This window comes from Iodidimonas sp. MBR-22, from assembly GCF_029946565.1.
GTDB lineage: Bacteria > Pseudomonadota > Alphaproteobacteria > Sphingomonadales > Rhodothalassiaceae > Iodidimonas > Iodidimonas nitroreducens.
This window is the reverse complement of sequence record NZ_JARKVQ010000015.1, coordinates 1-56,216: the sequence shown is the minus strand read 5'-3', so window position 1 is coordinate 56,216 and position 56,216 is coordinate 1. Positions and strand designations below refer to the sequence as shown.

Genomic DNA, 56,216 nt, shown 5'->3' with positions numbered 1-56,216 from the left:
CCGGAAAGAGCGGCGGGAGTTCTTCATTCCCAAGGCGCGAAGAGAAAGCGGCTTATACGGCACGGAATTCGAGATCCAGCTCCGCAACAAGCTTACTCAACGCGCCGTCGCTAGGGAGTGCGCTGACTGGATCCGCAAGAAAGCTAGATTCCGTTCGAACACGACCAAAGCGCCGATGCAGCAATTCATGCATGTCGCCGGGTCTGAGGGCGAAGTCGCCTACATGCCGATTAGCGGGTTCACGGCCGTTGATCTCGGGTACCAGAAGGGTGATGCCGTCTCAAACTTCGTGACCCGTTTCAATGATCCGGCACATGCCAAGATGTACCTTCAGCTGTTCGATCAAATCTGGTCGGACCCCGACAAAGTTAATGATGTCACGGCCGCGATCTGCGAGCACATCGAGTCGGTCTATCAAGAGAATTCGCCTGAGCGCATCTATTTCATGATGCTTTACAACATATTTCACGACTTCTTGGGTGAAGTCGACGAAGACGTCCTTCCAAACGATCTTACCGGCTATCAGGAAAGCGTGGTCTGGAACAAGCTCTTCAACTTTCAGAAGGATGCGGCGACCGGCATTATCAACAAGCTCGAAACATACAATGGCTGCATCCTCGCCGACAGCGTGGGCCTTGGAAAGACGTTCACGGCGTTGGCGGTGATTAAGTACTACGAGCTAAGGAACCGATCCGTTCTCGTGCTTTGCCCCAAGAAGCTCGCGGACAACTGGCGAAACTACAACACGAATCTGACCACAAATATCTTTGCCAAGGATCGATTTAACTACGACGTCCTCTGTCACACGGACCTGTCACGGACGTCTGGCGACTCCTTCGGCATCCCCCTGAACCGGGTGAACTGGGGCAATTACGACCTAGTTGTCATCGACGAGTCCCACAATTTCCGCAACAATGACGTCTATAAGGACCGTGAAACACGCTACCAGAAGCTCATGAACAAGGTCATCCGCGCTGGCGTGAAGACCAAGGTTCTGATGCTCTCAGCGACGCCGGTAAATAATCGTTTCAATGATCTGCGGAACCAGCTCGCCCTCGCCTATGAGGGGCAATCCGAAGCGCTCAGCAAGAACCTGAAGACGCAAGCCAGCATCGAGGAGATATTCCGTCGAGCCCAGAAGGCTTTCAACGAATGGTCTTTGCTGCCGCCGGAAGAGCGGACAGCGGCATCAATCCTGAAGACGCTGGATTTTGACTTCTTCGAGCTTCTTGACGCCGTGACCATCGCACGATCACGCAAGCACATCGAAACCTTCTACGACACCAAGGACATCGGCAAGTTCCCCCAACGGCGCAAGCCACTCTCGTTCCATCGCCCAATCACCGAGAAGTCCGACGTGATGGGGTTTAACGACATCTTCACGCAGCTTTCGGTCCTGAAACTCGCGGTCTATGCCCCGATCAGCTACATCCTGCCCAGCCGTCTCCGGAAGTACGAGGAAATCTACGATACGGAAGTTGAGGGCGGACGCGGCAAGCTGCGGCAGGCAGATCGGGAGCGCAGCCTTCAGGCGCTCATGACCACCAACCTGCTCAAGCGTCTGGAAAGCTCGGTCGCGGCGTTCCGACTCACGCTTCGGTCTCTCGGCGCCAACATCTCGCGCACCCTCGACGCGATCCGCGATTTCGAGAAAACCGGACGCAGCGGTAACGTCAGTGACTACCTTGCTGACGTGAGCGACTTCGACCCGGAGGACGATGACCTCTCCGGCCTCGACGAGTTCACGGTCGGAAAGAAGGTCCAGATCAGCCTCGCCGACATGGATCTGCCATCATGGAAGCACGACCTGGCTGCAGACCTCGTCCTTATCGAAGATCTGATTGCCTCGATGGAAAAGGTCAAACCGGCGGATGACGCCAAGCTCCAGCACCTGCTCGCCCTCATCAGGCAGAAGGTCGACGAGCCGTTAAACCCGGGAAACAGGAAGGTTCTGGTCTTCACGGCCTTCGCCGATACAGCCAACTATCTCTTCGACAACCTGGCGCCCTTCGCCGCACGGCTCGGGCTGCATGTTGGCAAGGTCACAGGGTCGGACGCCCCCAAGACCACGCTCAAGAAATCCTACGACTTCCAGAGCGTCCTCACGCTGTTTTCTCCGCGGTCGAAGGAAAAGGCCATCGTCTTTCCGAACGAGCCGGGCGAGCTGGACATACTCATCGGAACCGATTGCATCTCGGAAGGCCAGAACCTTCAGGACTGCGACTTCCTAGTCAACTACGACATCCACTGGAATCCGGTACGCATCATCCAGCGGTTCGGCCGGATCGACCGGATTGGCTCCACCAACAGTCAGATCCAGCTGGTCAACTACTGGCCCGATATCTCCCTCGACGAGTACATCAACCTCAAGGAACGCGTCGAGAACCGGATGGTGATCGCCGACGTCACGGCGACAGGCGACGACAACGTCCTCACCGCCAAGTCGAACGACATCGCCTACCGCAAGGAACAACTGAGGCGGATGCAGGAGGAGGTGATCGAGCTGGAGGACGCAAAGGCCGGCATCTCGATCACCGATCTCGGGCTGAACGATTTCCGGATGGACCTGCTCAATTACGTCAAGCAGCATGGTGAGCCCGACAACGTGCCCTTAGGAATGCACGCCGTCGTCCCTGCGCAGCCGGAGCTGGGGCTTCAGCCAGGCGTCATCTTCGCGCTGAAAAACATCCACGACAGCGTGAACGTCAACCAGCAAAACCGCCTGCATCCCTTCTACCTTGTCTACATCGACGACGACGGCCGGATCGTCGCCGACCACACCGAGGTCAAGCGCCTGCTCGACCTGATCCGATCCAGTTGCAAGGGGCGGATCGAGCCCATCCGCGACGTTTGCCAAGTCTTCAACGAGCGCACCGAGGACGGGCGCAAGATGGGCCGCTATTCCGACCTGCTCTCAAGCGCGATCCGTTCCATGATCGAGGTGAAGGAAGAAAAGGACATCGACAGCCTTTTCAGCGGCGGGCGGACCACGGCGCTGACCCACACCATCAAGGGGCTGGACGATTTCGAGCTGATCGCCTTCCTGGTCATCGAAGGGGGCGGCGAATGACCCTCTACGACTGGCCCCGCGCCGCAGCATTCGGGCGCGTGATCCCCAAGACCAAGATCTACGAGCACGCCGGGGCGAACACGGCACAGAAAGACCTCTTCGTGCGTGAGGTCGACCAGATCGTTTGGTCGCACAAGCTGGCGCCCGAGACGGTCAATCTCGCAGCGACGAAGCAGGTGGCAGAGATACAGGTCTTCCGCATCACCGCGCGTACCGCGACGCTGGACACGAGCGTGCTGCGCGCCATCGACAAGGCCATTCCCTTTCCGCTGATCTTCGAGGTGGCCCATGGCGGCCGCGTCAGACTGGCCGCGGCCTACAAGCGGCCGAGCGAGGCCGACAGCGCCCGCTGGGTGGTGGGCGACTATTTCCAGTGGGACTGGCTACCCGAGGACGCGCCGCGCACCCCGCTTCCGGTGGCGCTGAACATGGGCGCGCTGTATGAGCGGCTACTCGAGCCGCTGGTGGCCGGGCAGACGGCAAAGCTGGTTTCCGGCATGGGCGAGGCGCCGCGGACGCCCTTCACCCCTGCCGAGCCGGACCGCTCCGTGTCGCTGGAAGAGCGCATCGCGCAGGCCGAGGCGATCAAGGCGCAGACGCGTGAGGTCGAGCGGATCAAGGCGCGGCTGGGGCGCGAGAGGCAATTCAACAAGCGCGTGGCGATCAATGCCGAGCTGCGCGCGGCCAAACAGGAACTGGAGCGGCTGACCGGGGCGACCGCCCAGACCCCAGACATTTCCTAAGCGGCACTGTCATGGTTCAGCAGTATGAGAAGAATACGACACCAAACAAAGTGCATGACAATCAAGAACACAAAAACAGAAAGCGAGCCGATGAACACAGATTTCTTTAAAGACGCGACCGACGTAGTGCTCGAAGTCGAAGTGAACCCTGATGCTGCAGGTCGGTTTGAGTCACGATATCGAGCCATAACCAGTTCAAACCCTAAGCTCGGAGAGGGTTACCAACACCAACCGAACAAATGGGGCCTAGAAGTCCGGGTGTATTTCAATAGTGAGGTGGATATGTCCGATGAGTTCACCTCTATTGACGTCTATGTCGAGCAAGGTGACCGACCCTATCGCAAGCGCTGGGTCTATAGATTGAACGATCGCGAATTTTTCTGGTCGCTCGTTGAGGCTGGATATCGACTTGGCGAAAACTAATACTCTGACCACGTAAGGCAAACCGAGGGTGAAAACGTGACTATAAAAAAACTTGAAATGAAAACCCCTGAACTGTCACGGGATATCACAAATCAGCTTGCCAAGCTGCTGCCGGAAGCTGTGACGGAAGTGAGGAACGAGACTGGCGAAATTGAGCAAGTCATTGATTTTGAGCTGCTTAAGCAGATCCTTGATGGACAAGCCACAGAGGGTATGCGTGAGCGATACCATCTAAACTGGCCTGGGAAAGCTGCTGCACTCATTGAAGCCAATACATCCTTGGAAAAAACCGTTCGTCCATCCGAAGCCGATAGTCTGCATTTCCAGAGCACGAAGAACCTTTTCATCGAAGGAGACAACCTAGACGGGCTAAAGCTGATCCGCGAGAGCTACCTGGGGAAAGTTGATATGATTTATATTGACCCCCCCTACAACACAGGAAGTGACCTAATTTACAACGATCAATATAAGTTGGCCGCGGACGAATACCTCGAAAAGTCGGGGCAAGTTGATGGAATGGGAGGTAAGCTGGTAGCGAACTCTCAAACCAACGGTCGCTTTCATTCTGACTGGCTGTCGATGATGTATCCTCGGCTACGAATAGCCCGCCAACTTCTGTCCGATCAGGGGCTTATTTTTATTTCGATCGATGACAATGAGCGCGCTAACCTACAGAAGCTTTGCGAAGAGGTCTTTGGGGCCAGCAATTTCTTGGGCTGTTTCGTTTGGAAGCGCCGTAGTGGTGCCATGGATGCTGTGACCAATCTCAGTGAAGACCATGAGTACGTTTTGGTTTACTCGAAGTCGCAGGCCACCCTTAAAGGTGTTGAAAGAACATTTGAAAAATATATGAACCCGGACAACGACCCTCGGGGCCCTTGGATCTCAGATAACCTCAGCGCAGGGAAACCGGGGGGCGACACATACTATCCGATAACAGACCCAGACACTGGACACGAGTTTCTTCCTCCGAAGGGAAGATACTGGCCTTATAGCCGCCAAACTATGGCGCAAAAGATTGCTGAAGGCCGTGTCATATTTCCCAAAGGGCCGACTGGCACTCCGATGCTTAAGCGCTTTGCGTCTGAGGCAATGAAACCCACAATACCAGTATCATCTTGGATTGAACGCCCCGCTGGTGGCGGCGGACAAAGTACAATCGTCTCTCCAATGAATAGTTCTGCTACGACGGCGTTGAAGAACCTTTTCGGGGGCAAGCTGTTTTCATTTCCCAAGCCGGTTGAGCTAATAAAAGCACTCATTGAACAGGGCGCAGCGAAAGACGCGCTAGTTTTGGACTTTTTTGCAGGCTCGGGAACCACTGCTCAAGCAGCTTTCGAATGCAATGCGGCCGACGGTGGGAACCGTCGATGTATTTTGATTCAGCTGCCCGAGGCAATTGATGAAGGATCAGACGCATTTAAAGAAGGTTACGAGACCATTGCGGACTTTTCGAAAGAACGCATACGCAGAGCTGGTGCGATGGTTCTTGAAGGTGAATGTCGTCCCGGCTGGAACAAGGACGTCGGCTTCCGCGTCCTGAAGATTGATACGTCGAACATGCGGGACGTCTATTACCGTCCTGACGAAGTTAAACAGGCTGACCTGCTTACCGCCGTTGACAACATAAAACCGGACCGCACGGCCGAAGACCTGCTCTTCCAAGTTCTGGTGGACTGGGGTGTTGACCTGACGTTGCCCATCCGCCGTGAGAGCGTGCAGGGTAAGACCGTGTTCTTTGTCGACGACAACGCGCTGGTCGCGTGCTTTGACACTGGCATCACCGAGGAACTGGTCAAGGAGCTGGCCGGGCATGAGCCGCTGCGTGTCGTCTTCCGCGACAACGGCTTCGTCTCGGACGCGGTGAAGATCAACGTCGAACAGATCTTCCGCCAGCTCTCGCCCACCACCGACGTCAAATCGATCTGAGGGGAACAGCATGTCAGGCGCAATGAAGCTCAAGTTCAAGGTCCAGCCCTTTCAGACCAATGCCGTCGATTCCGTCGTGGACTGTTTCGCCGGTCAGCCGATGGTCAGCGGCATCAACTATCGGATCGACCCCGGAGCCAAAGCACAGACCAGCGCGTTCGAGGAAGGCTTCAAGAACGCCGACATAGCGCTGAGCGAGGCGCAGGTGCTGGCAAACATCCAGGATGTGCAGCGCCGCCAGAACTTTCCGTTCAGCCAAAGCCTCACCGACTTCACTGTTGTCAACGCGCGTGGCGAGCGGACACCGGCGCCAACGACCTACACTCGCGACGCGCTGGCGGCGAGCCGCTACCACCTCGACGTAGAGATGGAGACCGGGACCGGCAAGACCTATTGCTACATCAAGACCATCTTCGAGATGAACAAGCGGTATGGCTGGTCGAAGTTCATCATCATGGTGCCCAGCATCGCCATCCGCGAAGGCGTCTACAAATCGCTGCAGATCACCGCTGAGCATTTCACCGAAAGCTACGGCAAGAAGGCGCGGTTCTTCATCTACAATTCCAAGCGCCTGCACGAGCTGGAGAGCTTTTCGTCCGACGCCGGGATCAACGTGATGGTGATGAACATCCAGGCGTTCAACGCGCGCGGGGCCGACAACCGGCGCATCTACGAGGAGCTGGACGACTTCCAGTCGCGCAGGCCCATCGACGTGATCGCCTCGAACCGGCCGATCCTGATCCTCGACGAACCGCAGAAGATGGAAGGCGCGGCGACGATGGAGGCACTGCCGAAATTCAAGCCGCTGTTCATCATACGCTATTCGGCGACCCACCGGACCCAGCACAACCGCGTTCACCGGCTGGACGCGCTGGACGCCTACAACCAGAAGCTGGTCAAAAAGATCGCGGTGCGCGGCATCCAGACCCGCGGGCTGGCTGGCACCAACGCCTATCTCTACCTCGAAGGCATCGAAATCTCGAAGAAGGCCCCCGTGGCGCGGATCGAGATCGAGGTGAAGCTGGCATCGGGTGAGATCAAACGTCAGCTGAAACGTCTGGAGTTCCGCGACGACTTGTTCGTGAAGTCGGGCGACCTGGACCAGTATCGCGGCTTCACGATCAGCCAGATCGACGCCGTTAACGACACTGTCGAATTCACCAACGGTGAACTGCTGCGCGCCGGTGAGGCGAACGGCGACGTCTCCGAGCGCGACATCCGCCGCATCCAGATCCGCGAGACGATCAAGGCACACCTGGACAAGGAAAAGCAGCTGTTCGCACAGGGCATCAAGGTCCTGTCGCTGTTCTTCATCGACGAGGTTGTGAAGTACCGCGACTACGACGAAGCCGACACAAACGGTGAGTACGCGCGGGTTTTCGAGGAAGAGTACGAGCTTCTGAAGGCGGAGTACCTGTCGGAGCTTGCGATCGATAACGAGGCCTACCGGAAGTATCTCGCGGGCATCGACCCGGCCAAGACCCACAACGGCTATTTCTCGATCGACAAGAAGACGAACCGCCTGAAGGACCCCGCCGTTGGCGCACGCTCGGTCGATTCCGACGACGTGGACGCTTACGACCTGATCCTGAAAGACAAGGAGCGGCTGCTTTCCTTCGCTGAACCCACCCGGTTCATTTTCTCTCACTCGGCGCTGCGCGAGGGGTGGGACAACCCAAATGTCTTCGTCATGTGCATGCTGAAGCATAGCGACAACACAATTTCCCGCCGCCAGGAAGTGGGGCGCGGCCTGCGGCTGAGCGTCGACCAACACGGGGACCGGATGGACCATCCAGCGGTGGTGCACGACATCAACGTGCTGACTGTCGTAGCGAGCGAGAGCTACAAGGACTTCGTTGCCGGTCTGCAGAAAGAAATTGCCGAGACGCTTTCGTCGCGTCCACGACAGGCAACCGAGGAGTATTTCACTGGCAAGATATTCACGACCGAGCATGGCCCGGTCGAGGTGACTGCCGCCATAGCCAAGCAGATCTACCGCTATCTGGTAAAGAACGATTACACCGACGACGCGGACCAGATCGCAGATGCCTACCACGAAGCCAAGGCGGCTGGGAAACTGGCAGAGTTTCCCGAGGAACTGAAGCCTCACGCAGAGCAGGTGTTCCAGCTCATCGACAGCGTTTTCAGCGATGCGCAACTGCCCAAGGTCGATGACGGCCGCAAGCCCAAGACCAATCCCCTCAATGCGAACTTCGAGAAAAAGGAGTTCCAGGAGCTCTGGGCGCGGATTAACCGCAAGGCGGTCTATCGGGTGGAGTTCGATTCAGCGGAGCTGATCCGCAAGTGCGTCAGCGCGCTGGATAGCCAGTTGCGCGTCACACCTCTGCAATACACGGTTCAGGTCGGCGTGCAGAACGACGGATTGACTGACAGCCAGCTTCGCAGCGGCGACGGCTTCATGGTCACCAACACAACGACCGAGCACGGGGGCTCGATCCATTCTCTGGTGAAGTACGACCTCGTTGGGAAGGTGGCCGAAAACGCACAGCTGACGCGAGACACGGCGGCGAACATCCTCGGCCAGATCGCGCCTGCGGTTTTCGAACAGTTCACGAAAAATCCTGAGCACTTCATCTCAGAGGCCTCGCGCATAATCGCCGAGCAGAAGGCAGCCATGGTGATCGAGCGTCTCGCCTATGACGAAGTTGATGAACGGTACGACGTCGACATTTTCACAGCGAACCAGACCGGCCAGGATTTCTCCCGGGCCACGGCGAAGCTCAAGAACCACGTATACGACTACGCGATCACGGACTCCGATATCGAACGAGACTTCGTCAAGGAGCTGGATACGAGCAGCGAGGTCGTGGTCTACGCCAAACTGCCCCGCGGGTTCCTGATCCCAACCCCGGTCGGGGACTACAATCCCGATTGGGCGATATCCTTTAAGGCTGGCAGCGTAAGGCACATTTACTTTGTCGCCGAGACTAAGGGCACGATGTCGACCATGAAGTTGCGCGAGATCGAAAAGACGAAGATCGAGTGCGCACGCAAGTTCTTCGACGAGCTCAGCGAGCGCATCACTACGGATCGCGTAAAGTATGATGTGGTGACCGACTACAGCAAGCTGATGGACTTGGTCGGGCGCGCGGCATGACAAAGCCCCGCTCAATCAACATATTCCTTCTCGACGGCGACCCGAACGGCATCCGAGTGGCGCAGATTTCGATGTCCACAATCCAGGCCATCGCTTTTCGCCGAAACCAGCTTCGTCGAGTGCGAGAAGCATTTCCGGAGATCGAGAGACCGGGTGTCTACATCCTGATTGGATCTGATGATGAAGATACTGGCGGTCATGTAGGCTATATTGGCGAATCCGAAGGCGTGGGCGCTCGCCTTGCCCATCACAATTCAAATGAAACAGGCCGAGATGCGAAGGTTTTCTGGACGGATACTGTGGTCCTGATCAGCAAGGACGAGAACCTCACGAAGAGCCATGCGCGCTATGTGGAAGCCTGCCTTATTCGAAGCATCCGGAGCAATCCGCGCTGGTCGATCCCGAACACCAAGCGGCCTTCTGAAGATGCCGGCAAGCTTCCACTTCAAGATCGCGCAGCCATGGACGAGTTCGTCGATCAGACCAAAACGCTGGTTGGCGCGCTCGGCTGGGATCTCTTTCGCGAAATGAGGGGGCGACAGGTTGATGCTGCCCAGTTGTCCGGTGAAGAAGCCTCGGTCCCTGACGGGCATCGGTTCTTCTTCAGGGGCGAAGGATTTGCGGCCGAGATGAAACTCGGCCCCTCGGGTGACTTTTTGGTTCTCGCTGGCTCGAAGGCACGTGTCCGCACGACCACGACAATTCCTCGCGGAACGAGCACCCTGCGCAAGACCCTGCTGGAGACTGGTGTCCTGCACGATGACGGCCAGTTCCTGGTGTTCACCAGCGATTACAGCTTCACATCAGCGTCGGCCGCTGCAGCCACCGTGACCGGCGCGAGTGCCAATGGGCGTATCCTGTGGAAACTCGACGACGGTCGCACCTACGCTGATTGGGAAGCAAACCAAGATAACGGCAGCGGAACCTTCGCGACATCAGCTGGACCGCCGGAGGGTTAGTCATAGGATGTCCTTCCGTTTCTGGCGCCGCATCCGCATTGCCCCCGGGGTTACGCTAAATCTGTCGAAGTCGACAGCATCGCTGTCGTTCGGCCCGCGCGGCGCAAAATACACCGTCAGCCCGCGCGGCAACCGGGCCACGGCAGGTCTGCCGGGGACAGGCCTGTTCTACACCATGCACGAACCGCGCCGCGCCTCGGCCGCCAATGCGCCCCGTGTCGCCCAGCGCGACCAGCTCGACCTCGGCTTCTTCCGGCGGCTTTTCACACCGGCGGACGAGCGCGCCCTGGTTGATGGGCTGAAGGCGCTGAATGCAGGCGACGAGGGGTTGGCGCTCGCCGAATTCGAGAAGGTGCCCGACCTGCCTGATGCTGCCTGGATGGCGGGCATGCTGCGACTCAGGCGCGAGGAGTTTGCAACCGCGCGCCGTCATCTGGAGTCCGCGTTAGGCGATCTCGACCGGCTGGGTAGCCTGCTGGAGAAATATGGCGTCAATGCGCAGGTCACCTTTCCGGTGACACCCGAAGTCGATGCCCATGCCCGCCCTCGCGAGCGTGGCACGCGGCTGGCGCTGGTCGAGATCGCCCAGTTCGAGGGGGACCGCGCAGAGGCGCTGCGCCATGTCGAGCGGTTGCAGGCAATCGAACCGAGTGATCCGGTGGTCCTGCTGTCCTTCGCGGAACTAACCCTCGAGGGCGATACGGACCGCGCACAGCTGGAGCATATCGTCGCCCTGAGTGCCGGGATCACGAACGAGACGCCGGTGGAAACGGCTCTGCTGCTCTACCGCGGCCGCGCGCTCGCCCGGCTCGGACTGGCTGATGCTGCCATCGACGTGTTCACCCTCGCGCTCCGCCGGCGCAAGGACCGCGCTGACGGCCTCCTGCGCCAGCTGCGCTATGAACGTGCGGTGCTCTATGATCAGGTCGGTCGCAAGGCGCAGGCTCGCCGAGAACTGGAACGCGTCTACGCCGAGGATCCCGGATTCCTGGATGTGCGTGCGCGGTTGGGTCTGGAAGAATGACCGTCGGGCGTGATGATCCGCCCGCGCTCGCGACCGAGGTGCGGACCCTGCTGTCTGGCCGAAGCCGCCTGTTAATCCATTTGAATTCAACGGCTAACACGAGGGGATCGACAAGCCCGCGTCTGATCCCTCATGACGCTGTAGTCGGCGAGCATCTCGGCGATCGCCGAGCCTTGCGGCAGAGACCTTAGCTCCTCGGCCGCGCGCGCTTGGAACTCGCGGCTATACTCGACAACGGGTGGGCAGACGGTCGCCACGCGAGGGTCAGAACCGACCGTCGCGCAGGCGGTCAGCAAGCTCGTCGCGATCGCGAGGACGGCGAGCCGCCGCATCAAGCATCTGGCGTTGGACGTCATAGGACTTCTCCGAGGTTTCGAGGCGTTCCGCCAGCCGTCCCGCACGCTCGCCGGAGCGCCGGAGGGTGAGCAGGAACAAGAGCACCGCGAGCGTGATGGCGCCGTAGCGCAGGGCCGCCCGGCCCGATTGGCTGGCGGCGATCCCGGTGAACAGCGCGGCGATCATCGCTGCCCCCGTTTCCAGTCATCGAGGCGGGCATAGATCGCGACCCCGATGCCCACCAGCGCAACGGCGATGAACACCCAGCGCAGCGTGTCGAGGTAGGGCACGAGTGGCAGGATCGCTGACTGGGTCTCCGCCAGGACGGTTTGCGCCACTTCGACACCGGCGACGCCAAGCGTCGCCACCCCTGCGGCGCCACCACCTTTCATCGTACGGCTTTCAGCCAGAACTTCGCGAGCCGGTGCGGTTTCCTCGGCAAAGGCCGTGGGGCGCACCGGGAACCGCTCGCCCCAGATTCGCGCTGGCCCCATATCGACATGGATGAAGCCCGATCGCGGATAGAAGCCAAACCCCAGGAAGCCGACATCCCGGGCGGCCTTCTCGAAGGCGACCGGATCATGGTTTGCCATCGCGATATCGAAGGCGGTGCCGTCCAGATGCTTGGAGCGCGGTGCGCCACCGACCGTTCGATTGTGGGTCGGGCTGCGATAGGCCGAACGGATGATCAGCGGCTTGCCGAGCCGGTCGCGCAGCGCTTGGAGCTTGTCGAGCGCGTCCTCGTGTACGCGGATGGAGCCCGTGCCGCGGCAGGCGATTTCGGCAGGCGAGAAGTTCTTCCAGCGCCAGCGGTTTGTCGGCACATCGCGCCAGTGCTTGTAGGTGGTCGTGGTCATTGCATGTCTCCAGGCATAAAAAAACCCGCTCCTCTGCGAGGGCGGGCGGCGGGTATTCTGATGTGTGGGGAACTTACGGTGATGGGCCGAAGAGCTTCAGCTTGATGGCAATGCCGGCCATCAGGGCGAGCAGGATTCCGGTGGTGATGATGCGAACGGCAGTCTGGACAGCGGTCTGACGCGCCATCCGGAACCCGGCCAGCAGTGAGCGCAGATCGCGGATATCCTCAGCGGCATCCGTCCCGTCGATCCCGACCTCCTGCATTGCACGACGAGCGCCAGCTTCGGCTGCTCGTTCGAGCAGCCGCTCCAGCTCGCGGGCTGTCATGGCATCAAGCCTGTCATGTTCGGGCGTCATAGGGCGGGCCTTGCGATTTAGAGTGAAAGATTACTGGCGCTGGAGTGGCACTGCGCTGCGCAGGAGCGCAATCAGCCGACGGCGTAGCGCGCCGCCAGCCAGTCCTCGATGGCGAAGGTCGTCGTGTTGTTGAGTGTGCCTTGGTAGAGCAGGAACTCGTAAAGACGCCCGTGGAAATATCCTCCAGAGGACAAGCCGGTCGAACGCAGGAACTGCGTTGATGCGATGGCGGTGCTGACCAGATTGCTGCTCTGCGAGGTCGTCTCCCACAGTCCAGCACGGTTCTGCCGCACCCAGAAGCGGGTATTGGGAGACGAGGTGGTTCCAGCCGCGTTGCGACCGGCTGCCGCCATGATCAGCTGGGGATTGGCGATATTACCGATCCGGATCTGGGACTTGATCCAGTGGATTTGGCCGGCTTCGGGATCGCGGAAGTAAAATCCGACCTTGCCGCCGTTTGTCGCCGGTGAGCCGAGGATCGCGGGGAACTGATCGAGTGCGCCCACTGCGTCGGTGACAGTGAACACCGTAAACGGGCTGAGATTGGTGAGACCTGAGGGCTGGGAAAATGCCAGGTCTTCGAAATGCTGCTGCAGCGCGCGGTCGCAGGCAATGTAAGGCCGGCCATTGATGCCCCCGGTGCGATAGACAGGTTGGCGTGCGGACTCGCTCTGGGCCGCGTCCTCGGCCGAGCCGAGATTTAGCCAACGGGCGACAGGGTCGCCATCGCTGGCGGGGGAGCCCTCGTCATCGATTTGAACACCTTCGCTGGCGCTGAACCGGTAGAGCAGGTTTTCGGTCCAGACGAATTCTGGTTCGGGGGGCGCCGGAAGCGATCCGGACGCAAACAGCGATGTGAACAGGAGCGTCATGTGATGCGCCTCGCTGCGATGGTGAGGGAGATGCCTGCGATCGAAGGATCCGCGACGGCTGGCGCGAGGAAGCGGATGATGTCGCCGGGCGCGATCGTGACCGGTGCGCCCCCGGCGCTGGACAGGCCCACACTTGCGTCCGGGTTGAGGGTGATAGAGCCAATTGCAGTCCCGTTGCGGGTTATGACGATTGCGAACGCATCATCCGGCGGTGTCTCGGCATGGGCGACCGACCCTGCCAGCGATGCGGGGATCACAAGCGCACGCGGAATGACGACCGTGCCCATTACAGCGCCCGCCGCGGGGGTCTCATTGGCCACCATGCCGAAATCATAGACGGCTGCGCCGGACCCGGCCCGAAACAGGCCATTGGCGGAACCGTCGCAGATGAGGATCGCGCTTTCGCCCGGAACCAGCAGGACGCTTGCTGTCCCGCGCTGCACGGTGAGCGCATGCACCGCGTCCGTGTTCAGGACCGCGAACACCCGGCGCAGCTGAGGCAGCGTGATTGTCGAAGGACCTGAAAGCGCCGCAGCCGGGCGCAGCGCCATACTTGCGCGCAGCTGGGCGGCGGTGAGCGTCAGCGCACCGGTCGATAGATCGAGCGCCAGCGTGTCGGTCAGTGCCCTGTCGAGGGCATCGACGGCGTCGTTGATCGTGACCTCTTTCTGGTTCTGGGCGGCGGCGACATGGGTCACGGCCAGATTGGGGCTGGGCATCGGGTGTTCTCCCCCTATGGAATTTCTATTGTGACGGCGCGCGGGAATCCGCGACCCGCGACCTCGCTCAGTTGATAGACGGCGAAGGACAGAGCGACCGGCACCGCGCCGAAATCGGCGAGGATGTCGGCATTGGCGTAGACCACGCTGGGGCTCGAAGCCGTCAGCGTGCGCTTCACAGCTCCGCCGGGACCATCGAGAATGTCAATCTGATAGGCCTCGCTCGCCTCGCCGAGGGGCACCACGCCGGTCCCGTCCTTCAGCTCGCCGCCAATGCGCGTGCGCCGGACCCAGGTAAGCGTGATGTCGGCCGGGCTGCCGCTCTTCACCGCGCGAACGTTCCACGGCGCATAGGGCTTCAGATCTCGCCCCGTATGGCTCTGGACCAGTGTTTCGCCATCCTCGAACAGCGTCCCGAAGCCGACCGCGCGCCAGAATCGCGCAAGGCCCAGATCGCCGAGCGCTGTGACCAGCGTCTCGACGTCGTCAGGATCGAGCAGAGCAAAGAGCTCGCCTGCCGCATGGCCTTCGACGAACACGTCCGTGCCGCGCCGGCCGCGCAGCAGCCCGGTGAGCGTCCAGGAACCATTCGGGTTCAGCGAGACATCGCGGAACTGGATGATTTCGGGCTCGCCATTGGCCTTGAGCACGAGGGCCGCATTCGCCCCATTGACGAGGGCTTCCTGCGTGACGCTTTCAAGCCGCTCGCCGCCCGTGGTCATGAAGACCGTGAGGCTGTTCTCCTCATCAGTGCCGAAGGGCGAGCGCGGCGCTCCCAGCGCATTCGCCGCGGCGCCCCACGCTGCTTCACTCAAGGCGCGTCCGGCTTGCGCCCATGCGGAACCGTCGGCGCTGCTATAAAGCGCAGCGCCCGGCCAGCCAGGGCCGCCGAACCCCGCCATCAGGTAGTAAACGCGCGAGCCTGCGCCGCCAGTATCGTCCACATCACGCAGGAGCGGCAGGGCGGCCAAGATCAGCCGCGTGGCGGCGTTGGCGCCCACCGTCTGCACGGGCTTGCCCGAGCCGCCATCGGCGACGACCGAGGACACATAGGTCGCAGCCGTCTGCGAGACGCCCTTCACCGCGAGCGAAAAATCCCCGCCGACGTCGAGGCGGTTGATCCGTGTCCGGAAAGTCGAGCCCGTCTCGAACACAACATCCACGACATCGGTCGGATCAAGCCGCAGCCAGTCTGGCGGCAGCTCGGCCTCGTAGGCGCTGCGCTCGATCCAGGCGCTGTAAAGCGTCTTGGCAGCGATGCGCTTGGCCGTGGTGGCGTCGATGGCGAGCGCCAGTTCGAGGCTCGCCTGGTTGCGCGAATGCATTGTAGGAAGCGGCAGGGATGCGCGCTTCTCGCTCTGCGTGCCCTGGCTGTAGTCGGCGTCACGGTCCATATAGACGACGGCGACGCGCTCAGGCAGTTCGACTTCCTGCGTGCGACGCTCACGCCAGCTTTCGCCCGTCTGGCTGTCGAGTGACACCAGATATTCCGCCGGGATCGTAGCGACCGGCGCCCGCCCGCGGTTTCGGAAGCGCAAAGTGTCGTCGCTCTCGGCTGCGTCGAAGAAAAAGGCCTGCGCCAACGGCTCGATCGCGCCGCGAACAGTGGTCTGGCGCCCAATCACATAGCCCGGCACGGACGCCCCGAGCTCTGCAACATCTATGTCGGCCAGGCCCAGTCCGGCGCGCCCACATAGATCCGCTACGATGGATGACAGCGACTCACCTTGGCCGCCCCCGCGATTGAGGAACAGCCGGGCCCAGCCGCTGCTGCCGCGCACCAGATGCGTGTCGGTTACGGCGTCATAGACCTGCGCACCACCTTCACTGACCGGGCCCGGCCAGATCTCGTTGAGAACGATGGCCCCCATCGCCGTATCGAGCTGGACGACGCGCGTCCCGCGCATCAAGGTCCATCGCTGTCCGCGCAAGCGGCTTTGACCGAAGAACGGACCCTCATAGTTGATCTGGATAGGCACGGGCGTCTTCCAGACGATCCCGGTGTCGGTGCGCCATTTGATCGTATAGATCGTCCCGGCCGAGCCACCGTTCGACATGCGCACCTGAAAGATGACGCTGTCGTCGGTGGCGTCATAGGTGAGAGCTCCGGCGCTGCCGAAAAAGCCGGTCGGACCGCTCTCGATGTCGGCGACCGAGAATGTTGCGACCTTTTCGAATGTCACGCCGAGCGATTGCCCGGCAAGACCGTCAAAGCCCGACTGTGCGGCCACCCTGAGGCGATAAAGGCCGAGGCTCGCGTGGTTCGTGCTCGTGCCGCTGCCGAGTATCCAACCTTCGCCGAACCCTTCACCCACGGCGCCGCCGACAACGCCCCGTACCCGGGGTTCCGTAACGCGCTGGCCCGCGCCCCATACATAGGCCATGGCGTCCGCCCGCAGCAGGCCAACATCGTCGAACAGCGAGCCAGTCAGCAGAAAGTCGACGCGGCCGGACGGGCCAAAGGCCGAAATCATCCCCATCCAGCTCGTGGCAACGAACCGGATCGTCGAATTCGTCAGGCCATTACTCGTCGATCCGAAGCGGCCGACCTCCTTGAACGCATTGGGCTCAATACGAAGGATCGGGCGCGAATTGCTGGAGCCGGTCACGACATAGAGATGGCCGTCCTCGCCGCAGAACAGCGTGCCGGGGAAATTGTTCGGCGTGACCGAGGTCACGTCCGTCATTCGCGCCTGGCGATCCTCCGCCATGGTGCGCAGATTGAAGCGGCGGATGCCGGCGGCTTCGGCGTTGCTGCTCGACGAAACGAAGTAACCGTAGCCGCGGCGCCAGTCGATCGCGAGGTCGCTGATCTGGTAGGATCCGAAATAGCCACCTTCGCCCGTCGTGATGAAATCGATGAGCTGGTAGGGCTGCTGTGCGGCGCGCTTAAAAGTGATCTCCGCCGTGATGTTCGGGATGCGGTTGCCAAAATCGGCGAGCGCCAGATCCTCGAAGACGATCACACACAGACCGCGATGCGCCGGCGCACGGCCTGCGCCGACATGGGCTTCGACCAGGGGATCCGGCAACTGGGTCTCGCTGCCGCGATGAAATCGGAAGCGCAAGTTTGGTTTGGCGACGTCGGGGCTCGATCCGGTCTTATCGTAGATGAGCTTGCCGTCGGCCCAGATACGCAGCACGTCCTCGGCCGGGCCCTCACCGAAGCTGAGCGCGAAGGAGGCGAAATAGGAATAGCTGATCGAGGTCTGGGTGCTGCGCCCGCCGCCGCCCTTGCCGCCGGATCGGGTGCGAGTGACGTTCTGCTGTTCGCGGATCCCGGACGACCAGATCATGTTGCCGGCCATGCGCAGCGTGCCGTAGCCGATCGGGATCGATGCGCCATAGGCGGATGACGAGACGGTCAGATCGCCGAGTCGCGGTCCCTCGGTTGTGACGTTCTGACCCTTGGCCGGGAACAGAAGGCTACCGGCGACGGAGCCCACCAGCCAGCCGGCTTGCCAGCCGAGACCGACGGCGGAACCGAGCGCGGCGCCGCCTACTGCAACGAGGATGGCCATGAGAAATCAGTGTCCGGAAGAGCGAAAGCGAAAGGCGAACTTGACCTTTACCGGCCATTCGCCGGCATAGGGTTCTTCGATCACCTGGCGGCGGGTCGCATGCGCGTGCAGCAGATGGGGATGGCCGAGCCATTCGGTCAGGAAGCCGCAGTGGCAGGGATAAGCCTGGTCGGCGAAGACGAGCACGTCGCCGGGACGTGCGTCCGGGATCGCGACGCCGTCCATGTTGGACCGGAAATGCTCGACGAAGGCCTGACCCTGCGCGCGTCGGCTGTATCCGGTGCTGTCATAGTCTGAGACTCCAAGAGCGAGCGCGACACGCACCACCAGCCCGACGCAATCGATGCCCGAACGGGTGCGCCCCTGATGTCGCCAGGGCACGCCGAGCCAGCCGCGCGCCTCTGTGACGATCATCTCGGATGTGATGATTTCAGCGGGCATCGGGATAGCTCATCATGGCGTCCTGCCCCGGCACGTAGGGCTCGCCGCGGAAGTTCAGGACGTTGGCGAAGCGGGTGATGCAGGTGTCGAGACGTTTGTCGCAGCCGGGGTGGATGCGGAAGAGATCCCCGACCCGGACCGCGTAACCCATGGGCAGGAACAGCTCGGCGCGGTCTGTTGCTTGCGTCCAGGCTTTCACCTCGATCGAGCGTCCGGCATTGGGACCGCTCTCCCAGGTGAGCACGCCGCCGGCAAACCATCCGTCGCTCGCGCGCGGCTCTTCGATTGATGCGATGAACACCGCCCGGTCGACGACATCAGTGACGATGCCTGCCCGGCTCCAGGCCTGCATGGCCTGGAACACAGCCGTTCCGTCGGTGGTCTGCTGCCCTGCCGCAGTGTCGTAGACCGGCTGGTCAGCTTCTGTCGTGCCCGCACTGACGCAGCGGTAGATACGATCCTCGAACACGGCGGCCGTACTGATGCCCGTCGTCGTGTCGGTGAAGAACCCCGAGACGGTGTCGAGCGCGGCGTTGCACACCGTGCCGCTGACCCTCGTGCCGTTGAAGATGACGCGCAGCTGCCGGGTCGCCGAAGGGACCAGCGCGTCGGCGACCTGACGAAGCGTCCAGATGCCGGTCATCGCCTCATTGCCGGTGTCGAGCGACGTCGCGAGCACGGCGCCCAGTTCATCGAGCAGCTGCACGCGCAGCCGCCCCTGATCGACGGTGTTGCCGCCGCCATTGGCCCGCCAGCCGCCAACGGTCAGGCGGTAGTCGCCGGCATCGACGATGTCGGCATCAAGGACATCGGCGAGATCGACGGTCTGGCGCAGCTCGAAGCTGGCGACACTGCCGCCTTCCAGGAAATGCGTGCCGGTCTTCGGCCCAAGTGTGCCGCTCGCGGTCTTGGCGGCTGCCGAGCCGGAGGCCACGGTCCAGCCGGAGAGATTACCGGCATCAAAGCCGGGGTTCACGAAGGGAATGCCGATCGTCGTGAGCGCCGCGGAGGTTCGTACTCGGACGGTATCGCCGACGGCGTAGGACGTCGAACGCTGGATCTCGGGCGGGTGGATCGGCACTTTGCAGCGCGGATCGCCCAGATCAGCCCGGCATTCCGGGCTGTAGAGTTCGCCGATGCGCTGTGAGAGCGCCTGCGTCATGCCGCGCAGCTCGGTGCGGAAGACGCCCTGTTCTGTCAGGACAACCTCGCCAAACCAGCCGCGCCGCATGCGAAGCGCGCCCATCGAGGGATCGGCCCAGTTGACGAGGAAGATGCGCACTTCCGCCTGATCAAACAGGCCGGCGCGCAGCTCCTCCTCGGTGATGGCTTCGTCGTCGAACACGCCCTCGACATCGAGATTGTCGACGCTGAGGCTCGCATCGTTGGCGATCGCCGTGCGCGAATAGCCGGAGCTCGCCTTATAGACATCGCCGTCGAAGACGAGATCGCGGTCATGGTCGGTGAAGAAGAACTCCCGGCCATCCACGCGCGTGATGCGCCAGCAGGTGGCAAGCGTGGTCATGGGACCCGCCAGGTGGGCGGCGAGCGCTGTCGATGTGGATTTCATGGGCGGATCTCCAGCACCTGGATCTGGCCCCAGCTGCCCAGTTGGTAGGTCTCGATGGTGATATCCATCTGGTCGCTGTCGAAGCGGACGGGGACGTCGAAGTCGAAATCTGCTGTCACTTGAACCCCGGACGCGGGCGCAGTGGTGAAGGTCACGAGCCCCGTTGCCGAGTTCACGGTCCAGCCCGTGACTGCCTGGACGCCATCGCGGTAGATTTTCACCGTGCCAGAGACGGGCTTGGCGATGATGCGTGTCTCGATCTCACCGCCGCTGGCGTAGCGCTTGATGAGCTGGAAAGTCCTGTTCGACCCATTGCCCACACCGAGGGGTTGGGCGAATGCCTGATAGTCGGTCCAGTCCCTGAACCGGAAGCCGTAGGCGCGGCCCTTGCGGGCGCGAAAGAAGGCGATCAATGCCGCGACCTGTTCACGCTTTTTGAGGCCATGCGCCACGTTCCACTTGCCCCTTGCGGCGGCCCAGTTGGCGTTGCGCCGTTCATGGCCGGAGACGGTCGTCACCACGGTCGTCGAATAACCCGGTCCGCCCGAAGCCCCGTAGGAGATGTCGGGCGGAAACTGCACCTCATGAAATCCGCTCATCGCTCATGTCCGTCAAAGATTGCGCCGCGCCCGTTCCATGGCGCGGGCGGCGTCGGCGGCGATCTGGCCTTGCGCGTAGCGGAAGCTGTTCGCGTCCGGCGTCGAGATGTTCATCACGACATTGACCGGCGATTGCCTGCCGACGCCTGAGCCGATAGCCGCGAGTTGAGAGCGCGACAGCACCATCTCGCCGCGCTGGAGGATGGCGGGCACCTCGTCGGCACGCAGTCCCGCCATGCCGCCGCCATGCAGACGCGGCGCGCCAGCAAAGGCCAGCGCTGGCACGAGCCGCTGCGGCGCGGGCGCGCCGACGATACCGCCCGAATGGAAGATGCCCGATAGGATGCCGCTGCCTCCGCCGAACAGATTGCCGAAGATCCCGCCGCCGCCGCCCATGCCACCGAGCGCATTGGCGAGCGGTCCGAGGATTGCCGAGCGCAGCGCGACGCGGGTGATGTCGGCCAGGATGCTGTCGGCGAGCGACTTGAAGTCGAACTTGCCGGTCGTCACGAACTTCGCGACAGCGTCCTCGGCCGACCGGAAAGCGCTGGTGAGCGCATTGCCGAGGCCCTTGCCCCAGTTCGCGGCTTCCTCCGCGTAGCGCGCAAGCTCCTCGCGCACCGCTGCCCAGCCGGTTGCCGCCTCCTCAGCGGCGGTCTTGATCTCCCGACCGGCCTCACGACTTGCCGCTGCCGCACGGCCAGCCGACCCTCGCGCGCCAGCCCCACCACCTCGCTCACCGCTGCCAGTGTTTGCGTCGCTGCCTCCGCCAATCGCAGCGAATGCATCATCGAGCCGTTCGGTCGCGGCAGCGGCCTCGTCGAGTTCACTGTTCGCCCCGGCCATCGCCTCGCGAAGGGCAGCGACCGACGCGAGGGGCGCACCTGCCAGCTCTCCCAGTGCATTTGCCGTTTCACGGGCACTTGTCGCAGCGCGGCGGGCATCCTCTGCGAAAGCGGAGAACCCGAGATCAGGCACCCGAAACGCATCGGTCTCGAAGGCAGCCGCAAAAGCCGCGCTCGCAGCGGTTCCGGCTCGCTCGGCCGCCCCGGTAAACTCGTTCTCGATGCGGCCGAGATCGACATTGGGGACAAGCGTGATCGTCCGTTCGATACCGATCGCAGCAAGGCCGGAATTGACGCCGTCGAGGAAGCTGTTGATCCCGCGCGCTGCGCCATTGAGCATGCGTTCCACGCCCGAGATCAGCGCATTCGCCGCACGGATCGTGAAGTCGCCTATGGCAGCAGGGAGCGCGCTCCAGATGGCCACCATGGCGTTGAAGGCGCCCTGGAAGATGTTGACGGTCCGGTTGCCGAAACCGACGACAGCCTCAAGGGCGCCCTGCAGCGCGTCTGCGATACTTGCCTGAATGCCGAGCCAGGCAGCCGCGATCCGGTTCTTCAGGACCAGGGCGAGCAGACCAATCCGATTCCAGACTTCTCGCGCCACATCGCCGAGAAGATTGAGCGCCGCGCCAAAGCCGCCGGTGGCCTGCACGAGCCGTCCGAACTGATAGATCAGTTCGCCCGCTGCCACTATGAGCGCGCCGATCCCGGTACGGATGAGCGCTCCCCGCAGGAAGACGAGCGCGGTGGCAAGTCCCCGCGCCGACACCGCGGCTGCCACCATGCTGGCGACGAAGCGTCCCGCCATCAAGGCGACGAATGCGGCGGCGATCGATGCCAGACGCCCGAGATTGTCGAACACCAGTTTGATGGCCTGTCCGAGCGGCCCGGTGGCGCGCGCCATCGCAGCGAGCGCGTCCGCTACGGCTTCCAATGCGGGAGCTGCAGCGACCGCCAGCTGGTTCGAGACCCCACGCCAGATCAGTCCGAGCCGGGAGATCGCGTCATTGGTGCGCTCGATCTGGGCAGCATCGGCTTGCGAGACGGCCACCCCGAAATCCTGCACGTCCTGTGTCGCCGTGCGCAGCGTCGCCGTGTCGATGCGCAGGAAGGTCAGTGCGGCACGGTCCCCGAAGAGCTGCGAGGCGACCGCCGCACGCTCGGCTTCTGGCACATAGCGAGCCAGTGCGTCCTGGATGGCGGCGATGCGCTGATCGAGAGGCAGGCGCTGCAGCTCTTCAGAGGTGAGCCTGAGCCGTTCGAGCGCGCCGACGGCAGCGCCCGTGCCAGTTGCCGCTTGGCTGAGGCGCCGGGTCAGCTGGATCGTCGCCTGCTCGATCTCGCCCATGGACACGCCCGCGAGATCACCGGCGCGCTCCAGTACCTGGATGCTCTCCACCGTCGTGCCGAGCGAGGCGGCAAGCTTGGCCTGATTGTCGATTACCTGCAGGCCGGAGCGGATCATCGCCGCTGCGCCGGCTGCAAACGCTGCTGCAGCCGCAGCGGCGGCAATCTGGACCCGGCGATAGAAGGCGGCGACCCGCGTGTTCGCCGCATCCATTTCGCGCGACAGGCGCCGCATGCCCTGTTCACCCGCATCGCCGATACCCTGCAGCTCGGCGCGCACCTCGCGGCCGCCGACGACGGCAAGGCGCACCGACACCCTTTTCTCAGCCATCTTGTTCAGCCTTCATTTGCGCATTGAGACCGCGCACCATCATTGCCTCGATATCCGGCAAGAGCTCCGCGCAGATGAGTGTGTTGAGCCCGAGCGCCTCGGCCATGGCGAGGGCCGCATTCATGTCGAGCCCCAGGACTGCGCCCGGGATGACCCGCAACTGGCCCGTGAGCCGCAGGGCCAGATCCCAGACCTGCCAGCCTTCGATCGTGACGGGCCGGTTCAGGACGGCGGGGCACTCGGCGCAGGGGCGCCCGCAACTGACATGACAGGATCGGCAATACTGGTCGCCCCCGCTGAAATGCCATTCGGCAAGGGCGCGTAGTCGTTTTTTTCCGCTTCCAGGAGCAGGCCCTTCGAGACGTAGCGCAGCTGGAAGGCCTCGAAGAGCGGCAGGATATCGAGCAGCGCATCGATCCCTTCCGGCGTGACCGGCACTGGATTGCCGTCCGCATCGCCGACGCCCTCCCAGTCCTCGACCACGAGCCGCGCCAGCGCCTTGGCCATGGCGACCGCGATGGTCTCGTTGGAGGCTCCTTCGGGCAGGCTGGTGACGGCCAGATCGCTGCGCGCCGCCGCCATGAGTGCGGTGGTGAGCGGCCCGAGGTGCAGGCGCACGCCGTGGCCGAGATCGAGCCAGCGCGGCTCGCGGGAAAGATCGAGACGGATCATGGATGCATCCTCATGCGTAGCTGGTGACGTCGTTCAGGAGATGCGCGCGCAGCATGGTGCCTTCGCTGTCGTCGAAGGCGGCGCGCCAGTCGAAGCTCGCCTCGACCCCGCCGGGGCCGGAGACTGCGTATTTGGGCTTGGGCAGGAAGACGCGCGGCAGCTCGAACCGCAGCGCGTAGCCCTCGGGGAATGTGAAGCCGTAATCGAGTGCGACGGGATCGCCATTGGCGGCCTCGGCGACCAGCGTCGCGCCGTCGAAGCGCACCGACATTGATCCTTCCGCCGAGGCAAAGGTCGGATCGGCCGCCTCGATCTTGCCGTCCTCGCGGATCACCCGGACCCGTTCGAGGTTGTTCGAGAAGGTGAGACTGCCGCCTGTAACACCCGCCAGCGCCGATCCGCCGCGCCGGATGAAGCCGCGCCCCTGGCTGAAGCGGCGCAGCGAAAAAGCATCCGGACTACCGTCGACGGTGGCGGCGAAACGTTCCTCGCCCTGCGCCACGAGCTGAAGACGGGCGTTGGCCGGCCCTTCCTGACCCATCTCGAAATTGATGCTCTCCATCACCGTGCCGAGGTGGCGAAAGAAGACCGGCGTCGTGAGCTTGGGGTGCCCGACCTCGATGGAGTAGCTCGGGATGTCGTCGGCGCCGCTTTCCCAGACATGGGCATAGCCGCCGCCGGTCAGCGTCGGTGCGGACACGGTCGCCGCCGATGCCGCGATGGTGAAGCTGTTGCCGGAAGGCCCGGCGACATCGAACGCGATCACCAGCGTCTGCGTACTGGTCGGCCGCGAATACGTGCTCTTGGCGATCTCGGCATCAACGGACGCATTGAGGTCGCTGACCAGCTGGTCGACGGTCTGCGTCACCGTTGCCTGGATCTCGGTCTCGTCTCCCGTGGGCGTCCCGGCGACGAAGGTCCAGGCCGTGCCGTTCAGCGTCAGGGTCGCGCCGGGTGAAGGATTGGCGGCGAAGGCGATCGATCCCGATGCCTTGACCGCCGTCGTCACCGGATCGCCGAACAGGCCTGTCAACCAGAAGCCGGTACCGCGCAGATCGAACGGGATGTCGAGCTGGCCCTCATCGGTGATGAGACCGCGATAGGGATCCTGCGCGTTGCGCCCGCGCCCCAGCAATGGATCATCGCCGAGCGGCTGGGCGGAGGAGAGATCGGTCGACTTGAAGTCGAGGCTCCGATAGCCGGAGAGCGGCGCCACCCCATAGCTCGCCTCGCGGCAAGCCTTCAGCGTGGCGTCCGCGCCGTAAGCGCGCACCTTGGGCATGGATAACTCCTGTTCTTGAAGATCAGTCGGTGAGCGGATCGCTCACCAGGTATTCGACCGTGACGACGAGCCGGGCGGTGAGGACCGGGGCCGCGCCTTCGATCGCCAGAGCCCCGGTCTCGGGCGCCGACGGCGTCAGGTTCTCGGCGAGCCCGCCGAGCGAAGGATCGATCCTGAGCGCCATTCCGATCGATCCAAGCAGCGCATCGAGCGCTGCCTCGCCTCCGCCCGTCGGATCGTGGGGCACATAGACCTCGATCTCGATGCGATGGGCGTAGAACTCCGTGCGCGGATTGAGCGTCACGTCAGGCTCGCCGGGATCGCCATCGCGCAGGATGACGAGACCGGTCGCCGGCACCTTTTCGGGCAGCACCTCGTTGCGACGCACGTTCGCGGCGAGCGCGATATCGAGGGTCGAAAAGAGCGATGTGAGAATGTCTTCACGCCTGGACATCAGCGGCTCCTCTCATCGCCGGAAAACCAGTTGCGTGTGACGAGGCCGGGCAAGCGATCGACCCAGCGTTCCGCAGCGGAGACGACATCGAGCCGTTTCCGGACCGTCACCTGCGGCACCAGAATGAATATCGGCACCGTCACAAGGCCCCTTCCGCTCCGCAACGCCGCAGCACTTGCTCGTGAATATCCGCCCCGCTTGCCCGTCCGCGCCCGCATGTTGTCGGCGACGAGCAGAGAGGCAGCGTTGCGGCGATAGACAAAACGCAGCCGCTGCCCGGTCCGCCGCTCCCATCCGCCGGGCGTAATCTTGCGGCCACCGTCCCCAAAGCGTCCGGCGGCTGCGGTCGGGATGGCCAGGAAGAAGCCGTTCTTCGAGCGGATGGTGGCGCCGTTCTCGTAGACGCGGATGATGCCCGGCGCTTTCGACCAGACGAGCCCCGCCGCGGTGATGCTGTCCTGCCCCTTGGGGTAGGTCTCCGATCGCCAGGTTCTGGCAAGCCGGGGACCGAGCCCGGCATTGGTAACTTGCGTCCTGAGTTCGGTCTTGAGCCCCTCGGTCGCCTCGCCAACGCCTTTCGAGACGGCCTGCTCGGCGGCCCTGACCTCCTCGGCCATGATGCGCCCAAGGTCGCCAATGATGTTCGCGGACAGTCTCATGCACTGCGTAGCTCCGCCGTCCAGATCAGCCGCTCGGCGTCGCGCAGAGGCTCGCCCTGCACGACATAGGATTCTGCATCGATCTCGAAGGCGTCGCCGCTGGCGAGCGCGGGCGCATCGGCGACGCGGATGTCGATGACGGTCGTCTCGGCGTGGAGGCGGGTTTCTCCGAAGTCTGACACCCTGTCGGGACGCCGCACGACGATCCGTACCGGCACAGCAACGCCGCCCGTTGGCGTGAAGACCGCGTCCCGGGCCATATTGGGATCGGCAAACAGCGTCTCGAAGGCGGCCGCTATGGCCGACATCAGAAGCTGCCATTGAGGCGGACACGTCCCACGACATCACCCGCACCATTGGCCACGGCCTCGGTCGCCACCCCGATGAGCGTGTTGCTCGTCGCGGTCTTGGTGGCCTCCTTGTTGGTGTTGTCCCAATAGACCTTGTCGCCGACGACCCAGGCCTGCGAGGCGACCTTCTTCAGATCGAACACGCCGACGAGGGCCGCTTCGACCGTCTCGGCATTCGCGGCATCCCCGGCGGCGACGCCGAAGACAGAGCCGACGAGCAGGCCATCGCCGGAGGCAACGGCATAAGGCGCGGTCAGGGTGATGGTGTTGCCGGGCTGCACATAGTTTTTCATCGTTCACGTCCTCATTGAAACGACGAAGGGCGGCCAATCAGCCGCCCATTTCGTCAGGGTTCAGGTTTTGGGGAGAGCGGCTTCTACGCGCCCGGATTTTTGAAGAGTCCACGCCAGTCGATCGCCTTGGCGCCGAAGTCGAGGCGGCACTTGATCTCGACGCCGTCGACATCGAAGCCGTTCCGCGTCTCGACGTAAGCGCCCTGCTGACCTTCGAGATAGGCGTACTCGATCGTGTCGATCTGGTTGGGGCTGGCCGCCAGATACCACGCCGTCTCGCTCGCGGCATCCAGCCTGGGTTCGCTGATCGGCGCGAGCGTGCGGATCGACTGCGGCACGACGCTGGACGTCGCCGCAGGCACGAGGTTCTGCGCGACCAGCTGCTCGGCCTTCAGTTCCAGCGATGCGGGCACGATCAGGAAGGCGGGGCGGGTGTTCAATACCGTCTTCTTATCGAGGCCCGTCTGCTTGGCCATCGCGGCGCGGGCCGCTCCGACCGCATCGACCGCGAGTGCCGCGCCGGTGCCCGCAAGGTTCTTGTGGTTGGCGTGGAACAGCGCGTTGCCGTCCGCCATCGCCGGGTTCGATGTGATGATGCCCCAGACCACGTCCGACTCCAGTTGCGCGATGGAGTTGCCGTACATCGCCGGGATCCGGGTGAAGGCGTCGAGATCGTCGTTGATCAACGTCTGGCGGGTGATCGCGACCACCCGGCCATAGGTCTTGACCTTGTAGCTCTCCTTGGACTCGCCGAGCGTGCCGCGCTTGAACTCGCCGCTTTCGCCGACTTCCAGAAGCTGCGGGGCCTCGCCAAGCTGGACCCGGTGCATCGCCTTGAAGTCGGTGGCGAGTACCTGGCGGCAGAACAGCATGAAGGTCCGGGGATAGGCCTCATAGGCCTGCCGAAGCGTCTTGTTGGTGACGGCGGCGAGGATCTCGGGGAAGTCCGAGGTCGAATGCAGCGCGCGCGTCGCGACCTCGTCGCGCGACAGGCCGCGCGTGTTGACCCCGGCATTGCCGAGGCTTTCGCGGGCGAGTTCCAGCAGCGTCATGCCGCGATACTGGCGCGCGGCGTCCTCCAGCTGGAAGAGCGTCGGGCTGTAGCGGTGCAGCAGCGCGTTTGCCACGGCGTCGCGGCGGGTGATTCGTTCGTCGCGGCCCCCGAGCGGTACCGAGACATGCGGAAAGGTCCGGGTCTCGTCCGACTTCGCGGCAACCTGGTCGAGGATCAGGCGACGGGACTCGTCGACGCTGACACCGCGCTTCACCAGATCCTCGGCGAAGCCGCGCTCGAGGTTCAGCCGCCCGGCCAGATCGTAAATGGTGGAGACGCGGTCGCGCTCGGCCTTGCGGGCGCGGGTGGCGACCGTCTCTGTATCGGGCGCAGCGGGGGCGTCGGTCTTCTGAAGCTTCGGCTGCGTGCGGGTTTCAACCTCGCCACGCTGCGGCTCGGTCGTCGTGGCCTTCGGCTCGGTCATGGTGGTGTCCTCGGTTTCGACCGGGTCGGTCGGCTGGGTGGTGGCGGCGGTTGCGGCGTCGCTCGCCGGGGTCTCGGTCTTGTCCGTCATCGGGGATACTCCTTGTGGTGTGGGGGCGTCCCGGCGGTGTAGGACGCAGTCGTGAAGGGGATGCTGGGCGCGGAAGCCTGCGGCCGGGTCCGCGCCGACCGCGACGGCGGAGACCTCGAATGGCGTCCAGTCGACAGCCCGCCAAAGCTCGCGGGCGGCCTCGGGTTTTGACACCTCGAAGCGGTGGACCTGGTAGCCGATCGAGACCGCGCGGATGTGCCCGGCCTGGATGTCGCGCCAGATCGGCTCGACATCGGCGCGCTCGCTGATCCGCACCAGCGCGATGCCGCGGCCATTCTCGATCCGCGCCGATCCCGGCACGACCGAGCCGATCACCGCGTCGAGCGTGTCGAGCTCGTGCACCTTGAGGAACGGCGCGCCCGCGTTCAGCCGGTCGAGCCGGACGTGGGCGGGGTCGAGGCTCAGTTCCTCGTCATAGGGCTCGCCGAAGAAGGTGGCGCGGCGGACGCGTGCCCCGGCCGACCAGACCACCTCGACCGTGCGGGTGTCGGCATCGGCCGTGTTCGGCGCAAGCTCCGCCGCCCGGCGCATGGCCGGCAGTTCGATCATGGTATCCATGGGCAATCCTGAAGGTCAGTCGTTGGGGGCCGGAGGCGTGTCACCATCGGCAGTCGGATCATTCGATTGCGCGCTGCCGGTCTTGGTGACGCGGCGCGGATCGCTGTCGAGCACCAGCCCCAGCGCGTCGAGCTTGGCGTTCGTCGCCGCGATCTCTGCCAGCACCGCGTCGGGGTTGCGGCCTTGCCGGGCGATCACCTCCGCCAGCGTCATGGTGCCCGAGCGGATCGACAGCAGGTTCGCCATCGCGTCCTTCTGCGGATCGACGGCTTCGAACTTCGGCGGTGACCATTCGACCGGCACATCCGGTGTCGGGATCTGCCCGGCTGCCCATGCCGCCTCCGTGAACCAGCGCCAGACCGGCGCGCAGAACATCGGGATGAACAGCTGCCATTGCACCGCATCGATCTGGCGGCGGAACTCGACGAGCCCCGCGCGGATCGAGGAATAGTTCACCTGGCTGAGATCGCCGGTCAGCAGCTCGTAGGGCACCCGGAACCCTGCCGAGATCGTGTGCAGGCTCGCCCGCTTGTATTCGCCGTAGCCGCCGGTGGCCGACGGCTGGTTGAACCGGATGTCCTTCCCGCCCCTCGCATAGGCGATCAGCCCCGGCTCGAACTGCTCGACCCGATTGCCGTCGGCATCGACCACCGACGGCGCGATGCCCTGCTGCGCCTCGTCGTCGCCGAAGACGATGGCCGTGACGCAGGCCTCGGTCTTCTTGCGAACCAGCTCGGCCACCTCGTAGTCGTCGAGATCGCGCAAGGACCGGATCACCGGCGCGCCCCAGGGGACGCCGCGCGCCTGCGTGCGCTGCTTCTCGTAGACATGGGCGATCTCGGTCGCCGGGACCGGGCGGCTCTGCAACCCGTTCTGCAAGGCCCCGTAGGCGTCGCCCGGGTGCTCGGCGTGCAGCCAGTAGGCCCGGCGCTTGCCGACCGGATCGAACTCGATCCCCTGCACAAGGCGGCCTGCACCGATGGCGCCGGATTTCGTGGCGTCGAGGAAGTCGGCCTCCAGCACCTGCAGCTGCAACGGCACGGGCAGTCCGTCCGAGGATCGCCGCAGGCGGCGGCGCACCAGCACCTCGCCCGCCTCGACCATCTCGCGGCAGATCAGCGTCTGCAGGCCGTAGAAGTCGAGCTGGCCGTCAGAGTCGCACTCCGCCGTCCAGCGTTCGAAGAGCGCATCGACCTTGCGGTCGAGCTTGTCGTCCCCGCTGGCGGCGCGCGGCATGATACCTGCGCCGATGATGTTGTTGACCAGCACCGCCACGGCCTTGGCCGCATGCGGGTTGTTGCGCACGAGATCGCGCATCCGGTCGCGCAAGAGCGCCCCGGCGACGCCGATCTCGGTGTCGGCGGAGGACCCTGGCGCGCGCCAGCCCTCGGTGCGACGCCCGCGCGCGGCCCCGTCATAGCCCCGCGTCAGGGTCTCGAACACCTGACGCGCCATCACGCGGCGGGCCGCCATGCGCGGGGCCACCGTTGCGATGGCGTGATCGAACCAGTTCGCCGACATCACCGGTCTCCGCGCGAGAAGCCCGCGAGCCCGGCGATCGGCAGCGGCCGCGTCGTTCCCGCGATGGCGCGTTCGATGGTGCGGATCCGGCCGAGCAGATCCTCGGCCGAGCCGTAATCGACCGACTTGCCGTCATAGCTGACCCGGGTCGTGCCGCTGGCATAGGCGCGGCGCAGGGCGGACAACTCGCTTTCCGTCCAATCGGCCATCAAAACCATCCTTCACGTCGCCCGAGCCAGTCCGATCGCCGCTTGGTCTGCGGCGCGGGCCTTTGCCTGTTGATCTGCCCCGCCGGATCGGCGGGCGCATTCGTGACCCCGAGCTGATCCTCGAGGTCTTGCCATTTCTCCTCGGGCCAGCGATCCGCGCCCGCGATCCAGGCGGCGGCGCGGGCGTAGACCCGGCAATCCAGAGCCTCGTTGCGTTCGCGCAGCTTCTGCCATTCCAGCCGGGCAAAGCCGCGCTTGGTACGCACCGTCACCAGCTGCTCGGCGACGAACTGCTTCAGCCATTCGTTCTCGACCCAGTGCGGCAGATGCACGGACCCGGGCGGGAACGCGGCCCCCTCGGCCATGTCCTCCTCGGTCGGCCGCTCCAGCCGCAGGAAGCGATAGGTCTCGGCCTTGAAGGTCGAGACCGCCACGGTCCAGAGCCTAGCCCCGCGCCGCAGGCGTTTGCCCGCGTCGGTCGCGTCGACAAACGTCGGCCCTGAGACCGGGCTCGAACGGTTGAACCCTTCCACGCCCTTCACCGGCGCCACCTGCGCGAAGCCTTGCGCCCGCGCCCAGGAATAGACCGCCGGGGCCTCGTAGCCGGTGTCGATGGCGAGGCGCGCGATCCGAAGATGCGCGCCGCGTTCATGCGGCCAGGACCGGTCCAGCAGTGCGGTCAGGTCGCCCCAGGCCTCATGCCGGTCGGGCCCGCCCTCGATCACGACGTGATCGACGAGCCAGCTTTCCAGCCCGCGGCCCCAGGCCCAGACATCGACCTCGATCCGGTCCTTCTGCACGTCGGCTCCGGCGGTCAGGAACAGCCCCCCGGCGGGGACGAAACCCGCTTTCCACCGCTCGCGCCGGTCGTAGAGCCGCTGCCAATCCGGCGCTTCGCCGGTCTCGACCCATGTCTCGCCGAGGATCGTGTTGCGGAATGCCTTGATCGCCTCGTCCGACCCCTGGGCCGCCTCCCAGCTTCGCGCGATCCGCTCCCAACTCAGCCAGCCCACCGGCGAATAGAGCGCCGACAGGTGAAAGCCGATGGTGGTCGGATCGGCGGCAACGGCGGTCGCCCGCCATTCGCCCGCCTCCAGCATCGCCGTCTTGTGGTGCTCGGCAATAGCGCCGTCGCAGCCCTCGCAAGTGTAGGCGGCGGTCTCCGGCCGACCTTTGTCCCAGCGCAGCCGTTCGAACTTGAGCCATTGCCGATGGCCGCAATGCGGGCACGGCACGAAGAACCGCCGCTGGTCGCTCGCCTCATATTCCCGCTCGATGCGCGAGAGCCCCCGGATCGTCGGCGTCGAGACCAGGAAGACCTTTCGCCGGTGGGCAAACGTCAGCGATCGCGCCTCGGCCAGCGTGACGGGGTCTCCTTCCTCGTCGGCCGAGCCCGGATAGGCGTCGACCTCGTCGAGGAAGATGTAGCGCGCCGGTGTCGAGCGCAGACCTACAGCCGAGTTCGCCCCGGTCATGATCAGGATGCCGCCCGCGAATTCCTTCGACAGCATGGTGTTGCCGGCGTCGCGCGAGCGGGCGGGCTTCACGCGCATCCGCAGTTCCGGACTCTCGTCGATCAGCGGGTCGATCCGCTGGCGCGAATTGCGTTTCGCCAGTTCCACCGTCGGCTGGACCGCGAGCATCGGCCCCGGCGCCTGGTGGATCGCGAAGCCGATCCAGTTGTTGCCGGCCTCGGTCGCCCCGACCTGCGCGGCCTTCATGAAGACGATGCGCTGCGCCGCTGCTCCCGGCGAGAGCGCATCCATGATGTCGCGCATGTAGGGCGTTCGCGACGTGCGATACCGCCCCGGCTCGGCCGACGCGCGACCCGAGAGCATCCGGTGCCGGTCCGCCCATTGCGAGACGGTCAGGTCCGGATCGGGCCGCATCCCGGCGCCCCAGGCGCGCAGGAGGTCGGCGACGCCGTCGAAGTCGGTCAGGTCATCGGACAGCCCATTGTCTCGCTCAGCGGAATTCCGGCCGGACCTCGGCGAGTTCGTCGAGGTGGGCGCGTACATGGGTCTCCAGAGCCTTCTGCATCTCGGCCGCCTCCACACCAAGGTCCGCCGCCATCAGCGCCGCGGCGCGGGACGGCCAATTGACCCATGAATCCCGTTCCTCGCGCGCAAGCCGGAAGACGAGTGCGGTAGCGCGCGCACGATCGATGAGTTCGCCCTTCATCTTCTGAAGCCGAAGGCGGCGCTCCTGCGCTTTCAGCACCTCGTTCGCCGTCTTGGCTTGCAGGAAGGTCGTGCCACCGCCCGTCGCGGGCGAGGTCAGGCCGCTTTCCCGGAGTGTTTCGCCGACGGCTGACAGGGCCACGTCGGGCACCGGCTTCAGCTTCGGTGTGGGAGCCTTCCTGGTCTTTGACGGGTCGGTCGTCTCCGCGCGGCGGGCGTCGCTGGCATCGGCATCGATGCTGCCGTCGGAATGGAGGACGAGCCGATCGGCCGCCTTCGCCTTCTGGATTGCGCCCCGAGACAGACCGACATGGGCGGCGTACTGGCGCTCGCTCATACCCTGCATCGCGCGCTCCGATTATTGTTTAGAATCATGTGCTTATTGAGTTGATAAGCGTTGCGGACAGAGCGAACGTCACTTCAACGAAGCGATGCAACTCAAGCCTACGGAGCCACAAGAATGACCGCCAGCAGAACCGCCCCCGACGCCCTGATCCTCGAGATCGCCCGGCGGCGCTTTTTCCTCGAAACCCTCGAGACCCGCAACTCCGACAGCCTCGACTTCCACGACGTCGCCGTCTGGGCGATCCGCGCCGCGCTCAAGGAAGCCTTCGAGGCCGGACGGCGGGCGGGGGCTGAAGACGCGGCGAAGGCGGCCATCCGCGAAGAGGAGCAGGCCCAATGAGCCGCCGCGCCACCGACAACACGAAAGCCCTCGACGCCTTCTTGGCCGCCAAGTTCGAGATCGACGCGATGCTTGAGCGGCTTGCCACCCTCAGCGCTGACCATTTCGAGACCAACCCCGACGAGATCCACTGGGGGCATGTCGGCACCCTGAGTCACTACCGGGACAAGTTGCGCGAAATCACCGACAGCGCCTTCAAGGAAGGCGAATACGCCGAGTGAGAGGAACCACTCCGGGTCCCGCCCGCCGAATGGCGGGCTCGGCCTCGTAGAAGGACGCACATCCCGCGCGCCCCGATCACGGAGACGACCCATGACCCAGCTTTCCAATACCCAGACCCTGATCCTCAAGGCCGCCGCGGAGCGTGAAGCTCGCATCGCCCTGCCGCTGCCCGATAGCCTGCGCGGCGGAGCGGCTGCCAAGGTGGTCGGCGCGCTGGTCGCCAAAGGCCTCCTCGAAGAGGTCGATGCCGACATGCACAAGAACGATCCCGTCTGGCGCGAGAGCGGCGACGGGCACGCCGTCACGCTGATCGCCACCGACGCGGCCCTCGCCGCCATTGGCATCGAGCCCGAGCATGCGCAGGCCGAGCTTCCCAAGACCCCCACACTGCGCGAGGGCACCAAGCAGGCCACGCTGATCGCCATGTTGCGCACGTCGGACGGCGCAACCATCGAGGAAATCATCGTGGCCACCGGCTGGCAGTCGCACACAGTGCGCGGCGCCATATCCGGCGCGCTGAAGAAGAAGCTCGGCCTCGAGGTGACCTCGGAGAAGATCGAGAACCGTGGGCGAGTGTATAAACTGCCCGCTGCCTGATCTACCTGACAGGCGACAAGCTGATGGCCGCCGTCCCTCTGGGGCGGCGGTCGATCATTGGGTACTCCGCATCCGGATCGTCTCGAAAACCCGGCGCAGGGTATAAGAGCGTATGATGCTCACCACTGTGAACAGCCCGCCCATCATCAGGTTCTGGACCAGCGTCACAGATAGTCCAAACAGCGGGAACACCGCGATCTGGGTAAGCACGGCCACGCCATAGCCAACAGTGACATTGGCCAGCGCCTCGATCATGGACATCGCGCGCGATTGTTTCATGCGGGCGCGCCATCATCTATCGGCCAGCAATTCAGCCGCGAGAGTTCGTAGCGCATGCGCCGCAGCCAGCGGGACCACGCCGTTGCCACAGAGGCGAAGCCGGTCCACCCGGTGGGCCAGCCCATCAGCGCCTCGACGAACAGCGGGTTCAAGGTTCGGCGCAGCTCGGAGGTATCGCTGCCAGCCATCGACGTCACCAGGACCTGGCGGCCAAGCAGGCCGTTCACCGGGGTATTCGCAAGGCTCGTCGCACCATCCTTGTGGTCGCGCGCCGTCGGCGTCATCCACATCCCCGCCGCATGAGTAAGATCGGCCGTCCGGCGCTTTCCCGCGCTCGGCTTGCAGCCGTCGTTCGCCATCGGCGTCGGCCAGTCCCGCGCCATCCGGTCCAGACCCTTTTCGTCCTTCCGCTCGCCGCCCCGGCTGCGGAAGTTGTCGGTCTGCGGGGTCGGCCAGAGTGCGGCAGTCGTCGCCAGGTTCATCCCGTGCTGTCCCGCTTCCTGCGAGGGCGTCGGCTTCGTCTGCCGGTTCTCGTTCGCGCTGGCGCGGGGCGTCGGCCATAGGCGCAGCAGTTCCGTCCGGTTCCCGCCACTCGACCGGGTTCCAGAGCAGGCGCGCGGGGTCGGCCAGGTCGTCTCCTTCACGGATGGCGAGGATGAAGAGCCGCTCGCGCCTGTGTGGCGCGCCGACTTCCGCCGCAGTGAAGAGGCCCGCCGCAAGGCGGTAGCCCATGCCGACCAGTCCACTGGCGACTTCGGGGAAACCGAGGCGGAGATGATGGGCGACATTTTCGAGGAAGACGAAGGGCGGCTCGACTTCGCTGATGATCCGGGCGACATGAGGCCAGAGGTGGCGTGGATCGTCCGCGCCCCGGCGCTTGCCCGCGACCGAGAACGGCTGGCACGGATATCCCGCAGTGACGATGTCCACCGCGCCGCGCCACGGGCGGCCGTCGAAACTGGCAACGTCGTCCCAGACAGGCGCGCAATCCAGGGACGCATCTTCCATCCGCGCCACGAGAGTGGCTGCGGCGTAGGTTTCCCGTTCGACATGGCCCACAGCACGATATCCGGGGAGGGCGATAGTGAGTCCAAGGTCGAGCCCGCCTGCGCCGGAGCAGAGGGAGAGGCCGAAGAGGCATGCGTCTCCGGCTCCGGAAGCAGGTCCAGAGGAAGGTAAAGCCAAGTCATGCATGTCACGCGGCGGTCTTGCGCTTTAGCGCGGGTTTCTGTTCGGCGACGGTGTCCGGCGCTTGTTCGCTAGCGTCGTTGCTCAGCCGGTCTGCCCGCACCTGAGCGAATGTCCGCCCGTCGCCATCGAGGATCGCGTCGTGGCCTGTGTCCGCCTGCCAGCGTTCGACGGCGACATCGACATAGGCGGGGCTGATCTCCATCGCGAAGACGCGGCGGCCATTGGCTTCGCCCGCAATGATCTGCGAGCCGGAGCCGCAGAACGGCTCGTAGCAGAGCCCACCCCGCGCCACATGCTGGCGCATCGGGATCCCGAAGGCGTCCAGAGGTTTCGGGGTCGGGTGATCGGGCCGGTCGTCCTTCGCGAAACTTGGCAGCGCCCATGTCGATGGCAGCGTCTCCTCGGCCACTTTTGGCGGACGGTTCGGACGGCGCCACCCCATGAAGCAGGGCTCGTGCTTCCAGAGGTAATGGGACCGGGTGAGCACGCCGCGGTCCTTCACCCAGATGATCTGCTGGTGAACGAACGCACCAGCTTTTTCCCAGCAGGCCTCCAGCATCGCCTGGCGGCGCGAGGCGTGCCAGCAATACCATGCCGCATCCTCGGTAATGGCTTCGGCCACAGCCGCAGCGATGAAGCCGTCATAGAGTTCCGCGCCCTGCGAGCTGTCGTCCCAGGTAACGCCGTAGGACTGCGACCAGTCTTTGTTGCGCGTCGGGTGGTTCGAGCCGTCATAGTCCACGAGATACGGCGGGTCCGTCGCGAACAGGACGGCGCGCTCGCCATTCATCAGACGGCGGACGTCGGCGTGGCTGGTCGAGTCCCCGCAGAGCAGGCGGTGATCACCGAGGATCCACAGATCGCCCGTGCGCGAGGCCGGGTTGCGGGGAGGTTCGGGGATGGTCACAGGCGGCACGGAGCCGCCGCCACCGTCCTCACTTTCGCCCTCCGGCACGAAGGCCAGCAGCTTGTCCAGCTCCCCGTCGGAGAACCCGACCAGCGACAGGTCGAACTCCTCTGCCAGGAGGTCATTCAGTTCGGCCGAGAGCAGCGCCTCGTCCCAGGTTCCGAGTTCCGTCAGTTTATTGTCCGCGATCCGGTAAGCTCGCCGCTGCGCCTCGGTCAGATGACCGAGCACGATCACCGGCGCCTCGGTCAGCCCGAGCTGGGCAGCCGCCAGCACACGGCCATGTCCTGCGATCAGTTCGCCGTCCTCTCCAACAAGGCAAGGCACGGTCCAGCCGAACTCGGCCATGCTGGCGGCGATCTTGGCGACCTGATCAACGCCATGCGCCTTCGCGTTCTTCGCATAGGGCTGGAGGCGCGAAAGCGGCCACAGCTCGATCGCGTCTGGTGCGAAGCTCAGCGTCATGGCGGACATGGTTCCGTGTGTTGGGTGGATACCGGTGGCTTCCGGACTCCGGATGCCCCGATGGGCTCCGTTCGGGGTCCAGCGGTCACCATTGGTGTCCAGATGAAAAGGTTCGTGTTATTTGGGGTTTAGGCAGGATACGGGTGGATCCGGCTTCCGGGTGGCTTCCCAGAAATCCGGCCCTGCCGCTGGCGATATGCCGCGCTTCGCCCGCCAGCATACGATTTCCGCCAGGAAGGAACCGGAAACTCGTCGGTCAGCGAGAGCAAGACCGCGGCGCGCGCGCCTCTCCCGAGGATAGCCAAAAACCTACCCTGATCTGCCGTTTATGTCCGTTCGAAAAGTGTCCGGCGGACACCTTCCTCGCCCTTGCTCAATGCTTCGCCGCTCCAGCCAGTTCGATTACTCTGCGCTTCGAGTAGCTGCGGTTGAGCCGCCGACCGTTAAGGCGGAATGCGATGACGCAGAGCGCGTAGAGCCAGTGCTCGTGAGCGGCGGAACGTTGCAAGCCGACCGTCCAGCAGATCGTTTTCCAGCGCGCTCCATGGGCGCGCATCCAGATGATCTTACCGTCTACGGGATCGAGCCCCACCGTCCAGCTTAGCGTCTCCTCCATCCGGCTGATGGCGGCGGGCGACGGCAGCACCCGCATCGGCCTGGGTTCCTGTTCGACCTTGTCAGCGAAGCTGTGGACGATTTCCGGCCAAGTGTTGAAGTAGCCCTGCCGCCGGGGTTCGGGCAGGCGCTTCAGCACGAAAGCAGCTTCCGCGAAACGCTCCTCGACGAGGCTTGGTGTCCACTCTGTCATCGACGCGCATCCTTCGACTTGTCGCGATCCCCATAGAGCTTCTCGCCCAGTTGCCGGATCAGTTCGCGTTCGGGCCAGGTCAGGCGGTCGTCATCCAGCGACACCGCTAGGACGCGCTGCTCGCGCCAGCCCTCACGCTTGACCTCGTCGGGGCTGCGGCGCTGTCCGCCATAACCTTTTGGCGCCCACCTCACAGCACACCTCCCTGGGTCTCCAAAGCCCAGAGCAGGATGGCGATAGCATCGGCCTCGTTGTCGTCGGCAGGGTGAAACCCACGCTGGCGAATGGCAGCGAGGACGGCGTCCTTGCCGGCGTTCCCCTTGCCAGTGGCGAAGCGTTTGATCGTGCCGACCGGAACGCCCTGATAGGCGACGCACTCCCGCTCGCACCACGCGGTCATCGTCGCCAGGAAGCCGCCGTAGATGTGGGCGGCGTCGGTGCCAATGTGGCGACGAACCTCTTCGAACCAGATGGCGGCGATGGGGCCGGAGAGCCTGTCGATCTCGGTCAGCCAGTTGGCGAAGCGCAGATACCGCATGCCCCCACCGTCGAACCTGCCGGGACGCAGCGAGAGGGCACCGCTGGTGATTAGACCGTCCGGGGTGCGCAGCGCCCAGCCGGTGGTGGAGCCCAGATCAAGCGCGAGGACAGTCCTGCCCGCGGACCCAGAAGCGATGGGTGCAGGTGGGCTGTCGGCGATAGCGACGGGTAATGGGTGCATGCTCATGCGGATCGATCCTGTTTGAGTGTTGTCGGGCTGAGAGGTCAGGCACGCCGTGCGCGCGCGAAGCCCCTGGGGGTGGGAGAGGGAGAACCCGCGCAGCGCGGTTTTCCCCCACCCCCGAAGGGGGTGGCTTTCAACCCCACAACTTCGGGGCAAGGCCAAAGCATTGTGAATGATGGAGAAATTCAAGTTGCGGAGGGCCGCGACAACCGATCCTTTCCCAACTTGAATCTGCGCAAACCTGCGCGGGAGGGCGGGCCGGAGCAAAGGTAGTTGTGGCGCACTTTCCCAACTTGAATGTGCGCGGGACGGCTGGACGACACGCGGAGGCGCGAAAGGCAGCGAAAGTAGTTGTGGAGCTGGCCTCCCAGCCCCCCGCAACTTGCCACAACTTGATTCTGCGCAAGTCCAAGTAAACGGGATGAACTGGCACATCACGAGGTCTCCTCCGGCTGATAGACCCAGACCAGTGGGTTCTCGACCGGCAGGGCGGCTCCGCTCTGAGGGCATTTGTAGGTGCTGGGCAGAACGGGGATCCGCTCCGGGATGACCTCGCCTGTCTCGGGATCGGTCTTCTCTTCCCCGGTCGGGAACGTCATGCCTTCGACGCAGAGATAGCCGAACTTGGAACGCGAGGTCGGCAGGCTGAACGGCGCACCATCACGAACGAACTTGATGAAGCCCTTGGTGGCCAGCACGCTGATCCGCTCGCGGATGGTATCTTTGCCGCCCAACCCAGCCTGGTTTTCAAAGCTCTCCGCGAACTGCAGAGCCGTGAAGAGCCGTCCAGCTTCAGCCTCGTCAAAGAGCAGCTGAAGGATGACGTCGTGTTTCCGGGTCCGTTCGGCGTCCAGCTTCTCGCCAAATTCGCGGCGCACAAGGCGCTCGCCGGACCGGTCCAGCACCACCCAGCGCCCATCGGCCTTGTCGATGATCAGGGGCTCGATGCCGGGGCCGTTGCGCAGCTCGAAATGCAGCATCCGCTCGGGCCGGTCCTCGTCGGGCCGGTGCATGATGATGCCGGAGCTGTAGAAGCTGCGTAGCGACCCGGCGCCGGAGAGTGCCATGAACGGATCCTCGACGAGCTGCTTCTTCGTAATCTTGCGTGTGTGGTGGGCAAGGATGAGGCCGCAATCCGGGGCCACGGCATCGCGCAGCGCCTCGACCCGCTCCTGCAGGAAAAAGAGCATCGCCGTGTTGTCGTTCTCGCCGCCGCCTTCGGGCCCACCGTCGAAGAGGTTCCGGATCGGGTCGATGCACAGAATGTCAGGTGTGCCGTGCCCGTAATGGGCGCGGACAGCGGCGATGGTCAGCCCCACGCCGCCTGCATCAAGCAGCATGCGTACCTTCGGGGTGGCGACGAGATTGTCGCGGGCCGCGGCCAGGAGCGCCGGATCGATCCGGATCGCCTGAAGGCGTTCGCGCAGGTAGTGGTACTGAATCTCAGCCTGCAGATAGAAGATCCGCAAAGGACGGCTTGGCGCGAAGCCGAGGAACGGCACGCCCGCTGCCATGTGGACCAGAAGGCTGATCAGGAAGTCGCTTTTGCCGACCTTGGGCGCGCCGCCCAGCACCAGCATGCCGCCCGGCGTCAGCACGCGCGGTGCAATGATGTCATCCGGCATCGGACTGGTATCGTCGAGGAGCGCGCCAAGCGTGAAGGTCGGCAACGCCGACATGGGTGGAGCGGAGAGCCGTTCGAGCGCTGGGCCGTGGCGTTCCTCGTGCAACCGCCAGAGGCGCTGCGCTTCTGAAGCGAGCCGTTCCAGCGGCCAGCTCGGTCGCAGCTGGGCGGCGTTGTATTGGCAGATCGCCTCCCATGCCTCGTCGCGACTGATGCGCCCATCATGGGCCATCCGCACATAGTGGCCGATGGCAGCGCTCGCGCCCTGGAAGCGCGTCCAGTCGTCTTCGCCGCCTTCGCGGACCGGGGTGGTCAGGATCTCTGTGATCGAGGGCTTGTCGTTCGACGGTCCAGGCTCTGATCCCATTCCTGCAAGTGGCGGCATGGTATCGACTGCTTCCGCGAAATCGCGCAGGTGGACCTCGACGCGCGGGCTGTGCCGGCGAATGTTGACCAGCCGCTTGAACCCGCCCTTGTGATAGACAGAGCCAGCCAGACGGATGGGCTGGTGGGCTGATCGGAAATGGGTGTCGCCGCCGACCTTGACCGCAATGTCGCCGCGCAGACGACAGAGAAGCGCGATGTCCTCAGCCTCGGCCGGTTCGCTCAATCGCCACCAGACATGCAGCTTGTCGAGACCGTCCGGCGTCCGGCCGCCGCTTTCGACAAGCAGTGTCGGCTCGCCGAGATGCCGGATGAGGTGGTCGAGTTTGGCGACGATGTCGCCCGCATCGAGATCGACCAGAACCGTCTGCATCTGCAGGACGTCGGCGGCCTTGGCCTTGCCGGTCTCCGCGACCGTTCCCGGCACCACATAGAAGGCAGCGCCCTCTCGCGCCGCCCAGCCAGCGAAGGCGACGGATTTTTCCAGCAGGCTGTCGTCGATCTCGATCCAGGCGTTATGGGGGCGGCCGTCGATGCCCTGGCCCTTATCGACAAACCCGCGCAGCGGAACCCAGCCCTCGCAATAGCCGAAGACGACATCGAGAAAGACCGCGATCTGCTCGGGATCCGGTTCGATCTCGAAAGGATCGGTCTGGGGGGCGGCGTCGTTGAAGTCGCGCCACGCGTCGAGGGAGACGATGTTGTTCTCGCTCATGCCGGCAGCCCCCAGCAGCGTTCCGCCCATGGACACATGCGGCATTCGTGGAAATCACGGGTCGTAGCGATGCGCGGCAGCAGTTCCCCGGCGTCACTTGCCTGCAGGATCCGCACCCCGCGATCGCTCATCCGTTGAGCGAGGCCCGCGTCGAACGGCACGAGTTCGTGGTGCAGTTCGGCGGTGTCCTTGTTGATGGCGGTGAAGAGTGCCGGGTTCTCGGAGATGCCCGGGACCTGCGCCTCCATGTAGGCTTGATAGAGCGCGACCTGCGCGGCGTAGACGGGCTTCACCACGACCACGCCCTTGGCAACGGTCTCGCGCCAGTTCTTGGCGTTCATCGTCTTGCATTCCCAGAGCGCGGGAACGCCGATGCTCAGCGGCTGGGGAGCGGCGGCGATGATTCCGTCGACATGGCCGCGGATGCGGCCGCCAGCGACCGAGAAGCCGAATTGCTCACCATCCGGACGGTTGCCCTTGCGGGTGTAGAGATCGAACCCGGCACCGCGCAGCCAACGGATGGCAAGATCTTCGAGCGCGTGCCCGATCTCGAAGATCCGCAGCGTCTTGCCGGAGAAATCCTGGCCATCGTCCTTGGGCGCGCCCGCGAACTCGAACTGCAGGGCGCGTTCGCACGGGTGCCCGAGGCGGGAGCCGCCGAGATAGGTCCGTGACGGTGTCGCGGCGCGTGCGGCTTTGATCGCCTCGTCAATGACTGCGTTGATGCGCTCAGAGCAGGTGGGTCGGTGGTTATAGTCGAGCATCAGAACGGTACCTCCGCGTCGGCGTCGGCCGCCATGGCGTGCATGGCGTCCTGGAAGCCGCCGACGGCGACCTCGATCAGCGTGAGCACCTGCGCCTCCGAGAGATCGGAGAACCGCGCCTGCCAGCCGATCTCCTCCATGATTTCGGCGACCGGCTTCATGGCGGCGCGGATCGCCGCCTTCTCCTGTTCGGTGAGATCAACCATGGCCCAGCGCTCCCGCGCCAACCGCGTCCAGAAGCCCTGGCAGGCCATGGAGCAGAACCAGACCGAGGGGCGCGGCTGCTTCGACCGCACCGGATCGAACCAGCCAAAACCACGGGTGGGTCGCCGGCAGACAGCACAGAGCGTTCCACGCGGATGCCAGAGCCGCCGACGGTCCTCGGACGTGATGGGGGTGACGGAGGCCATGGCTCATGCCGCCCTCCCGATCGCTGCTTCGGGCGCGGCATCGGCAGCCCCGAAGACGAGCGCGCGAATACCATCGCGGTTGAACCGGAAGGCGAGCAGCGCCGATGCTTGGTAGCGAGTGAGCCCGAAGTCCTGCCGGTACTCAGGCGGCAGGAAGGCGAGCTGCCGGTCGGTCGGCGGCTGGTTCAGCCAGCGGCGGGTCTTGTGGGCGCTCTCGTCGCTCTCATGCTCGTTGAGCCAGTCGTCAGCCGCTGCCAGACAGACGGTGCGCTCGCCCATCGCCAGCAGATGCGGCCGCTGCTTCTGCATGCCCCCGATGCCGTACCAGCGGCCGTTCAGGAAGAAGACGCCGCCCCAGGCGTTGAAGCCGTTGGCGATCAGCGCCGCATCGTCGCCGAAGAGATCGCACCAGCGGAAACTCGACCGCTTTAGAAGGTCGATCTCGGACATTACGAAGTCGCCGAGCGGCGTGACCTCGCCCGCGTCCTGCCGCTCCCAGAGGTGACCGCAAAGCGGGCATTCGGTCGTGGCGAGCGGCACGATGGCGCCGCAGTCCGGGCAGTCCTTGGTCGGCGCTTCGCCGGAGGCCCCGCGACCGTTCAGGTCGACGTCCTGTTCCAGCGATCCGTGCAGCAGAGTGGAGGTGCCGAAATCCAACACGATGCAGTCGGTCTTGATGATGCCGGGATGCTCTTCGGGCGAGACCGTGCGCAGGCCCCGGCCGACCATCTGGATCATGGTTGACTTGTATGAGCTCGGCCGCAGCAGCACGACGCAGCTCGTCGGCGGGTGATCCCACCCCTCGGTCAGGACCGCGACATTGACGACGACCCGCAGATCACCAGCGGCATAGGCCGCAAGTGTCGCCTTGCGGTCGGTGTCGGCCATGTCGCCATGGATCAGTCCGGCGCCAACACCAGCCGCGTTGAAGGCGTCGGTCACGTTGCGGGCGTGGTCGACCGTCGAGCAGAATACCACCGTCTGGCGCTCGCCGGCTTTCTCCCGCCAGTGGCGGATCACCGCTTCCGTAACCGGCGACCGGTTCATGATCGCGTCGACCTCGGCCATGTCAAAATCGTCGGCCGTTCGGCGCACTTTGGTGAGCTGGTCCTGGACGCCGACATCGATGACGAAGGTGCGCGGCGCCACGAGATGGCCGGAGGCGATGAGTTCGCCGATCCGGATCTGGTCGGCGACGTTCGAGAACACCGGCCGCAGACCGCGCTTGTCGCCCCGATTGGGGGTCGCCGTGACACCGTAGATCCGACACATGGGATTGCGCTGGAGCGCGGCGTCGATGATGCGCCGATAGCTGTCGGCGGCCGCATGGTGCGCCTCGTCGATGACCATGAGGTCGAGTGCGGGCAGCTGGTCGAGATTGCTCGCGCGCGCCAGCGTTGGCACCATCGCGAAGGTGACCTGTCCGTTCCAGGATTTCTCCTTGGCATCGACCACCGAGGAGGTGATCCGCGGATTCATCCGACCGAACTTGCTGCGGTTCTGAGCGGTCAACTCGTCCCGGTGGGCGAGCACACAGGCCTTGGCGCCCGTGCTCTTCGGGTTCTCGCCGACCATGCGCCCGACAACGCCCGACAGCATGATCGTCTTGCCGGCGCCGGTTGGCGCGACGCCAAGGGTGTTCCCATGTTCGTCGAGCGCAGCCACGCAGCGCTCGACGAATTGTTTCTGGCGGGGGCGCAGCAGCATGGCTCAGCCCTCACTGTGCCCAGGACGGGCGCACGCCCGCCGCCGGTGCAGAAGATTGCGGCATCGACGACTGCGAAGGCTGAGCCTGTGGCTGCATCGGCGCCACGCCAGCCACACCCATGATGGCGGAATACTCCTTGTGATCCGGCGTCACAGCCGCGCGGATCTCGTTCTTCTCATCGCCATAGGTGTCCGTGCCGACATCGATCTTTGCGACGAACTCGAGCCCGTCGAGATCGGCAAAGCCGCTGATGCGGCGGGCGGCCTGCGCCTGAGCGGAGTTGTCCTTGTCGGAGATGCCGCGCGCCGAGTTCAGCATACCGCGCACGAGGCTGCGCCCCATGTTCGCCCAGTCCGGCCCTTTAGGACTGTAGAGACCGATCAGTGTGAAGATCTTGCGCCGGGCGTAGGGCCCTTCAAGAACCGTAAACTCACACGAGAGGTAGACCGAACCGGTCGTCCCGCGCGTGGCGTATCCGCCCGTCCAGCCCTGAGCCGGATCGTCGAAACCCCCGGGCCGGATGGTCAGGCGCACCTTGGCCAGTGTGCCCTTGGGGATGATGTTGGCGTTCTGCTTGGCGTCGTTGAAGTCGTTCCAGGATCCAGACATGACTGGGGTCTCCTCGTTCAGGCGTTTTCGGAAAGGGTGGAAGCGTCGGGGGTCGCAGCGGTCGCGATCGGAGCCGGACCGCGATAGGCCAGCCGCTCAGAGGCGGGCTTCACGGGTCCGCGGATCTTTGCCATCAGGCGGCCGAGATGCGGCTCCTCGATCAGATCGAGGCGGCCGGAGCGGTCCTTCGCGGGGAAGTTCCACTGATTGATCGTCTGGCAGATGAAGGCCCGATACGGCGTGCCGGCATCGTCCTTGATCTCCGCCATCGTAAGGACTTCATCGACGATGCCCGGCAGCTCGAGGCCGGTCTTCGAACCGTCGATCTGCGGCTGGAAGATGCGGCGATTGAAGTCGTCGAGCTTCTCGTCGAGGATCCCGACGAACCAGACGTTCTTCGTCCGCGTATGCTGCAAATGGGTCAGCCACGCGATCATCTCGCGGCCGTGCAGGCCATAGGCGCCTCGGACATCGGGCTTGCCGGTCTTGTCCGAGAAAGCCTCCGGCTGCCCCTTGCACCATTGGAAGCAGAGCCGCCCGGCGACGGTGATCGAGTCGATGAAGACCGTGTGGTAGCGGTCGAGCGCCGCCGGATCGCCGAAGCGCTCGCACACAGCCGAGTAGTGGGCCTCGCTGTAGACCTGGTCGTCCCGCAGCGCCGGGTTAGGGCCGCCGATGAAGACCGCAAAATCGCGGCATTCGACCCATGTGCGCGGCCGGACGCTGTCGCCGGACCATCCCTCGATGGCGAGGTCGCCTGCCTCCAAATCGATGAACAACGTGGTGGTGGGGTCGAGCGTCCAGAGAAGCGAGGTCTTGCCGATCCCGGACTTGCCGAAAATCGTGCCCTTGACCCCGCGTTGTTCCGCGAGCCGCTGGTCGGCCGAAATGATCGGGAGAGCCATCACTTGCCTCCCTTCGATGCGATCAGGGCATCTACCGCGATGTATGCACCCAGCGCACCGGCCTTGCGGGCCTCGTCGTGAAGGGTGCGCAACGCGTCGATTTCTCGGTAGAGCGCCGAGGCCTGTTCGTTCAGCCCGATGAGGGCAAAGGCCAGGTCATCGATCGAGGCCATCCCGACCGGCTTGACGGTCTCGTCGCGACGCTCGCCAAGGGCCGGCACCCGGATAGACTCGGGCAGCTTTTCCAGCCCGTAATGCTGCTCGCGGAGCACCGCGAGTTTCTTCGTGATGCTCATGACGTCACCTCGTTGGTCAGGGAAAGGCGGAAGCTGGGTTTGCCCGTGCGGACGGTGCGCGCGTCCTCAAAGGCGGAGCGGATGTGGCTCGGCCAGGCAGCGAACTTGCGTTCAGGCACCTTGATCGCAACGTCGACGTATTCGGCGGGGTCGTCGCCCTCGGCCCGGATGCGTGCTACGAGCGCGGCGAGCTTGTCCTGGTCCCAGTCAATGCGCTTGGGCAGATCGGCGATCACGGTGACCGCGCCGTCGTCGAGACGGATGGTCCCGGTGTCCTTGCCGGCGGCCTGACGTGCAGCGTGGGCACGATCGCCGTACTTGAGCGCGACGGCGCCATCGAGCCAGTCGCTGATCGTCTTGGCGCGACGCAGGGCGTCGGCGGCCTCGTTCTGCAGCAGGGCGAGCTGTTCTGCTGACAGAGCGGCGATGTCGCCGACGGTCATGCGCCGGAGCTCATCGATAGAGATGTGATTGGAGATCGTCATAACCGCCCCCTCACGCCGCAGGCTTTGCGGGGGTTTCGGCGGTGCTCGCGCGGATCTGTTCGCGCTCGTACTCCTCGACGTCTTCGAGGCGATAGACCACGCGACCGCCGAGCTTGACGAAGCGCGGGCCTTCGCCCGTCCAGCGCCAGCGCTCAAGCGTGCGGTGAGAAATGTTCCAGCGCGCAGCCAGGTCGATCTGGTTGAGGTGTTTCGTAGCCATCTGTGTCTCCTTGGGTTCTTGTCGAAAACCTGCGGAGAGGATGGCTGCCGGGCGGGTAGGAGCCGGAAAGGAGCCAGGTAGGGCTCAAGGTAGGAGTAGGTAAAACCGGCTCAGAAATGAAAAAGACCGCCCCATCGGGCGGCCTGGCAGTCGAGAGATTTCAGGGCATCAGAGGAACAACCAACAGCGGCCGTTCTCCTCTTTGATGAATTCACGCCATTCAGGTCTCCCGGAGAAAGCCTTCGCCAGCGTGTTGACGCTCGTGCTGTACCCGGCGCTCTCCAGAACCTCAGCGGTCAAAAGTTCCGGATGGCCCGATCTCCAAGCGTCATACAGCTGCCGGATGATTGCGCGCTGTTTCGATCCAGAGAATGAATGCCGTGTTCCGCGAACCGTGAGGGACGCGCCGTCGGCCGCCATGGCGATCAGGTCGTCGGTCAGCTGCGAACCCGCCGCAACACGGGCGGCTAATAGTTCGGAAATGACAGCAAGACCGTTATGATCGGCGACATCTCGAACGGCGATCAGCGCATGACCGAGGTGCACGTCAGTCGGCAGGCGATTGCCAGGCGTGAAGCTCAAGACGATTCGCAAACCGGGTGCCGGACGCTTGCGGGCAGCATCAATGAAACGTTTCCATGTCGCCGCATCGCTGAGCCGACGGCCAATCCAGACAGATATACGTTTACTGCGTCCTGGCAGGCGCGCGTCGCCGACCTCCCAAAGAAGGTCGGGCACGAGTTCGACAGGGGCGGTTCGCGGGGAGATATCCAGCCGCTCCAAGAGCTGTTCGAGCAACATGCCGAAGTTGACGCGGTACGTTGCCAACTGATTTCCGGGGACATTCACCCAACCCGCTGACGGGCTGAAATAACCATATGCCCGGTGTTTAGGACACCAAGTCAGATTTACGGGCTCGTCTTCGTGGTCGACGAGTGAAACGGCTGCCCGCGAGTGATCTTTCGACTGAAGGATCCCAGACGCCTTCAGCGCTGGCGCGACCCGCCCATAGTAGCTGTCGAGGACCGAGCCGCCGATAACTGCATCCGGCGTCTCGATCACAGACAGCAGCAGGTCTGCCGCCTTCCGATCAATCGACGACGGCACCGTCAGCCCCGGAAAGGATGCCCCAACGACGCAGGTACTTTTCGCCGATCAGCTGCTCTTCCTCGGTCTGATCCTTGAGATTGCAGCCATGAGGCATGGTGATCGTCAGCGGCAGCGTCCGGCCCCGCTTCGCGTCGCCCTTGGGGTGAAACTTGATGGTGAGTTTCGCCTGCGTCGCCAACCATCCACCGGCTAACGGGTCGTTGGGCCCAAACCGCTCTGCCGACATGCTCCAGATGGTGCGATCGGCTTTCCGCAGGCATTCGAGCGTGACGCGTTCAGCGTTATTGTCGATGGGCATCAGCCGCAGCTGCTTGACCTCGACGGACTCGATTCCGTCCTCCGGGTCCGTCGGGAAGCCGAAGGGGTGCAGGAGGACATCGAGATCGTAATTACGGAACGGCACCTTTTCACTCTGGAACTCGATGCCGAGGAGGTCCCGAGCCATGAAGCGCACCATCTCCTCGCGGCTCTCGCGGTCGTTGGCCACTACCTCGATCACGCCGGTTGCCGGCTCGTAGGTCATCGCCGCTTCGAACACGGGGCGGCGAGCGCGACGGACGAGCGAGCCGCCATCATCGAACGCCAGGAAGTCGTCCAGCAGGCCCTCGCGGTAAATCGCGATCTGCACCAGCTCGCAGTCTTCGCCGTCGAAGGTCGGCCGGTAGCGTCCAAAGATGTCGATGTGGATGTTATTCGAAGCAAACCGCTCACGCAGCGACGCCTTGAAGGCTTCCAGGGACGTCTCATCGCGGCGCAGATCAAGGTTCGGCTCACCGATGAAACCGTCCCAGCTCCGGCCCCGGCGGCGTTCGTCGGTGTAGCGGACCTCCTCGGCATGGCGGAACCGAACCGGCTCGTTCAGGAACATCCAGAGCGCCCGGGCGTGCCCATTGGCGAGATCGTCGAGAACCGTGCGGTCATCGACAACACTATAAAGCGCGGTCTGCCCGGCATCGTCGGCAAGGGCACCGACACGCTCGGCATCATTGACGATGCGCGCGCGGCCCACGTCGTCCATCTCGTCGACGGCGCGGAGCGTGATGCGGACCACCTCGGGCTCCGGCCCCTGCCAATCGACCTCGGTCGGAAGCTCGATGCCGGTTTGGTGGAAATAGGCCTGCAGCGACGAGGCAGGCATGTTGCGGATGAAAGTCGTCACTGAGGCCATGATCGGTTCTCCTTAGCCTTTGATGGTGCGCGGGTCGTTCCCGTGCGAATCGGATTGGCCGATCCGGCCGTCCCGGTTGTGGATCTTGAATTCCGTCCCGGCGTTGCGGCTCATCTCCCGGCCACGGTCGATCGCCTCCCGCTTGGTGTCGAAATGCCCGCTGGCGCGGTTGGCGCCGCCTCGGCGGATGTCCCAGCCGCCACCGGAGCTGGGAACGATGTGGTGCGTGCCCGTTGTCTTGCTGCTCTTGGTCATGCGAAATCTCCGCATTGAATCCGTTGATCTGCTAATTAGCGTATCATCGGCTTGAGCGGAGTCAATCGTAAAAATACGCTATTCCGCGAATTGGCGGATTCTTCCTCAGAAAAGCGATGGTTGCCGGTCGGACGAAGCCAACAGATTGAGCTTCAACAACCGAATTCTGGCTGCCTCTTCCGAGACGGCGAATCGATCAATGACCGCTGCAATGAGGGCCCGACCGTGATCGGAGCCGTGATAGATGCTACCGTGCAAGCCGCGCGGTTGGCAGTAATCCGAGACCAAGCGCCGTACGTGGGTCACCGGCATCAGGATCGACCCACTCACGTAACCTGCCTGCCACTCCATCCAATCGTACTGTGACGCATTGAGGATGCTGTCACGCTTGCAGATGGCCTTATTCTCGGGGCTCTTGCGATCGAAGAGCTGTCGAGCAAGAAACTTCTCGGCCCACAAGTGTCGGTGAAAATGAACATGGCCAAATTCGTGTGCCAGCGTCGTCCGGAGCCTGTTCTCGCGGCGCGGGTCATTTCCCAGTTTCTCCGAGATTGAAACCTTAGTGTTTCCGGTTGGGAAGAACTCGGTCATGCCCTCGACGTCGTCGCCGAACTCGGAAAGGTCGGCGTACGAGTCCAGCTCCACGTCGTGCTGTTCAATCAATACATCGAGGTCCTCGGTCCGAAGCGGGAACTCGACTGCATTGCGGCGCCTGCGTAGCAGCGCAGATACGATTCTCTCGCACTCACGATCAAGGTCCTCTGGGGAGTAGTGAGGCCGCTCGGCGAAGCGGCCGGTCTTGTCCGGTACCATCCTCACCATGCAGCTGCTCCTACTTCGTGAGATTCTTTCGGAAATTGGCGAAGCTCTCGACGATTTTTTCCCGATTCTTTGCGGAGCCCCTCAAGTCGTCAGGAATTTTTCCGGCCAAGACGAAGAGGTATCCTTCATCCTCATCCAGGATGGCTGCAAACTGCTTGATCAGATGATCAGAGGTGGGGCTACGGCGATCATGTTCGATGTCATTCAGATATTGTGGTGAAATCGGTCCACCATCTTCCTCCTTCTTCACCAGCGCCGCGAGCTCCTTCTGGCTAAGGCTCTTGGCCTTGCGCGCTTTGGAGATCGCCTGACCAAAGGTCATGGATTCGGCTGACATTGTGGTTTCCCTCTCGGCTCCACCGAAAATACGCTTGTTCGCGGATTAGCGAACTGTTACTCGTTATCCTCCAAGGGATCAACCATTATGCAGGTCTGCCGAACCGGGCTTCCGAGCGACAAGGCCAGATTTGCCTGACTTGAGGGGTCAAACATGCCGACTGTCGGCTGGATCCGCGAAGGGGACCTCGATGCCTTCTACGAAGGCACTGAGCGTGTTCCTGATCCGTCCCCTCACAGGGCACCAACGTTTGCCTGCCCCTTCTGTACGTCCAACTTCTCGACGCAGCCCGAACTCCATGCTCATGTGTATGCTAGGCACCGCGTCGAACGGCCGCTTATTATGCTGCAAGGCAGCGAGCCAACCGGGAACGATGTGATCCGGGCACCTCTTCATGCCTCGGACATCGCGCTGGCCAATACCAGCTTCGTAAGAGTGAGTGTCGACGGGGCAAGGGGGTGCCGGATCTCCCCACTTGACCTACCGGAAATCCTAGCAAGGACTAATCAGGCCGAAGTCAAGCTAGAGCTCATCAATGACTCGCAGAAAAATTCTGCTCCAGTTACCTCGAAGTACAACATCTCGTTCCGGATCGCCGATCAGGACGCGACCAAGAACGTGGAGAAGGCTTTCATCGAAGTTCTTGTGTCCACAGCAATCACCCGTGAATCAATCGGCCGTTTCCTTGCCGACAAAAGAACGCAGGGTGCGGGAGCGGAGTATGCGTCTGGTTTGGCTGATTATTGCTTGGGCATCCTGATAAAGGAGCGACCTGCCGGGGAGCGGCTTACGACCCCTCTCTCTCGATACCGGGAGCTCTACGGAGGTGCCCTGGAGATCCTCAACGACTTCCAACGTCCGCTCGCTCGCTTGATCACGAGTATTATTCGCTTCTCATTGAATAATTTTGACGGAAGTCTGCAGCGCACAGGATATTGGGAGCTCGATTTGACGACCGAGCTACTCGTCGATCCAAGCTCCGAAGCCTTGCCACGGAATCACGGTGGCGCCAAGCGTCGCCCCGTCTGTCTGGACTTGCCCTGAAAAAGTGGAGAGCTTGATGTATGATTTTACGTTGGGAGACCACGATGACGGGGCCAGTGATGAAGAAGGTAACGGAAGAATTTCGGCGCGAGGCGGTTCGGATTGCACTGACGAGCGGTCGGACGCAGGGTCAGGTTGCGGCGGACCTTGGGATTGGCAAATCGACGCTTGGCAAATGGGTTTCGCGGCACCGGGAAGCGGATCTTTTGTCCGGCCCGCATGAGGATGTGCGGAAGGAGTTGTCACGGCTTCGGCGCGAGAACGAGATTCTGCGGCAGGAACGCGACCTGTTAAAAAAAGCAGCGGCCTTCTTTGCGCGGGAGACAAGTCGATGATGTTCCGGGTCATTGATGAAAAGAAGGCCGACCTGCCGATGGACCGGAGCTGCGCCTTGCTTGGCGTCAGCCCGAGCGGCTATTACGCCTGGAAGCATCGCCGTCCCAGCAGAAGGCAGTTGGACGACATGGTGTTTCTGGCGCACATCCGGTCGCAATTTGCCACCTTGCATGAGACCTATGGCAGCCCCAGGATGCATGCTGAATTGCGGGAAGACGGTATGAAGATCGGCCGTCACCGGGTTGCCCGGCTGATGCGCGAGAACGGGCTGAGAGCCCTGCAAAAGCGCCGTTATAAGAAAACCACGGACAACCATCATGGCGGCCCGGTGGCGGCCAATGTCCTGGAGCAGGATTTTGCCGCCGCACAATCAGACCGCAAATGGGGCGCCGACATCTCCTATATCTGGACCGCCGAGGGCTGGCTCTATCTGGCGGTGGTGGTTGATTTGTTCTCACGGCGGATCGTCGGCTGGGCCACCAGTGACCGGTTGAAGAAGGACCTGGCTCTGACCGCGATGAAGCGGGCGTTGATTGTGCGCCAGCCACCATCGGGCCTGCTCCACCACTCCGATCGCGGCAGCCAATATTGCGCCGCAGACTATCAGAAACTCCTGGCCGACCACGGATGCGTCATATCGATGAGCGGCAAGGGCAATTGTTATGACAACGCGATGGTCGAAACCGTGTTCAAGACCATCAAAGCCGAGCTGATCTGGCGGACAAGCTGGCAATCACGCAGCCAGGCCACAACCGCCATTGGACAATATATCGACGGTTTCTATAATCCCGTCCGGCGCCATTCCGCCCTCGGTTATAAAAGCCCTTGCCGCTTCGAGGCCGAAGCCGCATGAACGAGCAAACCGCTCTCCACTTTTTCAGGGCAAGTCCAGTCCGGTAGATCATGGTACGGGGAGAATGCTCGAATTGGCGTCTCATCTCGTCGGGCAGCCGCGGTGGAGTCCAATTCTCGATGATGAGTGTCGGACGCTCGCGCGCACCGATGTTCTGGATACCAGTGATAACCAGAAAGCCCTCGCCGTATGGGCCGCAGTTGCATGGCGATTGGGTGCAAAGCAGAGCGCGCTGGAACCACTCACGCAAATAGCTGAAGTCTATCCATTCAGCCGCTGGGCAAGAGAATACCTTGAGAAAGCAACGACGTGACTGAAAACGAAGAGAAAACTGGGACCACGCCAGACCAGAAACCCGCAGCCCTTCCAGCAGCAGAGGGGCGGGCTCCCACTGACGGTACCACGTCGGAAATTGAGTTTCCGCCAACGTTATCTGGATTTTTCGAGGAGGTCCGCGCCAGCCCATCAGCATTCTTCAAGATCCTTCGCAAAAATGAAGTGAGGCACTTCCGGTCCGAGGATCGGGAGGCGGCTGGAAAGCTGATGTCAGCCCTTGATCCCGAGGGTGAGCGCCTTTGGGCTCTGATGTCGCAGTCTACCTTACCCGACGCTATCGACACCTGGGTATGGGGGGCTGCTCAAGCGCGTCTCAATGAGAAGCTTGGGGAAGCGTTCGATCCGCAAGACCACGATGCCGCGCGGGTGCTCAAGACAATCCTTGCCAGCCTTTCACCAGGGCTTCGCTCAGATCAGAAGGAAGAGAGGAAGCGCGCCGAAACCTGGCTCCGGATCGGAATTTGCTGGCTCGTGGAAAAGCGCGCTCTCAAAGCCTGGCAAGTTGCCGAGGGACTGCGACCCTCCTTCTTCCCGGAGTTGAAGTCAGCTGCGCGCTTGGCTCAAAGGGCCATTCAAAGGGGCAAGATTAACGAGCTACGTCTGGCAGTAGCGGTGGCTGGACTCGGCAATCAGATGGTCAGGGACGCGGCCGAAGAGCGTGACCGTGAAAGGAATACAGCCGCAGACCTACGTCACCGACTGGATGGTGCACGAAAGACAATTGAAAAGCTCAATTCCGAGATGGAAGGCGCCAGAAAGATGGTTGCTGAGCATGAAGCAGCTATTTCCAAGCTTGAGCAGACGCTCACAGCAGAACGGCAGCACTGGGGTCATGATCTGACCGAGACAAAGGCCGAGCAGAAGGTCCTGCTGGGTGAACGCCTCGCGCCCTTGCTGGAAGATGCCATTGATGCGCTTGAAATCGATCCGCCCGCACCGGGGACAGCGCTACGGCGGATAAAGTCTGCGCTCGCCGTGATCAAAGAGGTAAACGAATGAGTGAAGTGATTTTCGGAATCGATTTCGGCACTACGAACAGCCTTGCGGCGATTGCTGTGGGCGGCAGAGCATTGGCACTGGTGGATCAAGTGACGCGGCGTCCGCACCCGTCTGTCATTTGGTACCGTGGCTCCGACATTGTTGTTGGTCGCGAAGCGCGACAAAACATGGACATTTCGGAAAGCGGTGCCCCTCCAGGTTTCGTGCGTTCTCCCAAGATGTCCCTCAGGCGTGATGGCCCCATCTTTGTCGACGGCCGACCCGTGGAGCCAACCGATGCTGTCGCCGAAGTTCTCAGGCATCTGAAAACCGACGCTTCCATTGCGCGTGGGAGCGCTCCCGGCCACGATCTTACGAGAGCAGTTTTCACTATACCGGTTGATTTTGGAGGACCTGAGCGCCGTGCCCTCCGCGAGGCGGCGCGGAAAGCCGGAGTCGGCGTTGTACAGTTTGTCCACGAGCCCGTAGCGGCCCTGTACGCTTATCTCCGCTCGCAGCCCGACCTTGGCCGTGAGCTGGCGCGACTGGAAGGAAGAACAATCCTCGTTTTCGATTGGGGCGGTGGTACGCTCGACCTCACACTGTGTCGCATCTCCGGCGGCGCGATCATGCAGGTTAGAAATCTTGGCGACAATGAAGTGGGTGGTGACAAGTTTGACGAGCGTCTCAGAAACCACTTGCGCGAAAAGCACGCTGCCACACATGGCCTCGATGACATTACAGCGCTTGAGCAGCCCGGCATGGCAGCAAAGCTGCTACACCAATGCGAAATCCTGAAGATCCATTTGTCCGATCCGAAGGCCGACACGGAAGACGTAATCGTTCGAAACTACTTGAAGGTGGATGGAGCCGGAAGGAACCTTCTCGGATCCGTAAGCCGTTCGGAACTCGAAGACCTCAGCGCGGGTATCGTCGCGCGCGGGCTCGCTCGGATCGATGAGATCCTTGAGCAAACTCAACTGACCTACCAAGATATCGAGCTCTGCCTTGCTACCGGAGGCATGGTGAACATGCCTGCCATTCGCGACGGTCTCACAGAACGGTTCGTGGGCAGGGTGCCGCGGCTCGACAACGGCGATCGGATCATCGCCGAAGGCGCTGCCTGGATCGCAAACGATGGTCTGAGGCTGAAACTCTCAAAACCAATCGAAATTCTTGTCGCAGATACATCCGGCCGGGGAGCGTACCACTCTCTTGTCGATGCCGGGTGGACCCTTCCGATAGAGAATGAAACGCAGAATGTTGCCAACACGCGCCTCTTTTGTGTCGACCCGCGGGAAGGTGTCGCGGTGGTCGAGGTGGCGAAGCCGGTGAAGCTCGGCAAGACATCACCGAACGATCCCCGACATTCGCTTTGCATCGCCAGGGTCGAGGTGGACCGGAATGCGCAGCCTCTTATTGAGCGAATCGAATGCAATCTGCAGATCGACCACGATTACATCGCCCGGGTGACACTTAAGTCGACAGGTCGAGGGGCTGAGTCTTCCGAAGAATTCCATGACCTCGAGTTCGGACTCTCGTTAGGAGCCGGGATCTCTCAAGATCCCGGGACAGACGATACTGACAACCCTGGCTCGTCTGGCCCGGTAGGAAAAATTAGATCACTTGCCAGCAGCAATCTATTTCAAAGGACTAATGTCGCAAGGTTTGATGAGCGAGTCCATGCACATGGCGACCTCTGGAAGTACGTTCCTGGGGATTTAGTTGCGACATGGAAGTCGAACTATTTCGACACAAGAAGCAGAGATGCGACTGAAAGACAATTAGAGGAACGCAACTTCTATGTTCCTTGCGCTCGATGCAAAAGGACAATCTCTCAGATCAAGGCGGAAGGTCCAGTAAATGGGTGTCGGGGTTCGTGCGGCTTAGGTCCGAGCAAAGCACCAACGGATTCGTTCCAGCATTCTTTCCCACCGCATCGGGAGGTTTAACCGACCGGAAGGATGATCGGACCATGCGCGCGGGCTCGAATGATTCCGCAGCATTACGATAAGCCATTGAATCCGATTGTTTATCATCGTTTTGCGACTACCTTCTCGCCAGTCATCCTCTGTTGCGAACGGTCTCATGCAAGACGCCCGATCCGGTCCGAACCCTCTCTTGCCCGCCCGTCTGTCGGCGGACGAACG

At 63.3% G+C, this 56,216-nt stretch carries 56 protein-coding genes and 1 pseudogene (1 of these 57 running past the window's edge); 14 read left to right on the top strand and 43 right to left on the bottom strand.

Features of this window, described 5'->3' with window-relative positions:
* The 7 genes in view from QK300_RS11430 to QK300_RS11400 are tightly spaced (at most 54 nt apart) and all read left to right on the top strand, a layout consistent with a single transcriptional unit that may run on beyond the window.
* Nucleotides 1–3,070 carry the 3' portion of a helicase-related protein gene (locus tag QK300_RS11430; protein ID WP_281301819.1) on the top strand. It extends 203 nt beyond the left edge of the window, so 3,070 of the gene's 3,273 nt are visible here — the last part of the coding sequence; the start codon falls outside the window, past its left edge; the stop codon is at nt 3,068–3,070.
* The gene (locus tag QK300_RS11425; protein WP_281301820.1) at nt 3,067–3,813 is read left to right on the top strand and encodes a DUF4391 domain-containing protein; all 747 of its coding nucleotides are present in this window, start codon (nt 3,067–3,069) and stop codon (nt 3,811–3,813) included. Before QK300_RS11430 ends, QK300_RS11425 begins: the two co-directional genes overlap by 4 nt.
* 54 nt (nt 3,814–3,867) lie before the next feature.
* Nucleotides 3,868–4,236 carry a hypothetical protein gene (locus QK300_RS11420; protein WP_281301821.1) on the top strand — a complete coding sequence of 123 codons (369 nt, stop codon included), beginning with the start codon at nt 3,868–3,870 and terminating at the stop codon, nt 4,234–4,236.
* A gap of 36 nt (nt 4,237–4,272) precedes the next feature.
* Nucleotides 4,273–6,165, top strand: coding sequence for a site-specific DNA-methyltransferase (locus tag QK300_RS11415; protein WP_281301822.1), 1,893 nt, complete (start codon nt 4,273–4,275; stop codon nt 6,163–6,165).
* Nucleotides 6,166–6,187: 22 nt separating this feature from the next.
* A complete protein-coding gene (locus QK300_RS11410; protein WP_348651886.1) occupies nt 6,188–9,283 on the top strand; it encodes a DEAD/DEAH box helicase family protein in 3,096 nt (1,031 codons plus the stop codon).
* Complete coding sequence (locus tag QK300_RS11405) at nt 9,280–10,242, top strand: GIY-YIG nuclease family protein (protein ID WP_281301824.1); 963 nt, start codon at nt 9,280–9,282, stop codon at nt 10,240–10,242. The genes QK300_RS11410 and QK300_RS11405 overlap by 4 nt, the downstream gene beginning before the upstream one ends.
* Nucleotides 10,243–10,249: 7 nt before the next feature.
* On the top strand, nt 10,250–11,266 hold the full coding sequence (locus tag QK300_RS11400) for a DUF4236 domain-containing protein (protein WP_281301825.1): 1,017 nt from the start codon (nt 10,250–10,252) through the stop codon (nt 11,264–11,266).
* A gap of 264 nt (nt 11,267–11,530) precedes the next feature.
* Here QK300_RS11400 and QK300_RS11395 read toward each other — a convergent pair whose 3' ends face one another.
* The 22 genes from QK300_RS11395 to QK300_RS11290 form a co-directional block, all read right to left on the bottom strand.
* Entirely contained in the window at nt 11,531–11,788 is a 258-nt protein-coding gene (locus tag QK300_RS11395; protein ID WP_281301826.1) for a hypothetical protein, read from the bottom strand.
* Nucleotides 11,785–12,459 (bottom strand): D-Ala-D-Ala carboxypeptidase family metallohydrolase, encoded by a 675-nt coding sequence (locus QK300_RS11390; RefSeq protein ID WP_281301827.1) that lies wholly within the window; start codon nt 12,457–12,459, stop codon nt 11,785–11,787. The genes QK300_RS11395 and QK300_RS11390 overlap by 4 nt, the downstream gene beginning before the upstream one ends.
* Nucleotides 12,460–12,532: 73 nt before the next feature.
* Nucleotides 12,533–12,817, bottom strand: a complete 285-nt coding sequence (locus QK300_RS11385; RefSeq protein WP_281301828.1) for a DUF6127 family protein — start codon at nt 12,815–12,817, stop codon at nt 12,533–12,535.
* Between the two features lie 71 nt (nt 12,818–12,888).
* The gene (locus QK300_RS11380) at nt 12,889–13,689 is read right to left on the bottom strand and encodes a hypothetical protein (protein ID WP_281301829.1); all 801 of its coding nucleotides are present in this window, start codon (nt 13,687–13,689) and stop codon (nt 12,889–12,891) included.
* The gene (locus tag QK300_RS11375; RefSeq protein ID WP_281301830.1) at nt 13,686–14,408 is read right to left on the bottom strand and encodes a hypothetical protein; all 723 of its coding nucleotides are present in this window, start codon (nt 14,406–14,408) and stop codon (nt 13,686–13,688) included. Before QK300_RS11375 ends, QK300_RS11380 begins: the two co-directional genes overlap by 4 nt.
* Before the next feature lie 14 nt (nt 14,409–14,422).
* Nucleotides 14,423–17,929 (bottom strand): phage tail protein, encoded by a 3,507-nt coding sequence (locus QK300_RS11370; protein WP_281301831.1) that lies wholly within the window; start codon nt 17,927–17,929, stop codon nt 14,423–14,425.
* A gap of 6 nt (nt 17,930–17,935) precedes the next feature.
* A complete protein-coding gene (locus QK300_RS11365) occupies nt 17,936–18,370 on the bottom strand; it encodes an NlpC/P60 family protein (protein ID WP_281301832.1) in 435 nt (144 codons plus the stop codon).
* A complete protein-coding gene (locus QK300_RS11360; protein WP_281301833.1) occupies nt 18,360–19,940 on the bottom strand; it encodes a DUF2163 domain-containing protein in 1,581 nt (526 codons plus the stop codon). Before QK300_RS11360 ends, QK300_RS11365 begins: the two co-directional genes overlap by 11 nt.
* Complete coding sequence (locus QK300_RS11355; RefSeq protein ID WP_281301834.1) at nt 19,937–20,539, bottom strand: DUF2460 domain-containing protein; 603 nt, start codon at nt 20,537–20,539, stop codon at nt 19,937–19,939. Before QK300_RS11355 ends, QK300_RS11360 begins: the two co-directional genes overlap by 4 nt.
* Before the next feature lie 12 nt (nt 20,540–20,551).
* Nucleotides 20,552–23,062: a phage tail tape measure C-terminal domain-containing protein gene (locus tag QK300_RS11350; protein WP_281301835.1), complete on the bottom strand. Its 2,511-nt coding sequence runs from the start codon at nt 23,060–23,062 to the stop codon at nt 20,552–20,554.
* Nucleotides 23,055–23,186, bottom strand: coding sequence for a hypothetical protein (locus QK300_RS11345; RefSeq protein WP_281301836.1), 132 nt, complete (start codon nt 23,184–23,186; stop codon nt 23,055–23,057). Before QK300_RS11345 ends, QK300_RS11350 begins: the two co-directional genes overlap by 8 nt.
* 98 nt (nt 23,187–23,284) lie before the next feature.
* Entirely contained in the window at nt 23,285–23,734 is a 450-nt protein-coding gene (locus QK300_RS11340) for a hypothetical protein (RefSeq protein ID WP_281301837.1), read from the bottom strand.
* Between the two features lie 10 nt (nt 23,735–23,744).
* Nucleotides 23,745–25,016: a phage tail tube protein gene (locus tag QK300_RS11335; RefSeq protein ID WP_281301838.1), complete on the bottom strand. Its 1,272-nt coding sequence runs from the start codon at nt 25,014–25,016 to the stop codon at nt 23,745–23,747.
* Nucleotides 25,017–25,038: 22 nt separating this feature from the next.
* Entirely contained in the window at nt 25,039–25,470 is a 432-nt protein-coding gene (locus QK300_RS11330) for a hypothetical protein (RefSeq protein ID WP_281301839.1), read from the bottom strand.
* Complete coding sequence (locus QK300_RS11325) at nt 25,470–26,129, bottom strand: DUF6441 family protein (protein WP_281301840.1); 660 nt, start codon at nt 26,127–26,129, stop codon at nt 25,470–25,472. Before QK300_RS11325 ends, QK300_RS11330 begins: the two co-directional genes overlap by 1 nt.
* Entirely contained in the window at nt 26,126–26,437 is a 312-nt protein-coding gene (locus QK300_RS11320; RefSeq protein WP_281301841.1) for a hypothetical protein, read from the bottom strand. Before QK300_RS11320 ends, QK300_RS11325 begins: the two co-directional genes overlap by 4 nt.
* On the bottom strand, nt 26,437–26,772 hold the full coding sequence (locus tag QK300_RS11315; RefSeq protein ID WP_281301842.1) for a DUF2190 family protein: 336 nt from the start codon (nt 26,770–26,772) through the stop codon (nt 26,437–26,439). Before QK300_RS11315 ends, QK300_RS11320 begins: the two co-directional genes overlap by 1 nt.
* Before the next feature lie 83 nt (nt 26,773–26,855).
* Nucleotides 26,856–28,919: a prohead protease/major capsid protein fusion protein gene (locus QK300_RS11310; protein WP_281301843.1), complete on the bottom strand. Its 2,064-nt coding sequence runs from the start codon at nt 28,917–28,919 to the stop codon at nt 26,856–26,858.
* A 15-nt stretch (nt 28,920–28,934) separates the two neighbouring features.
* On the bottom strand, nt 28,935–30,440 hold the full coding sequence (locus QK300_RS11305) for a phage portal protein (protein WP_281301844.1): 1,506 nt from the start codon (nt 30,438–30,440) through the stop codon (nt 28,935–28,937).
* A complete protein-coding gene (locus QK300_RS11300) occupies nt 30,440–30,649 on the bottom strand; it encodes a hypothetical protein (protein WP_281301845.1) in 210 nt (69 codons plus the stop codon). The genes QK300_RS11305 and QK300_RS11300 overlap by 1 nt, the downstream gene beginning before the upstream one ends.
* Complete coding sequence (locus QK300_RS11295) at nt 30,649–32,667, bottom strand: phage terminase large subunit family protein (RefSeq protein ID WP_281301846.1); 2,019 nt, start codon at nt 32,665–32,667, stop codon at nt 30,649–30,651. Before QK300_RS11295 ends, QK300_RS11300 begins: the two co-directional genes overlap by 1 nt.
* On the bottom strand, nt 32,615–33,175 hold the full coding sequence (locus QK300_RS11290; RefSeq protein WP_281320847.1) for an elements of external origin: 561 nt from the start codon (nt 33,173–33,175) through the stop codon (nt 32,615–32,617). Before QK300_RS11290 ends, QK300_RS11295 begins: the two co-directional genes overlap by 53 nt.
* Before the next feature lie 114 nt (nt 33,176–33,289).
* On the opposite strand from QK300_RS11290, the gene QK300_RS11285 reads away from it, so the two are divergent.
* From QK300_RS11285 to QK300_RS11275, 3 genes are all read left to right on the top strand, one after another.
* A complete protein-coding gene (locus tag QK300_RS11285; protein ID WP_281301848.1) occupies nt 33,290–33,514 on the top strand; it encodes a hypothetical protein in 225 nt (74 codons plus the stop codon).
* Nucleotides 33,511–33,735, top strand: a complete 225-nt coding sequence (locus QK300_RS11280; RefSeq protein WP_281301849.1) for a hypothetical protein — start codon at nt 33,511–33,513, stop codon at nt 33,733–33,735. The genes QK300_RS11285 and QK300_RS11280 overlap by 4 nt, the downstream gene beginning before the upstream one ends.
* A gap of 91 nt (nt 33,736–33,826) precedes the next feature.
* On the top strand, nt 33,827–34,333 hold the full coding sequence (locus QK300_RS11275) for a DUF3489 domain-containing protein (protein ID WP_281301850.1): 507 nt from the start codon (nt 33,827–33,829) through the stop codon (nt 34,331–34,333).
* A gap of 54 nt (nt 34,334–34,387) precedes the next feature.
* Here QK300_RS11275 and QK300_RS11270 read toward each other — a convergent pair whose 3' ends face one another.
* The 21 genes and pseudogenes from QK300_RS11270 to QK300_RS11170 form a co-directional block, all read right to left on the bottom strand.
* Complete coding sequence (locus tag QK300_RS11270) at nt 34,388–34,612, bottom strand: hypothetical protein (protein ID WP_281301851.1); 225 nt, start codon at nt 34,610–34,612, stop codon at nt 34,388–34,390.
* Nucleotides 34,609–35,094, bottom strand: a complete 486-nt coding sequence (locus QK300_RS11265) for a hypothetical protein (RefSeq protein ID WP_281301852.1) — start codon at nt 35,092–35,094, stop codon at nt 34,609–34,611. Before QK300_RS11265 ends, QK300_RS11270 begins: the two co-directional genes overlap by 4 nt.
* Before the next feature lie 205 nt (nt 35,095–35,299).
* Nucleotides 35,300–35,806, bottom strand: a pseudogene (locus QK300_RS13620) (DNA cytosine methyltransferase); the annotation flags it as partial.
* A 1-nt stretch (nt 35,807) separates the two neighbouring features.
* Nucleotides 35,808–37,175, bottom strand: coding sequence for a DNA methyltransferase (locus QK300_RS11255; protein WP_348651885.1), 1,368 nt, complete (start codon nt 37,173–37,175; stop codon nt 35,808–35,810).
* Nucleotides 37,176–37,548: 373 nt separating this feature from the next.
* Complete coding sequence (locus tag QK300_RS11250; protein ID WP_281301855.1) at nt 37,549–37,983, bottom strand: DUF6362 family protein; 435 nt, start codon at nt 37,981–37,983, stop codon at nt 37,549–37,551.
* Entirely contained in the window at nt 37,980–38,177 is a 198-nt protein-coding gene (locus tag QK300_RS11245) for a hypothetical protein (protein WP_281301856.1), read from the bottom strand. Before QK300_RS11245 ends, QK300_RS11250 begins: the two co-directional genes overlap by 4 nt.
* Nucleotides 38,174–38,704, bottom strand: coding sequence for a hypothetical protein (locus tag QK300_RS11240; RefSeq protein ID WP_348651884.1), 531 nt, complete (start codon nt 38,702–38,704; stop codon nt 38,174–38,176). Before QK300_RS11240 ends, QK300_RS11245 begins: the two co-directional genes overlap by 4 nt.
* A 437-nt stretch (nt 38,705–39,141) precedes the next feature.
* Nucleotides 39,142–41,430: an AAA family ATPase gene (locus tag QK300_RS11235; RefSeq protein WP_281301858.1), complete on the bottom strand. Its 2,289-nt coding sequence runs from the start codon at nt 41,428–41,430 to the stop codon at nt 39,142–39,144.
* Nucleotides 41,427–42,194 carry a hypothetical protein gene (locus tag QK300_RS11230; protein WP_281301859.1) on the bottom strand — a complete coding sequence of 256 codons (768 nt, stop codon included), beginning with the start codon at nt 42,192–42,194 and terminating at the stop codon, nt 41,427–41,429. Before QK300_RS11230 ends, QK300_RS11235 begins: the two co-directional genes overlap by 4 nt.
* Complete coding sequence (locus tag QK300_RS11225; RefSeq protein WP_281301860.1) at nt 42,194–42,604, bottom strand: DUF6511 domain-containing protein; 411 nt, start codon at nt 42,602–42,604, stop codon at nt 42,194–42,196. Before QK300_RS11225 ends, QK300_RS11230 begins: the two co-directional genes overlap by 1 nt.
* A 3-nt stretch (nt 42,605–42,607) precedes the next feature.
* Complete coding sequence (locus tag QK300_RS11220; protein WP_281301861.1) at nt 42,608–44,311, bottom strand: DEAD/DEAH box helicase; 1,704 nt, start codon at nt 44,309–44,311, stop codon at nt 42,608–42,610.
* A gap of 10 nt (nt 44,312–44,321) precedes the next feature.
* Complete coding sequence (locus QK300_RS11215) at nt 44,322–44,921, bottom strand: hypothetical protein (RefSeq protein WP_281301862.1); 600 nt, start codon at nt 44,919–44,921, stop codon at nt 44,322–44,324.
* Nucleotides 44,922–44,938: 17 nt separating this feature from the next.
* The gene (locus tag QK300_RS11210) at nt 44,939–45,826 is read right to left on the bottom strand and encodes an ATP-binding protein (protein WP_281301863.1); all 888 of its coding nucleotides are present in this window, start codon (nt 45,824–45,826) and stop codon (nt 44,939–44,941) included.
* Complete coding sequence (locus QK300_RS11205; RefSeq protein WP_281301864.1) at nt 45,826–46,122, bottom strand: hypothetical protein; 297 nt, start codon at nt 46,120–46,122, stop codon at nt 45,826–45,828. The genes QK300_RS11210 and QK300_RS11205 overlap by 1 nt, the downstream gene beginning before the upstream one ends.
* Entirely contained in the window at nt 46,119–46,607 is a 489-nt protein-coding gene (locus tag QK300_RS11200) for a hypothetical protein (RefSeq protein WP_281301865.1), read from the bottom strand. Before QK300_RS11200 ends, QK300_RS11205 begins: the two co-directional genes overlap by 4 nt.
* A gap of 10 nt (nt 46,608–46,617) precedes the next feature.
* Entirely contained in the window at nt 46,618–46,827 is a 210-nt protein-coding gene (locus QK300_RS11195) for a helix-turn-helix domain-containing protein (RefSeq protein ID WP_281301866.1), read from the bottom strand.
* Nucleotides 46,828–46,995: 168 nt separating this feature from the next.
* Nucleotides 46,996–47,934, bottom strand: coding sequence for a hypothetical protein (locus tag QK300_RS11190; protein ID WP_281301867.1), 939 nt, complete (start codon nt 47,932–47,934; stop codon nt 46,996–46,998).
* Entirely contained in the window at nt 47,918–49,105 is a 1,188-nt protein-coding gene (locus QK300_RS11185) for a hypothetical protein (RefSeq protein WP_281301868.1), read from the bottom strand. The genes QK300_RS11190 and QK300_RS11185 overlap by 17 nt, the downstream gene beginning before the upstream one ends.
* Nucleotides 49,106–49,117: 12 nt before the next feature.
* Nucleotides 49,118–49,360, bottom strand: coding sequence for a DUF2188 domain-containing protein (locus tag QK300_RS11180; RefSeq protein WP_281301869.1), 243 nt, complete (start codon nt 49,358–49,360; stop codon nt 49,118–49,120).
* Nucleotides 49,361–49,465: 105 nt separating this feature from the next.
* Nucleotides 49,466–50,182, bottom strand: coding sequence for an ImmA/IrrE family metallo-endopeptidase (locus QK300_RS11175; protein ID WP_281301870.1), 717 nt, complete (start codon nt 50,180–50,182; stop codon nt 49,466–49,468).
* A gap of 10 nt (nt 50,183–50,192) precedes the next feature.
* Complete coding sequence (locus QK300_RS11170; RefSeq protein WP_281301871.1) at nt 50,193–50,519, bottom strand: helix-turn-helix transcriptional regulator; 327 nt, start codon at nt 50,517–50,519, stop codon at nt 50,193–50,195.
* Nucleotides 50,520–50,672: 153 nt separating this feature from the next.
* Between QK300_RS11170 and QK300_RS11165 the strand changes: the two genes are divergently transcribed.
* The 4 genes from QK300_RS11165 to QK300_RS11150 all read left to right on the top strand — a co-directional run bounded on the left by QK300_RS11165 (nt 50,673) and on the right by QK300_RS11150 (nt 56,018).
* Entirely contained in the window at nt 50,673–51,563 is an 891-nt protein-coding gene (locus tag QK300_RS11165) for a hypothetical protein (protein ID WP_281301872.1), read from the top strand.
* Between the two features lie 44 nt (nt 51,564–51,607).
* Nucleotides 51,608–52,752 (top strand): IS3 family transposase gene (locus QK300_RS11160; RefSeq protein WP_281301875.1). Its coding sequence is split into 2 segments (ribosomal slippage): nt 51,608–51,866 and nt 51,866–52,752, totalling 1,146 coding nucleotides; the frame shifts between segments, so codons are not numbered across the junction.
* A 309-nt stretch (nt 52,753–53,061) separates the two neighbouring features.
* Nucleotides 53,062–54,087, top strand: coding sequence for a hypothetical protein (locus QK300_RS11155; RefSeq protein ID WP_281301873.1), 1,026 nt, complete (start codon nt 53,062–53,064; stop codon nt 54,085–54,087).
* A complete protein-coding gene (locus tag QK300_RS11150) occupies nt 54,084–56,018 on the top strand; it encodes an Hsp70 family protein (protein WP_281301874.1) in 1,935 nt (644 codons plus the stop codon). The genes QK300_RS11155 and QK300_RS11150 overlap by 4 nt, the downstream gene beginning before the upstream one ends.
* Nucleotides 56,019–56,216: the final 198 nt, after the last annotated feature.

Excerpts from the sequence above, each read along its gene's own strand:
- QK300_RS11350 (WP_281301835.1), bottom strand. The coding sequence starts at position 23,062 with ATGGCTGAGAAAAGGGTGTCGGTGCGCCTTGCCGTCGTCGGCGGCCGC.
- QK300_RS11165 (WP_281301872.1), top strand. The coding sequence starts at position 50,673 with ATGCCGACTGTCGGCTGGATCCGCGAAGGGGACCTCGATGCCTTCTAC.
- QK300_RS11275 (WP_281301850.1), top strand. The coding sequence starts at position 33,827 with ATGACCCAGCTTTCCAATACCCAGACCCTGATCCTCAAGGCCGCCGCG.
- QK300_RS11220 (WP_281301861.1), bottom strand. The coding sequence starts at position 44,311 with ATGCTGCTGCGCCCCCGCCAGAAACAATTCGTCGAGCGCTGCGTGGCT.
- QK300_RS11265 (WP_281301852.1), bottom strand. The coding sequence starts at position 35,094 with ATGAACCTGGCGACGACTGCCGCACTCTGGCCGACCCCGCAGACCGAC.
- QK300_RS11285 (WP_281301848.1), top strand. The coding sequence starts at position 33,290 with ATGACCGCCAGCAGAACCGCCCCCGACGCCCTGATCCTCGAGATCGCC.
- QK300_RS11195 (WP_281301866.1), bottom strand. The coding sequence starts at position 46,827 with ATGGCTACGAAACACCTCAACCAGATCGACCTGGCTGCGCGCTGGAAC.
- QK300_RS11150 (WP_281301874.1), top strand. The coding sequence starts at position 54,084 with ATGAGTGAAGTGATTTTCGGAATCGATTTCGGCACTACGAACAGCCTT.
- QK300_RS11280 (WP_281301849.1), top strand. The coding sequence starts at position 33,511 with ATGAGCCGCCGCGCCACCGACAACACGAAAGCCCTCGACGCCTTCTTG.
- QK300_RS11295 (WP_281301846.1), bottom strand. The coding sequence starts at position 32,667 with ATGTACGCGCCCACCTCGACGAACTCGCCGAGGTCCGGCCGGAATTCC.
- QK300_RS11310 (WP_281301843.1), bottom strand. The coding sequence starts at position 28,919 with ATGGATACCATGATCGAACTGCCGGCCATGCGCCGGGCGGCGGAGCTT.
- QK300_RS11375 (WP_281301830.1), bottom strand. The coding sequence starts at position 14,408 with ATGCCCAGCCCCAATCTGGCCGTGACCCATGTCGCCGCCGCCCAGAAC.
- QK300_RS11205 (WP_281301864.1), bottom strand. The coding sequence starts at position 46,122 with ATGAGCATCACGAAGAAACTCGCGGTGCTCCGCGAGCAGCATTACGGG.
- QK300_RS11235 (WP_281301858.1), bottom strand. The coding sequence starts at position 41,430 with ATGAGCGAGAACAACATCGTCTCCCTCGACGCGTGGCGCGACTTCAAC.
- QK300_RS11255 (WP_348651885.1), bottom strand. The coding sequence starts at position 37,175 with ATGACGCTGAGCTTCGCACCAGACGCGATCGAGCTGTGGCCGCTTTCG.
- QK300_RS11300 (WP_281301845.1), bottom strand. The coding sequence starts at position 30,649 with ATGGCCGATTGGACGGAAAGCGAGTTGTCCGCCCTGCGCCGCGCCTAT.
- QK300_RS11230 (WP_281301859.1), bottom strand. The coding sequence starts at position 42,194 with ATGCTCGACTATAACCACCGACCCACCTGCTCTGAGCGCATCAACGCA.
- QK300_RS11380 (WP_281301829.1), bottom strand. The coding sequence starts at position 13,689 with ATGACGCTCCTGTTCACATCGCTGTTTGCGTCCGGATCGCTTCCGGCG.
- QK300_RS11425 (WP_281301820.1), top strand. The coding sequence starts at position 3,067 with ATGACCCTCTACGACTGGCCCCGCGCCGCAGCATTCGGGCGCGTGATC.
- QK300_RS11210 (WP_281301863.1), bottom strand. The coding sequence starts at position 45,826 with ATGGCTCTCCCGATCATTTCGGCCGACCAGCGGCTCGCGGAACAACGC.
- QK300_RS11305 (WP_281301844.1), bottom strand. The coding sequence starts at position 30,440 with ATGTCGGCGAACTGGTTCGATCACGCCATCGCAACGGTGGCCCCGCGC.
- QK300_RS11340 (WP_281301837.1), bottom strand. The coding sequence starts at position 23,734 with ATGATCCGTCTCGATCTTTCCCGCGAGCCGCGCTGGCTCGATCTCGGC.
- QK300_RS11410 (WP_348651886.1), top strand. The coding sequence starts at position 6,188 with ATGAAGCTCAAGTTCAAGGTCCAGCCCTTTCAGACCAATGCCGTCGAT.
- QK300_RS11390 (WP_281301827.1), bottom strand. The coding sequence starts at position 12,459 with ATGACCACGACCACCTACAAGCACTGGCGCGATGTGCCGACAAACCGC.
- QK300_RS11170 (WP_281301871.1), bottom strand. The coding sequence starts at position 50,519 with ATGTCAGCCGAATCCATGACCTTTGGTCAGGCGATCTCCAAAGCGCGC.
- QK300_RS11240 (WP_348651884.1), bottom strand. The coding sequence starts at position 38,704 with ATGCACCCATTACCCGTCGCTATCGCCGACAGCCCACCTGCACCCATC.
- QK300_RS11395 (WP_281301826.1), bottom strand. The coding sequence starts at position 11,788 with ATGATCGCCGCGCTGTTCACCGGGATCGCCGCCAGCCAATCGGGCCGG.
- QK300_RS11370 (WP_281301831.1), bottom strand. The coding sequence starts at position 17,929 with ATGGCCATCCTCGTTGCAGTAGGCGGCGCCGCGCTCGGTTCCGCCGTC.
- QK300_RS11225 (WP_281301860.1), bottom strand. The coding sequence starts at position 42,604 with ATGGCCTCCGTCACCCCCATCACGTCCGAGGACCGTCGGCGGCTCTGG.
- QK300_RS11330 (WP_281301839.1), bottom strand. The coding sequence starts at position 25,470 with ATGTCCAGGCGTGAAGACATTCTCACATCGCTCTTTTCGACCCTCGAT.
- QK300_RS11405 (WP_281301824.1), top strand. The coding sequence starts at position 9,280 with ATGACAAAGCCCCGCTCAATCAACATATTCCTTCTCGACGGCGACCCG.
- QK300_RS11315 (WP_281301842.1), bottom strand. The coding sequence starts at position 26,772 with ATGAAAAACTATGTGCAGCCCGGCAACACCATCACCCTGACCGCGCCT.
- QK300_RS11270 (WP_281301851.1), bottom strand. The coding sequence starts at position 34,612 with ATGAAACAATCGCGCGCGATGTCCATGATCGAGGCGCTGGCCAATGTC.
- QK300_RS11290 (WP_281320847.1), bottom strand. The coding sequence starts at position 33,175 with ATGCAGGGTATGAGCGAGCGCCAGTACGCCGCCCATGTCGGTCTGTCT.
- QK300_RS11335 (WP_281301838.1), bottom strand. The coding sequence starts at position 25,016 with ATGCCCAAGGTGCGCGCTTACGGCGCGGACGCCACGCTGAAGGCTTGC.
- QK300_RS11180 (WP_281301869.1), bottom strand. The coding sequence starts at position 49,360 with ATGACCAAGAGCAGCAAGACAACGGGCACGCACCACATCGTTCCCAGC.
- QK300_RS11250 (WP_281301855.1), bottom strand. The coding sequence starts at position 37,983 with ATGACAGAGTGGACACCAAGCCTCGTCGAGGAGCGTTTCGCGGAAGCT.
- QK300_RS11420 (WP_281301821.1), top strand. The coding sequence starts at position 3,868 with ATGACAATCAAGAACACAAAAACAGAAAGCGAGCCGATGAACACAGAT.
- QK300_RS11385 (WP_281301828.1), bottom strand. The coding sequence starts at position 12,817 with ATGACGCCCGAACATGACAGGCTTGATGCCATGACAGCCCGCGAGCTG.
- QK300_RS11355 (WP_281301834.1), bottom strand. The coding sequence starts at position 20,539 with ATGAGCGGATTTCATGAGGTGCAGTTTCCGCCCGACATCTCCTACGGG.
- QK300_RS11175 (WP_281301870.1), bottom strand. The coding sequence starts at position 50,182 with ATGGTGAGGATGGTACCGGACAAGACCGGCCGCTTCGCCGAGCGGCCT.
- QK300_RS11325 (WP_281301840.1), bottom strand. The coding sequence starts at position 26,129 with ATGAGACTGTCCGCGAACATCATTGGCGACCTTGGGCGCATCATGGCC.
- QK300_RS11215 (WP_281301862.1), bottom strand. The coding sequence starts at position 44,921 with ATGTCTGGATCCTGGAACGACTTCAACGACGCCAAGCAGAACGCCAAC.
- QK300_RS11320 (WP_281301841.1), bottom strand. The coding sequence starts at position 26,437 with ATGTCGGCCATAGCGGCCGCCTTCGAGACGCTGTTTGCCGATCCCAAT.
- QK300_RS11400 (WP_281301825.1), top strand. The coding sequence starts at position 10,250 with ATGTCCTTCCGTTTCTGGCGCCGCATCCGCATTGCCCCCGGGGTTACG.
- QK300_RS11185 (WP_281301868.1), bottom strand. The coding sequence starts at position 49,105 with ATGGCCTCAGTGACGACTTTCATCCGCAACATGCCTGCCTCGTCGCTG.
- QK300_RS11345 (WP_281301836.1), bottom strand. The coding sequence starts at position 23,186 with ATGAATGCGGCCCTCGCCATGGCCGAGGCGCTCGGGCTCAACACACTC.
- QK300_RS11360 (WP_281301833.1), bottom strand. The coding sequence starts at position 19,940 with ATGAAATCCACATCGACAGCGCTCGCCGCCCACCTGGCGGGTCCCATG.
- QK300_RS11365 (WP_281301832.1), bottom strand. The coding sequence starts at position 18,370 with ATGCCCGCTGAAATCATCACATCCGAGATGATCGTCACAGAGGCGCGC.
- QK300_RS11200 (WP_281301865.1), bottom strand. The coding sequence starts at position 46,607 with ATGACGATCTCCAATCACATCTCTATCGATGAGCTCCGGCGCATGACC.